General features: G+C 67.5%; 39 protein-coding genes, 1 tRNA gene and 2 other RNA genes (1 of these 42 only partly in view). 22 read left to right on the forward strand and 20 right to left on the reverse strand.

Going from position 1 to position 57,671, the window contains the following annotated elements; all coding sequences use genetic code 11:
- Positions 1–179: 179 nt before the first annotated feature.
- Complete coding sequence (lpxO, locus tag ABQ039_RS01960) at positions 180–1,085, reverse strand: lipid A hydroxylase LpxO (protein ID WP_016903250.1); 906 nt, start codon at positions 1,083–1,085, stop codon at positions 180–182.
- A 101-nt stretch (positions 1,086–1,186) separates the two neighbouring features.
- On the opposite strand from lpxO, the gene ABQ039_RS01965 reads away from it, so the two are divergent.
- Positions 1,187–1,262, forward strand: a non-coding RNA gene (locus tag ABQ039_RS01965) — sX9 sRNA.
- A 169-nt stretch (positions 1,263–1,431) separates the two neighbouring features.
- Here the strand turns inward: ABQ039_RS01965 and bioC are convergent.
- From bioC to bioB, 5 genes are all read right to left on the reverse strand, one after another.
- A complete protein-coding gene (gene bioC / locus ABQ039_RS01970) occupies positions 1,432–2,316 on the reverse strand; it encodes a malonyl-ACP O-methyltransferase BioC (protein WP_226426964.1) in 885 nt (294 codons plus the stop codon).
- Positions 2,317–2,507: 191 nt separating this feature from the next.
- Positions 2,508–3,290 (reverse strand): SDR family oxidoreductase, encoded by a 783-nt coding sequence (locus ABQ039_RS01975; protein ID WP_054591171.1) that lies wholly within the window; start codon positions 3,288–3,290, stop codon positions 2,508–2,510.
- Positions 3,291–3,333: 43 nt separating this feature from the next.
- Complete coding sequence (bioH, locus tag ABQ039_RS01980; RefSeq protein ID WP_054591138.1) at positions 3,334–4,095, reverse strand: pimeloyl-ACP methyl ester esterase BioH; 762 nt, start codon at positions 4,093–4,095, stop codon at positions 3,334–3,336.
- Between the two features lie 236 nt (positions 4,096–4,331).
- Positions 4,332–5,537, reverse strand: a complete 1,206-nt coding sequence (gene bioF, locus ABQ039_RS01985; RefSeq protein WP_016903255.1) for an 8-amino-7-oxononanoate synthase — start codon at positions 5,535–5,537, stop codon at positions 4,332–4,334.
- A gap of 97 nt (positions 5,538–5,634) precedes the next feature.
- Positions 5,635–6,669, reverse strand: coding sequence for a biotin synthase BioB (gene bioB, locus ABQ039_RS01990; protein WP_184609954.1), 1,035 nt, complete (start codon positions 6,667–6,669; stop codon positions 5,635–5,637).
- A gap of 49 nt (positions 6,670–6,718) precedes the next feature.
- On the opposite strand from bioB, the gene ABQ039_RS01995 reads away from it, so the two are divergent.
- Entirely contained in the window at positions 6,719–7,444 is a 726-nt protein-coding gene (locus tag ABQ039_RS01995; protein WP_349778558.1) for a ComF family protein, read from the forward strand.
- A gap of 123 nt (positions 7,445–7,567) precedes the next feature.
- On the opposite strand, the gene ubiA is transcribed toward ABQ039_RS01995, so the two are convergent.
- The gene (gene ubiA / locus ABQ039_RS02000; protein ID WP_349778559.1) at positions 7,568–8,473 is read right to left on the reverse strand and encodes a 4-hydroxybenzoate octaprenyltransferase; all 906 of its coding nucleotides are present in this window, start codon (positions 8,471–8,473) and stop codon (positions 7,568–7,570) included.
- A 228-nt stretch (positions 8,474–8,701) separates the two neighbouring features.
- Between ubiA and ABQ039_RS02005 the strand changes: the two genes are divergently transcribed.
- Positions 8,702–8,778 (forward strand) — tRNA-Arg (locus ABQ039_RS02005).
- A gap of 162 nt (positions 8,779–8,940) precedes the next feature.
- On the opposite strand, the gene ABQ039_RS02010 is transcribed toward ABQ039_RS02005, so the two are convergent.
- A complete protein-coding gene (locus ABQ039_RS02010; protein WP_349778560.1) occupies positions 8,941–9,282 on the reverse strand; it encodes an HPF/RaiA family ribosome-associated protein in 342 nt (113 codons plus the stop codon).
- A gap of 350 nt (positions 9,283–9,632) precedes the next feature.
- Here ABQ039_RS02010 and ABQ039_RS02015 point away from each other — a divergent pair, with 350 nt between their 5' ends.
- Entirely contained in the window at positions 9,633–12,056 is a 2,424-nt protein-coding gene (locus ABQ039_RS02015; protein ID WP_164738868.1) for a DUF3772 domain-containing protein, read from the forward strand.
- Positions 12,057–12,356: 300 nt separating this feature from the next.
- On the opposite strand, the gene ABQ039_RS02020 is transcribed toward ABQ039_RS02015, so the two are convergent.
- Positions 12,357–14,465 (reverse strand): phosphoglycerol transferase I, encoded by a 2,109-nt coding sequence (locus ABQ039_RS02020; protein WP_160955109.1) that lies wholly within the window; start codon positions 14,463–14,465, stop codon positions 12,357–12,359.
- A 474-nt stretch (positions 14,466–14,939) separates the two neighbouring features.
- Positions 14,940–16,664: an AarF/ABC1/UbiB kinase family protein gene (locus tag ABQ039_RS02025; protein ID WP_024938244.1), complete on the reverse strand. Its 1,725-nt coding sequence runs from the start codon at positions 16,662–16,664 to the stop codon at positions 14,940–14,942.
- A 238-nt stretch (positions 16,665–16,902) separates the two neighbouring features.
- Between ABQ039_RS02025 and ABQ039_RS02030 the strand changes: the two genes are divergently transcribed.
- Positions 16,903–17,844, forward strand: a complete 942-nt coding sequence (locus ABQ039_RS02030) for a DUF808 domain-containing protein (RefSeq protein WP_184609956.1) — start codon at positions 16,903–16,905, stop codon at positions 17,842–17,844.
- Positions 17,845–17,998: 154 nt separating this feature from the next.
- Here ABQ039_RS02030 and ABQ039_RS02035 read toward each other — a convergent pair whose 3' ends face one another.
- Entirely contained in the window at positions 17,999–19,618 is a 1,620-nt protein-coding gene (locus tag ABQ039_RS02035) for a GGDEF domain-containing protein (protein WP_184609957.1), read from the reverse strand.
- A 486-nt stretch (positions 19,619–20,104) separates the two neighbouring features.
- Here ABQ039_RS02035 and glgA point away from each other — a divergent pair, with 486 nt between their 5' ends.
- The 8 genes from glgA (at position 20,105) to ABQ039_RS02075 (ending at position 33,345) form a co-directional block, all read left to right on the forward strand.
- Positions 20,105–21,688, forward strand: coding sequence for a glycogen synthase GlgA (gene glgA / locus ABQ039_RS02040; protein WP_047127915.1), 1,584 nt, complete (start codon positions 20,105–20,107; stop codon positions 21,686–21,688).
- Positions 21,685–23,916: a 1,4-alpha-glucan branching enzyme gene (locus ABQ039_RS02045; protein ID WP_184609958.1), complete on the forward strand. Its 2,232-nt coding sequence runs from the start codon at positions 21,685–21,687 to the stop codon at positions 23,914–23,916. Before glgA ends, ABQ039_RS02045 begins: the two co-directional genes overlap by 4 nt.
- A gap of 2 nt (positions 23,917–23,918) precedes the next feature.
- On the forward strand, positions 23,919–25,676 hold the full coding sequence (gene treZ / locus ABQ039_RS02050) for a malto-oligosyltrehalose trehalohydrolase (RefSeq protein WP_184609960.1): 1,758 nt from the start codon (positions 23,919–23,921) through the stop codon (positions 25,674–25,676).
- Positions 25,673–27,622 carry a 4-alpha-glucanotransferase gene (malQ, locus tag ABQ039_RS02055; RefSeq protein WP_065033036.1) on the forward strand — a complete coding sequence of 650 codons (1,950 nt, stop codon included), beginning with the start codon at positions 25,673–25,675 and terminating at the stop codon, positions 27,620–27,622. Before treZ ends, malQ begins: the two co-directional genes overlap by 4 nt.
- Positions 27,619–30,222, forward strand: coding sequence for a malto-oligosyltrehalose synthase (treY, locus tag ABQ039_RS02060; RefSeq protein WP_349778561.1), 2,604 nt, complete (start codon positions 27,619–27,621; stop codon positions 30,220–30,222). Before malQ ends, treY begins: the two co-directional genes overlap by 4 nt.
- Before the next feature lie 13 nt (positions 30,223–30,235).
- Complete coding sequence (locus ABQ039_RS02065; protein ID WP_005993048.1) at positions 30,236–30,409, forward strand: DUF2934 domain-containing protein; 174 nt, start codon at positions 30,236–30,238, stop codon at positions 30,407–30,409.
- 124 nt (positions 30,410–30,533) lie between these two features.
- Positions 30,534–32,696, forward strand: a complete 2,163-nt coding sequence (glgX, locus tag ABQ039_RS02070; protein ID WP_054592630.1) for a glycogen debranching protein GlgX — start codon at positions 30,534–30,536, stop codon at positions 32,694–32,696.
- Positions 32,697–32,712: 16 nt separating this feature from the next.
- A complete protein-coding gene (locus ABQ039_RS02075; protein ID WP_102250780.1) occupies positions 32,713–33,345 on the forward strand; it encodes an NAD(P)H-binding protein in 633 nt (210 codons plus the stop codon).
- A gap of 376 nt (positions 33,346–33,721) precedes the next feature.
- Here the strand turns inward: ABQ039_RS02075 and ABQ039_RS02080 are convergent, their stop codons facing one another.
- On the reverse strand, positions 33,722–34,498 hold the full coding sequence (locus tag ABQ039_RS02080) for an SDR family NAD(P)-dependent oxidoreductase (RefSeq protein ID WP_184609963.1): 777 nt from the start codon (positions 34,496–34,498) through the stop codon (positions 33,722–33,724).
- 214 nt (positions 34,499–34,712) lie between these two features.
- Here ABQ039_RS02080 and ABQ039_RS02085 point away from each other — a divergent pair.
- From ABQ039_RS02085 to ABQ039_RS02095, 3 genes are all read left to right on the forward strand, one after another.
- A non-coding RNA gene (locus ABQ039_RS02085) (sX9 sRNA) lies at positions 34,713–34,789 on the forward strand.
- 243 nt (positions 34,790–35,032) lie between these two features.
- The gene (locus ABQ039_RS02090; RefSeq protein WP_104543873.1) at positions 35,033–36,442 is read left to right on the forward strand and encodes an FAD/NAD(P)-binding protein; all 1,410 of its coding nucleotides are present in this window, start codon (positions 35,033–35,035) and stop codon (positions 36,440–36,442) included.
- Positions 36,443–36,981: 539 nt separating this feature from the next.
- Positions 36,982–37,413: a VirK family protein gene (locus ABQ039_RS02095; protein ID WP_046345433.1), complete on the forward strand. Its 432-nt coding sequence runs from the start codon at positions 36,982–36,984 to the stop codon at positions 37,411–37,413.
- A 202-nt stretch (positions 37,414–37,615) separates the two neighbouring features.
- On the opposite strand, the gene ABQ039_RS02100 is transcribed toward ABQ039_RS02095, so the two are convergent.
- On the reverse strand, positions 37,616–39,091 hold the full coding sequence (locus ABQ039_RS02100; protein ID WP_184609965.1) for an efflux transporter outer membrane subunit: 1,476 nt from the start codon (positions 39,089–39,091) through the stop codon (positions 37,616–37,618).
- Positions 39,092–39,179: 88 nt separating this feature from the next.
- On the opposite strand from ABQ039_RS02100, the gene ABQ039_RS02105 reads away from it, so the two are divergent.
- From ABQ039_RS02105 to ABQ039_RS02115, 3 genes are all read left to right on the forward strand, one after another.
- A complete protein-coding gene (locus ABQ039_RS02105; RefSeq protein WP_016901656.1) occupies positions 39,180–39,797 on the forward strand; it encodes a TetR/AcrR family transcriptional regulator in 618 nt (205 codons plus the stop codon).
- 77 nt (positions 39,798–39,874) lie between these two features.
- Positions 39,875–41,020, forward strand: coding sequence for an efflux RND transporter periplasmic adaptor subunit (locus tag ABQ039_RS02110; protein WP_184609967.1), 1,146 nt, complete (start codon positions 39,875–39,877; stop codon positions 41,018–41,020).
- Positions 41,017–44,106: an efflux RND transporter permease subunit gene (locus tag ABQ039_RS02115; protein ID WP_184609969.1), complete on the forward strand. Its 3,090-nt coding sequence runs from the start codon at positions 41,017–41,019 to the stop codon at positions 44,104–44,106. Before ABQ039_RS02110 ends, ABQ039_RS02115 begins: the two co-directional genes overlap by 4 nt.
- A 195-nt stretch (positions 44,107–44,301) precedes the next feature.
- Here the strand turns inward: ABQ039_RS02115 and ABQ039_RS02120 are convergent, their stop codons facing one another.
- Positions 44,302–44,766, reverse strand: coding sequence for an SDR family oxidoreductase (locus ABQ039_RS02120; RefSeq protein ID WP_260297445.1), 465 nt, complete (start codon positions 44,764–44,766; stop codon positions 44,302–44,304).
- A gap of 221 nt (positions 44,767–44,987) precedes the next feature.
- Between ABQ039_RS02120 and ABQ039_RS02125 the strand changes: the two genes are divergently transcribed.
- Entirely contained in the window at positions 44,988–45,320 is a 333-nt protein-coding gene (locus ABQ039_RS02125; protein ID WP_024938227.1) for a DUF6172 family protein, read from the forward strand.
- A gap of 59 nt (positions 45,321–45,379) precedes the next feature.
- Here ABQ039_RS02125 and ABQ039_RS02130 read toward each other — a convergent pair whose 3' ends face one another.
- From ABQ039_RS02130 to ABQ039_RS02155, 6 genes are all read right to left on the reverse strand, one after another.
- The gene (locus tag ABQ039_RS02130; RefSeq protein ID WP_184609971.1) at positions 45,380–46,672 is read right to left on the reverse strand and encodes a DEAD/DEAH box helicase; all 1,293 of its coding nucleotides are present in this window, start codon (positions 46,670–46,672) and stop codon (positions 45,380–45,382) included.
- 1,031 nt (positions 46,673–47,703) lie between these two features.
- Positions 47,704–49,152 (reverse strand): dihydrolipoamide acetyltransferase family protein, encoded by a 1,449-nt coding sequence (locus ABQ039_RS02135; RefSeq protein ID WP_184609973.1) that lies wholly within the window; start codon positions 49,150–49,152, stop codon positions 47,704–47,706.
- Positions 49,149–49,532, reverse strand: coding sequence for an SH3 domain-containing protein (locus ABQ039_RS02140; protein ID WP_016901649.1), 384 nt, complete (start codon positions 49,530–49,532; stop codon positions 49,149–49,151). Before ABQ039_RS02140 ends, ABQ039_RS02135 begins: the two co-directional genes overlap by 4 nt.
- 1 nt (position 49,533) lies before the next feature.
- Complete coding sequence (locus ABQ039_RS02145; RefSeq protein WP_039515775.1) at positions 49,534–50,607, reverse strand: alpha-ketoacid dehydrogenase subunit beta; 1,074 nt, start codon at positions 50,605–50,607, stop codon at positions 49,534–49,536.
- Positions 50,600–51,688: a pyruvate dehydrogenase (acetyl-transferring) E1 component subunit alpha gene (gene pdhA, locus ABQ039_RS02150; RefSeq protein WP_016901647.1), complete on the reverse strand. Its 1,089-nt coding sequence runs from the start codon at positions 51,686–51,688 to the stop codon at positions 50,600–50,602. The genes ABQ039_RS02145 and pdhA overlap by 8 nt, the downstream gene beginning before the upstream one ends.
- Before the next feature lie 177 nt (positions 51,689–51,865).
- A complete protein-coding gene (locus tag ABQ039_RS02155) occupies positions 51,866–55,447 on the reverse strand; it encodes a lamin tail domain-containing protein (RefSeq protein ID WP_349778097.1) in 3,582 nt (1,193 codons plus the stop codon).
- A 416-nt stretch (positions 55,448–55,863) separates the two neighbouring features.
- Between ABQ039_RS02155 and ABQ039_RS02160 the strand changes: the two genes are divergently transcribed.
- Entirely contained in the window at positions 55,864–56,766 is a 903-nt protein-coding gene (locus tag ABQ039_RS02160) for a tryptophan 2,3-dioxygenase (protein WP_039531404.1), read from the forward strand.
- A gap of 155 nt (positions 56,767–56,921) precedes the next feature.
- Positions 56,922–57,671 carry the beginning of a peptide MFS transporter gene (locus tag ABQ039_RS02165; protein ID WP_046345443.1) on the forward strand. The gene runs 768 nt beyond the window's last position, so only the first 750 of its 1,518 coding nucleotides appear in the window; its start codon is at positions 56,922–56,924; its stop codon lies beyond the right edge, outside the window.

Genomic DNA, 57,671 nt, shown 5'->3' on the forward strand with positions numbered 1-57,671 from the left:
GCACTGCGTAGGAGCGCACCCGGGCGCGATGAAGCTTTACTGGCAATGCCTGGTCGCGCCCAAGTGCGCTCCTACGTGATTGGTCCGGTATTGCGGCCTATGTAGGAGCGCGCTTGCGCGCGATGAGGCGTTACCGGCAATGCCGGTCGCGCCCGGGTGCGCTCCTACGTGGGTGGGGGTTACAGCAACACGATCCCGACCACCACCAGGATGAAGATGCCCCACTTGAGCGTCTGGTACAGCGGGTTGTTGCGTTCCTTCAACGCCTTGGCCTTCAGGCGCGCGGCATAGAAATAGCGGAACACGCGGTTGATGCCGCCGGTCTTGTCGCCTTCCTGATTGGGCGAGGCACCGGCCGAGAGCAGGCTGCGACCGACGAAGCGGTTCACCGCCGCGGCCCAGCGCCAGCGCATCGGGCGCTCGATGTCGCAGAACAGGATGATGCGGTCCTGGTCGGTGTCGTTGCGCGCGTAGTGGATGTAGGTCTCGTCGAACATCGTCCACTCGCCATCGCGCCAGCTATGGCGCTGCCCGTCGACATCGATGAAGCAGCGGTCGTCGTTGGGCGTGGCCAGCCCCAGGTGCAGGCGCATGGACCCGGCGAACGGGTCACGGTGCGGGCGCAGTTCGCTGCCCGGCGGCAACTCGGCGAACATCGCGGCCTTGACCGTGGGGATGGACTTCAGCAACGCCGTGGTCTGCGGGCACAGTTCGGACGCCGACGGGTGGGCGGTGCCGTACCACTTCAGATAGAAGCGCTTCCAGCCACGGCGGAAGAACGAGTTGAAGCCGATGTCGGTGTAGCCGTCGGCGGCGCGGATCTTCTGCATCTGCTGCAGCGCCACCGCTTCATCGCGGATCAGCGGCCAGTTGGCGCGCAGCGGCGCAAGCTCCGGAAATTCCTTGCCGGGATCGATGAACGGCGTGGTCGGCACGCGCGAACACAGATACATCAGCGTGTTGATCGGCGCCATGAAGGTGGAATGGTCCAGCAGCTGCCGGCTGAGCCGGTGCCGCACACGACCGCGGTAATGGATGTACAGCGCCGATGCGATGAACAGCGCGATGATGAGCCACTTCAACATTGGGAAGGCCGATTGGGGGACGGGGGCCGCAAACCTAAGAGCGGCTATCAAAACGTCAGTGCAGCAGCCGGGCGGGGGCGCTGCCGGTACTCGGAACCGGCATGTACCACGCGTACATGCAGATTCCTGCGCGCCGTCTGCAGCCACCTGACGGCTGCGTGCTGCGTTTTGCTAGCCACGCCGGTTCAGGCGTCGAAAAGGCAAGCCGCAACAGGAACATGCGGCCATTGACTGCTGAATTCTACCGGGTGTGGCGACCGAGCCTGACAGGTCCGCTTTGGTGCCGTCGCAAAACTGTGTGTCTCGCCGGCAACGGCTGCGTTGCTGCCGGCGATCTGCACCACCGCTAGTCGATGCGGCGGCGGATCGGGATCGAGGCCACCGGGACGCTGGCGACATCGTGTCCCTGCTCGCGGACGGGCGCGCCCGGCGCCGGTGCCCAGGCGTGGGCATAGATCACTTCCCAGGAGCTGGGCAGGGTGCCGTCCGGCCGCCGCAAGGGCTCGTAGGCGGCGCTGGCGGCGGCAAAGCGGCCGCGTCCGGTCAGGGTGGCGCGGCGATTGCTGAGTGCGTTGGTGGCGCCCATTGCGCGTAGCTCGCGCATCAGCGCGGGCAGGTCGCTGTAGGTCAGCGTGAACAGGTCGCGGTCCAGCACCGGGTCGCGGAAGCCGGACATCAGCAAGGCATCGCCGAACTGGGCGATCGGCGGAAAGCGGCTGACATGCGGTGCCGGGTCGGCCTGGGCGAAGGCCTCGCGCAACTCGATCAGCGTCTCCGGGCCGAAGGTGGAGCACAGCAACAAGCCGCCCGGCCGCAGCGCGCGGCGGAAACCGGCAAATACCGCGGGCAGGTCTTCCACCCACTGCAGGCACAGGTTGCTGAAGATCACGTCCACGCTGCCGTCGGCCACCGGCAAGGCGCGTGCATCGGCGCAGACCTGCGCGAACGGCTTCCACCAGCCCGCCGCCTTGCGCGCCTGGCGCAGCATCGGCATGGCCTGGTCCAGCGCGATCACCTGCGCCTTGGGCCAGCGCTTCTTGATCGCGCCGCTGGCATGGCCGGGGCCGGCGCCGACATCCAGCACCACCTTGGGCACCTGGTCGCCCAGGTAATCGAGCGATTCGAGCAGGCGCGCTTCGGCTTCGCGCTGTAGCGCGGCGGCGGCGGCATAGCTGCTGGCGGCACGCGCGAAGGCGCGCCGGACGTGGCGGGGGTCGAAAGTACTGTTCATGAGCGGCGCTATTGTCGCCTGTGGCCGGGGCGGAGGGAATCAATGGGTGGCCTGGCATCGGCCTGGCGAGTCTGCAGACGTTCGGTCTGCCGGTGGCTGCGCGGCGAGCGGCAAGGGTTCAACGGGGCTTGGCCAAACACCCACCGGATGTCCGCGGCGGTCGCCACGACTCGCCGCGTGGCCGAGGCGCTCTAGAACGTGCCGGGATAGCTGCCGCCGTCGATCAGCAGGTTCTGCCCGGTGATGTAGCCGGCCTGCGCGCTGCACAGGAACGCGCAGGCCGCGCCGAATTCGTCCGGCTCGCCGAAGCGTGCGGCCGGAATGCCCGCACGCTTGCGTTCGGCGACGTCTTCGGCGCTGCCGCCTTGCTGTTGCGCGATCGCCGCGAAGTTGCCGCGCAGGCGGTCGGTGGCGAACTGGCCGGGCAGCAGATTGTTGATGGTGACGTTGTCGGCCACCGTGCTGCGCGCCAGCCCGGCGACGAAGCCGGTGAGGCCCGCGCGCGCGCCATTGGACAGGCCCAGGATGTCGATCGGCGCCTTCACCGCACTGGAGGTGATGTTGACGATGCGACCGAAGCGCCGCGCGCGCATCGCATCGACGCTGGCGCGGATCAGTTCGATCGGCGCCAGCATGTTGGCGTCCAGTGCGCGCAGCCAGTCGTCGCGTTCCCACTGGCGAAAATCGCCGGGCGGCGGGCCACCGGCATTGTTGATGAGGATATCCAGCTGCGGGCAGGCGGCGAGCGCATCGCTGCGTCCCTGCGGGGTGGCGATATCGGCCACCACGCTACGCACTTCGCCGGCGCCCGGCAGTGCGCGCAATGCCTGGGCGGACTGCTCCAGGGCATCGCGGCCGCGCGCGACGATCACCACGTTGACGCCTTCGCTGGCCAGCGCGTGTGCGCAGCCCAGCCCCAGGCCCTTGCTGGCGGCGCATACCAGTGCCCAGCGCCCGGCGATTCCCAGATCCATGCGTGTGTCCTCGATCAGCGATGCCGCATGATCGACGATCCGCTCATGGCACGGACGCAACGAAGCGTTGCAGCGCCTCGGCGACCTGATCGGCATGGCCAAGAAACGGTGCGTGCCCGCCACCGGCAATGGTCAGGGCCTGCGCGTGCGGCGTCAGCGCGGCGGCGGCGTGCATGCCGGCTGCCGGCACCAGCCTGTCGCGTTGGCCCGCGATCCACAGGCTGGGGCGCGCGAGTTGCGGCAGCGCGCGGCGCAGGTCGCTGCGTTCCAGCAGCTGCAGGCCTTGCTGCAGTGCTTCGGCGGCCGGTTCGCCACGCGCCACCAGCGTCTCGCGCAGGCTGCGCAACTCGCTGCGGGCATGCGCCGAGCCCAGCGTATCCAGCGCCAGAAACCGCTCCAGCGTGCCGCGGTAGTCGCGCGCCAGGTCCTGGCCGAATTGCACGAACACCTCGCGCTCGACGGCGTCGGACCAATCGTGGCCACGCACGAAACGCGGCGTGGCCGCGATCATCGCCAGCCCGCGCACCTTGGGCTGGGTGGCTGCGGCATGCAGCGCGAACAGCCCGCCCAACGACCAGCCGACCCACACCGCCGGCGGCGTGGCGGCGGCAATGCCGGCGACCACGTCCGGCAGCGCCAGCGGCGTGCTGTCGCCACGGCTGAAACCGTGCCCGGGCAGGTCCACCAGATGCAGTTGATGCTGCGCGGCCAGGCGTTCCACCAATGGCGCGAACACGCCGCCGTGCAACGCCCAACCGTGCAGAAGAACAAGCGCAGGCCCGTGGCCGATGACATCGATATGCATGCGGGGATTGTCGCTGATGGCGCTGACCGGCGCATGGGTCGGCGTGTGCGGCGCAAGGTGTCTTGCGTCAGCCTGCGCTGCGCGTGGAGCCGATCTGCGCGGCACGCCAAGCCGGTTGCGGACACGCAGGACCGCACCGACAGTAGCGATCTGCTCACATCAACGACGCGGACACTGCCACGTCGAGCACAGGCCGCCGTCGCGCGGCTATTGCGCAATCGTCTGGATCGTCGCCCTCAGGCAGACGCACGCAGCGGTTGCCGGCTGACCACATCGCGCGCCTGCACGATGGCCTCGATCAAGGCCTGCACCTGCTGCGGCGTATGCAGCGCGGACAGGGTCACACGCAGACGCGCCTTGCCTTCGGGCACGGTGGGCGGGCGGATCGCGCCGACCAGGAAGCCGGCCTGTTCCAGCGCGGCGGACATCGCCATCACCGTGGCTTCTTCGCCGCAGAGCAGGGGCTGGATCGGCGTATCCGAGGCCATCAGCTCGAAGCCATGCCGGCGTGCGCCATCGCGGAAACTGCCGATCGACTCGACCAGCTTGGCGCGCCGCCAATCGTCGCGACGCGCCAGCCGCACGGCTGCCAACGTCGCAGCGACCTGCGCCGGTGGCAACGCGGTGGTGTAGATATAGGGGCGCGCGGTTTCGGCCAGATGACGCACCAGCGCTGCATCGCCGACCACCACCGCGCCATAGCCGCCGAGCGCCTTGCCCAGGGTCACCAGCTGCAGCGGCACTTCGGCCACGCCCAGTCCGGCATCAGCAACGCAACCGCGCCCCTGCGGGCCGAGCACGCCCACGCCATGTGCGTCGTCGACGTAGAACAGCGCCTGCTGCATGCGCGCCACCAGGCTCAACGCACGCAGCGGCGCGACATCGCCATCCATGCTGAAGACGCCATCGCTGGCCAGCATCGCCGCGCCCTCGGGCGAGCCCTTGAGCTGACGCATCGCGCCTTCCACATCCAGGTGCGGATAACGGCGCAACCGGCAGCCGGCCAGGCGTGTGGCATCGAGCAGGCTGGCGTGGTTGAGCCGGTCCTGCACGCAGACATCGTCGTCCTCGCTGAGCAAGGCCTGCTGCACCGCCAGGTTGGCGATGAAGCCGCTGCCGAACAGCAGCGCCGACGGATAGCCGAGCCACTCGGCGATCTCGCGCTCCAGCGTTTCGTGCGCGGTGTGGTGGCCGCAGATCAGATGCGAGGCGGTGGCGCCGGCACCATCGCGCGCGGCGGCGTCCTGCAACGCGGCGACCACTTCGAACTGCTGCGACAGGCCCAGATAGTCGTTGGAGCAGAAACCGGTCAGCCAGCGGCCATCGACTTCCAGCCGCACGCCATCGCGACGGCCCACCAGCCGCCGCACCCGCACCCGTTCCTGGGCCACACGCAAGGTGCGCAGCGACGAAATCCGTTCGTGCAGATCGGGGCGGGCCATGGGGGCGTTCAACGGCAGAAGGGGGCGTTAGCGTAGCCTGCCGCGCCCGGCACGCCCAGCCGGCACCGACGACCGGTGCCGGACGTTCGATTCGCGGTTAGGCGGCGTGCTCGCAGGTCGTGCTGCGGGTGATCTCCGCATGCACGGTGCCGGGGTGGTCGTGGTCGGCGGCGTCGACGGTGATCTGCATCGGGCGCAGGCCCAGGCGCTGGAACAGAGCCTGGTCGCGTTCGGTGTCCGGGTTGCCGGTGGTCAGCAGTTTTTCGCCGTAGAAGATCGAGTTGGCACCGGCCAGGAAGCACAGCGCCTGCAGTTCGTCGCTCATCGCCTCGCGGCCGGCGGACAGGCGCACCATCGAACGCGGCATCGTGATGCGGGCGACCGCGATCATTCGCACGAACTCGAACGGGTCCAGTTGCTGGGTGCCGTGCAGCGGGGTGCCGGCGACCTGGACCAGCTGGTTGATCGGGACCGAATCCGGATGCGCCGGCAGCGTGGCCAGCGCCAGCAGTAGGCCGATGCGGTGCTCGCGGGTTTCGCCCATGCCGACGATACCGCCGCAGCAGGTCTTCAAGCCGACATCGCGCACGTGCTCCAGCGTGTTCAGGCGGTCCTGATACTGGCGGGTATGAATGATCGAGTCGTAGTAATCCGGCGCGGTGTCCAGATTGTGGTTGTAGTAGTCCAGCCCGGCGTCCTTGAGCGCGCGTGCCTGGCCGGCGTCGAGCATGCCGAGCGTGGCGCAGGTTTCCAGGCCCATCGCCTTGACCTCGCGGATCATCGCCGCGACCTTGGGGATGTCGCGCTCTTTGGGCGAGCGCCAGGCCGCGCCCATGCAGAAGCGCGAGGCGCCGGCGGCCTTGGCCTGGCGTGCCTTGGCGACGACCTCTTCGGTCTCCATCAGCTTCTGCGCGGTCACGCCGGTGTCGTAGCGCTGCGCCTGCGGGCAGTACGCGCAGTCTTCCGGGCAGCCGCCGGTCTTGACCGACAGCAATGTGGATACCTGCACCTGCGCCGGATCGAAATGGGCGCGATGCACGCTGGCAGCGCGGTGCAGCAGCTCCGGAAACGGCAGGTCGAACAGCGCCTGCAGCTCGTTGCGATCCCAGTCATGGCGTACGACAACAGACATCGGGGTTTCCTGACAGTCAGCGGCTTGGAAGCCAGGCAGTCTGGTGAGCATGGAAGAGGCTGTCAACTTCGAAGAGGTCAACTCGGTTTACAGGTGGCCGCGCCGGGTGTTGCGGCTGCTGCTGCCGAGCCGGTGCCTGGTGTGCGCAGAACCCGGCAGCGCCGACTGCGATCTGTGCCCGTCGTGTCGCGCCGCATTGCCGGATCACGGGCACGCCTGCCTGTGTTGCGCAACGCAGCTATACGCCTGCGGTGGCGCGCTGCTGTGCGGGCAATGCCTGCAGCACCCGCCACCGCTGCAACGCGTGCATGCGTGTTTCACCTATCGCTGGCCGGTGGATGGGCTGCTGCGGCGTTTCAAGTTCCATCAGGACCTGGCCGCCGGACGCTTGCTCAGCGAGTTGATGGTCTGGCGTTGCGCAGGCCTGCCGCGTCCGCAGGCGCTGGTGCCGGTGAGTCTGCACCGGCAGCGCTTGCGCCAGCGTGGTTACGATCAGGCGCTGGAGCTGGCCAGACCGCTCGGCCGCGCGCTGCGGCTGCCCTGCCTGCCATTGCTGCGCCGGGTCCGCGCGACCGCGCCGCAATCGGAGCTGGATGCGGCCGAGCGTCAGCGCAATCTGCGCCAGGCTTTTACCGCGCGTGGTGCCTTGCCCGCGCATGTGGCCCTGGTGGATGACGTGATGACCACCGGTGCGACGCTGCATGCGGCGGCGCAGGCCTTGCAGCGGGCCGGTGTGCAGCGGGTGGATGCGTGGGTATGCGCGCGGGTGCCGTGAGGCTTGGTGGGCTGGGGGTTGCGAGCTGCAGCATGGGGGCTTCGTCCGTACCCTCACCCCCAACCCCAACCCCTCTCCCGCGGGGAGAGGGGCTGAAGCCGAGGCGATTGACCTGTGTGCGCGTCAGCGCACTGCCAGCGCTGCGGCGATGCCGACGAAAATCGCCAGGCCTACCCAGTTGTTGTGCAGGAAGGCGCGGAAGCACGGGCCGCGTTCGCGGTGGCGGGCGAGGCGGAACTCGTAGGCCACCAGCAGTGCGGCCACGCACAGCCCCGCCCAATACGCGATACCGAGACCGGCGCGCAGGCCGACCAGCGCCAATGCTGCAAACATCGATGCGTACAGCAGGCCCTGCGCGATCAGGTCGAACCTGCCGAACAGGATGGCGGTGGACTTGCTGCCCATGCGGATGTCGTCCTCGCGGTCGACCATCGCATACCAGGTGTCGTAGGCCGTGGCCCAGAGGATGTTGGCCGCATACAGCAGCCAGCCCAGCAAAGGCACGCTGCCCTGCACCGCGGCGAAGGCCATCGGGATGCCCCAGCCGAAGGCCATGCCCAGATAGACCTGGGGCAGGTGGGTGTGGCGCTTGAGATAGGGATAGCTGGCGGCCAGGAACACGCCCGGCACGCTCAGAGCCACGGTCAGCCAGTTGAGCGTCAGCACCAGCGCGAATGCCACCAGCATCAGCACCACGAACACCCACAGCGCCTCGCGCCCGGACACCGCCCCGGTGGCCAGGGGGCGCGACTTGGTGCGCTCCACATGCGGGTCCAGCCAGCGGTCGGCATAGTCGTTGATCACGCAGCCGGCCGAGCGGGTCAGCCAGACCCCGGCGGTGAACACAAACAGCGTCCATAGCGGCGGCAGGCCATCGGCGGCCAGCCACAACGCCCACCAGGTGGGCCACAGCAACAGCAGGCTGCCGATCGGACGATCGCCGCGGACCAACGTCCAGTACTGCCCCAGTCGCTGCGGCCAGGTCAGCGCGGGCGCTGTCGGCAGCTGTTCAACACTATGCTTGCTCATGCTGCAAAGGGTAGCAGCGCGGCTCGGCTGCGGTCATGCGCTGGGTGACGATCGAGCCAGGCATCGTCCAATCTTCCGGGCGGCTGCCCGAGCTCGCGCCAGGTACCTCCGCGCCGGCGCTGGCTCCGGACTGGGCTCCATCGGCAATGCAGCGGTGTCCGGCCGTTCGGCACTCCCTGTCGCCGGTGTCACGCGCGCGGCGGCGGTTCTGGCATAATGCCCGGCCAGGCGCTCGTAGCTCAGCCGGATAGAGTAGTGGCTTCCGAAGCCATTGGTCGGGGGTTCGAATCCCTCCGGGCGCACCAGATCAAAACCCATCGGCCCGCCGCAGTGACACTGCAGCGGGCCGATGGTGTTTCTGGATCAGGGGTTGGTGCCGGCTGATGTATCAATGCGTCATTGCGCTGCGGTGCCAACGATGCAGCGGTTGGCAGGGGGCGCCTGGCGCCACCCTGCCCAGGCGCGGATCAGAGCATTTCCGGCGGCGGTGCGGTGGTCTTGGCGTGCTGCTTGCCACGTGCGTGTTCGATGGCGGTGCGCAGCTTGCGTGCGGCGCCGGTGACGGCCGAGGCGGTGGTTTCGGCGCTATTGGTGGCCGCGATCGGCGGCAGGCCGGCGACGTGCGCCTCGATGCTGCAGGTTCGATCCGCTGCGCCGCCGCGCTGGCCGTTTTCATCGCGCAAATGCACTTCGACGCGGGTGATGTCGTTGGCGAAATGCGCCAGCTGGGCGGAGCAGGTCTTCTCGACATGCTGCACGACTGAGGGGTCATGCGGCACGTGCTTGTCGGTCTGGATCTGAATCTGCATAGAGTATCTCCTTCGCGGTCATCCGCTGCGTCTGCCGTAGCGGTGACTCGATTCTGCGACAGCGCACCGTTGCCGCGAGGTGACAAGCTGCACCGCGTTCATGCTCAGGTTGGGATGACCGGACGGTGCATCTACTGCGGCGGGCAGCGCTGTCACCGCATCGCGAAAGAACCTGCGATCGCGCAGTAACAGCCGCTGCTGGCGAGCTCTGCCAGGCTGAACCCGCACGGCAGCGTCGATCCGCCTGGCTGGAAGCAGTGGATTAAGATGCCGGCACCGCGCTGGTTGCGCCTGTCCGATCTCTGCCTGTGTCCGAATTCCGAGTTGCCCTGGGTGCCCGTCGCGGCGTGTTGCAGCGTGTGCTGCTGCTGGTCGCGTTGTGGATGGTGTGCGTGGGCGCCGCCGTGGCGCAGGACGACGACACGCTGCTAGAGACCGCACAGACTCAGCTCGACAACATGCAGAAGGTGCTGACCCAGGCCGACGCGGGCATGGAGAAGGCCGATACCGAGCAGCTCGGCAAGCTCACCGACGATGTCGCCGGCGCGCAGCGGCAGGCGCAGGATCTGGTGCGCACGCTGGAGCAACCGCTCAAGGAGCTCAACGGGCGACTGGAGGGGCTCGGTGTCGCGGCGCCGAACGAACTGACCGACCTGGCAAAACAGCGCAAGGCGCTGACCAAGGAGCGCGATCAGCTCAATGCCGAGTTCATCCGGGCCACGCTGCTGGTCTCCAATGCCAAGGACCTGGCCGACCGGCTCGAACGCGAGCGGGTGCAACGCTTCAGCGTGAAGCTCTCCACGCGGGTCGCCTCGCCGCTGTCGCCGACCTTGTGGAAACAGATCGCGCAGCAATGGCCCGACGATCGTGCCCGCCTGCAGGCCTTGTCAGACAAGACGGTGCAGATGGTGCAGGCCGGCATCGCCGCCAGCGGCGTGGGCGGGCTGATGACCGCTGCCGTCATCGCGTTGCTGCTGGCGCTTCCGCTGCGCATCTTCCTGCGCCACCTGGGGCGTCGTTATGCGGCCTCGCGTGCGCCCGGCGGACGCCTGCGACGCTCGGGCCTGGCACTGTGGTTTCTGCTGGTCGGCACGCTGACTCTGGGGATTGCGGCATTCGTGCTGGTCGAGGGCATCCGCGCGCTCGGCGAGCTGCCGGACGATCTGGACCAGTTGCTGACCGGATTCGTCGCCATCAGTGTGGTGGCTGCCTTCGTCGGTTCGCTCAGTGCCAGCTTGTTGATGAAACACCAGCCAAGCTGGCGCCTGTTCCCGTTGGACGATGCCACTGTCGACCGCCTGCGCGTGCATTGCCTGGCCACCGCGGCGGTGATCTGGTTCAGCGGCATGGCGATGAAGATCAACGAGGTGGCCGGCAGCAGCCCCGCACTGACCACCGCCACCGATGCGCTGGCCGCGTTGCTGTACGCGGGGTTGATCCTGTCGGCGTTGGCCGGGCTGAGCCTGTCCTTGCGTGCGCATGCGGCAAATGCCGGGGTGGCCGATCCGGACAGCGATGCGCCGCCGCCGGTGGTCTCGCGCGGTGGCGGCTTCATCGTGCTGATCCGCCTGCTGGGCCATCTGGCAGTGATCTTTGCGCTGATCGCGGCCTTGTTCGGCTATCTCAATCTGGCCTTGTTCGTGGAGCGGCAGATCATCTGGATCACCCTGGTGTGCAGCCTGCTCGGCCTGCTGGTGGTCTTTGCCGACGACCTGATGACCTGGCTGTTCAAGCCCGACGGCCGCTTCAGCCGGGCCTTGTCGCACGCGCTCAGCATCGGCAGCGGCCGCCTGGTGCAGCTCGGGCTGTTGATATCGGCGGCAACCCGGGTGCTGCTGGTGCTGCTGGGCATCGCGGTACTGCTGACGCCGTATGGCGCCAATATCAGCGTGGTCACCGACTGGGCGGAGAACATCGCCCACGGCATTACCATCGGCAAGGAGCTGGTGATCACCCCGGGCGATGTGCTCAGGGCGCTATGCGTGTTCCTGCTCGGCATGGGGCTGGTGCACGTGGTGCAGCAGTGGTTGCTCAACACCTATCTGCCCAAGACCGAGCTCGATGACGGTGCGCGCAATTCGATCAGTACGGTGGCGCGCTATCTGGGCTGGCTGATCGTAGTGGTGTGGGGCCTGACTGCATTGGGCCTGGATCTGAAGCGGCTTGCGCTGGTGTTGAGCGCGCTGTCGGTGGGTATCGGTTTCGGTCTGCAGGCGATCACGCAGAACTTCGTGTCGGGCCTGATCCTGCTGGCCGAGCGGCCGGTGAAGATCGGCGATTGGGTGCGTATCGGCGACCAGGAAGGCGACGTACGCAAGATCAGCGTGCGTGCGACCGAGATCCAGGTCGGCGACCGCTCCACCCTGATCGTGCCCAACTCGGAATTGATCACCAAGAGCGTGCGCAACATGACCCTGTCCAACCCGATGGGGCGGGTGCAGCTGCAGTTCTCGGTGCCGCTGGAAACCGACGTGGCAAAGGTGCGCAACATGCTGCTGGAGCTGTTTGCCGAGCACACCAAGGTGCTGGCCGATCCGGCTCCCTCGGTGTTCATCGATTCGCTGGCCGGCGGGCACGTCAACTTCAATTCGTTCGCCTATGTGCGCAGCCCGCGCGATTCGTACGGAGTACGCAGCGAGCTGTTCTTCGCGTTGTTGCAGCGGATGGAGACGGCGGGGATTGCGCTGCAATCGCCGCAGGAAATTCGCTTCAGCCGGGCAGGTGCGGCGGTGGCGCGCGATCCGGCCGATGGCACGCCTGCATCGGAAGATTGAGTCGACACGTGCATGCAGTGCGCGGTAAAGGATGCTGGTCGCATCCACAGTGATCGAACAACGTACGTCTTGCTTTGCCTGCACCACACACACCGACCATCCCGACAGGTCCTTGCCCGCTCACCGTCGCGGGACCTTACGCGGCATGGATGCCGCGTAAGAGCCTACAAGGACGTACTTGCGGCGTGTCCTGCGATGGTGGGCGGGCAAGGACCCCGCAGTCAGGCCGCAAATCGCACGCTTCGACGTTGCTCTTGAGCTTTGCCTTCGCCGTTGCTTCATACAGGGCGACAGCCAGACTCAGGAGCGATCCGCGACCTGGGTCTGCTTCACCAGGGCCAGGTCGTCCACGCTGACGTCTTCGGTGTAGTCCAGCCAGGCGCGGATTTCCAGATCGTCCACCGCATGTTCCAGGCCTACCGGCATGCGGATGCGACCGGCCGCATCGGGCACCACCCATTGCTGGGCCAGCACCACCTTGCGCTCCGACGAGACTGCCTCCACCCAGAATGCACGCGTCGGCCGGCGCTTGGCGTACAGCTCCAGCATGTAACGACCGGCTTCGGTCTTGCGCGCGGCCTGCGTGAGCATGATTGGCTGGCGCACGCGTGGGCGCGGGCCTTGCTGGCTGGCCTCCAGCGGCGCATCCACGGCGATGCCGCGGGTCAGGTCCGGGTCGCGGTACAGCTTCATGCTCTGGTGGCGGTCGACCACCAGCGCGCACCAGTCGCCATCGGCCGAGCCGTCCTCGAACGCCGTGCAGCGATCCACATAGGCCAGCGTGCCCTCGGTGTGGGTGCGGTCGAACTGGCGCGAGGTGTTTTCCAGATAGACGGTTTTGAGGTTGGTGTCGTCGTCGTATTCCAGCAGCACCGGCGGGCGCACCTGCTGCACGCCCACCACCACATCGCCATTGCCGTTGATGCGCAGCATGCGGGTGCTGCGCCCGGTCCACAGCGTGCGTGCGTAAGCGAGATAGCGCGGGTAGTCCTTGCCGCTGTCGCGGCTGGCCGCAACGCTGGCGCTGGGGGGCGCATCGTTGGCCAGCAGCGAGCGGCCGAAGCCCAGCGTGCGCATGCCCGGCTCCAGCAACTGCAGCAGCGTCGCCCCTGAATCCAGCGTGCTGCCGGCGCGTGTGACCACTTGCTGCGGGGCGATGTCCTTGCCCAGGAACAGCAGCAGGTTTTCGCGCTTCTGCTTGGCCAGGACATCGCTGAGATCGTTGGGCATCGCCAGGTGGTCGGAGGCGATCACGATGATGGTGTTCTTGCCGTAGCGGCTGTTGCGAATGCGTGCGACCAGCTCGCCGATCAGCCGGTCGCTGCACTTGAGCGCATGCAGCAGCCCGATGTCGCCCAACGCGCTGTCGTAGTGCTGGCCCTTGCACGCCAGCGGCAGATGGCCGGCAGGGTGGTGGGTGTCCATGGTCAGCGTGGTGAGCATGAACGGCTGGCCGGCGCGCGACAGCGTCTGGAAGCTGTCCCAGGCATCGTCCAGCAGCACGTCGTCATGCACGCCCCAGGCGGAAAAGTGGTTCGGCGCCACGCCTTTGTCGCGGAAGTAGCGGACGTCGTGCACCACATCGAAGCCATGGCTGGACAGGAAACTGCCCTTGCCGGCAAAGCTGGCATCGGCGCCGCCGACATAGTGATTGCGGTAGCCCTGATCCTTGAGATAGTCGCCCAGGCAGCGCGCTTCGGGCAGGAACAGGCCCATGCGGCCCATGCTGTTTTCATCGCCGGGCGCGGTGGTCAGCGGCACGCCGCACATCGAGGCGACCATGCCGGCGATGGTCCAGCCGCTGCCTTCGGTGGAGGTGAGGTTGCGCACGTCCACCGCCTCGCTGGCCAGCGCGCGCAGGTTTGGCATCAGGCCGGGAAACACGTCTTCGTCGAAGTAAGTGCGTTCCAGGCTCTCGCCGTAGATCCACACGATGTTCTTGCGCTTCTGCAAGGGCTGCTGCGGCACCAGGTATTCCGGTACCACGGTGGCGTAATCCACCGGGCGCAGCTGGTAGTACAGGCGCTTGCCGTCGCGGTACAAGGGGCTGACCGCGATGCTCACCAACAACATCACCACGAAGCCGCCGAATACCGCATTGCCTCCACGCGGGCGACGGAAACGCCGCACCCTGAGCAACACCAACGGGCTGAGCGACAGCAGCACCATGCCGATAAACACGGCGATATAGCCGGAGAAATCGCTGACGCCGGCACCGTCCATGTCCGCGCGCAGGTGATACAGCGTGGCAGCATTGATGCCGTCGCCGCTGAGCCGATCCACCAGGCCCCAGGCACTGAGCAACAGCAGCAGCAATGACAACAATCCGGCCTTCAGCCACGCCAGACGCGGCGAGGCGACCAAGAGCCAAAGCAGGAGCAACAGCGAAAACAACAACATCCAATGCATGCGGCAGCGTCCGTGGGGGAATGATGCGAGCGCGTACCGGACGCCTTGCTCGCCATGTCCTGTGCGCCACACCCAATGTGACACCCGGATGACGGACTATGCCGCGCTGAAGCTGACTGAAATGTTTGTTGGAGTTGCGTGCTTGCCGTAGCGCGGCACAGCGTGCGCGGTGAGGATCAGCTGGTCGCGGTGGCGCTCGCTAAGGGAGCCACGGTTTCTGTACTCCGCATCTGCGCGGCTCTCGCACATCGGCGACGTCTCGATAACGCCACATCGCCCGATTCCCTTCGACCGCTGGACGCGGCGGTCTTTGCATGCGACGCCGGTTAAGCCGCGTCGCGCCCGGGTGCGCTCCTACGCGTGTGTGTGGCGCTATCGATGCCCGCGTTCTTCGCGCGCACGCGGCGGTCTTGGTAGGCGACACCGGGTAACGCGATGTCGCGCCCGGGTGCGCTCCTACGTATGTGTGTGGCGCTATCGATGCCCGCGTTCTTCGCGCGCACGCACGCGGCGGTCGAACAGCAGCGCGCTGAGCACGATGCCCAGGCCTAGCACGACGCCGAGCAGGAACAGCACCATCGCGATCGCCGGATAGCCCCACAGCTTCAAGCCGGTTTCGATACGCATCATCTGCGCCGAGGCCATGATCAGCGCCGCAGTCACGATGCCGGCCGCCACGCGGTTGGCGATCTTCTGCAGGCTTTCCATCAGATGTGATTCTTCCAGCCCGGTGACGCGCATCTGCAGGCGGTTTTCCGCCGCCAGCGACAGGATCTCGGACATGCGGCGCGGTCCTTCGCGCACCAGATGCTGCAGTTCCATCGCCTCGCTGGCTAGATTGGCCGCCGACAGGGATTTTTTCAGGCGCGCGCGCATCACATGCTGCAGGTGGCGCTCGACGATGCGGCGGGTGTCCAGGTGCGGCGACAGCGTGCGGCACACGCCTTCCAGGTTCAACAGGGTCTTGCCGAGCAGGCTCAGTTCCGGTGGCGTGCGCAGGCCGTTGGCGGTGGCGATGCGCACCAGATCCAGTACCACACGGCCCTCGGAGGTGGTGTCGTGCGCGGCGTAGCGGGCGATCATCTGCCCGGTTTCGCGCTGGTAGCGGTCTTCGTCGTAATCCTCCAGGCGCGTGCTCAGCGCAATGGTCTCTTCGGCGACCTCTTCGCCACGGCCGTCGACGGCGGCGAACAGCAGCTTGAGCAAGCGCTCGCGCAGGCGCGGCGGCACATGCGCGACCATGCCCAGGTCGAAGATCGCCAGGCGCCCGTCCTGCAGCACGCGCAGGTTGCCCGGATGCGGGTCGGCATGGATCTCGCCATGCACGAACATCTGATCCAGGTAACCCTTGACCAGTTCTGCGGCCAGCTTGTCCATCGGCTGCTCGGTGCGGCGCAGGCCGGAGATCTTGTCCACGCGCACGCCTTCGGCCAGCTGCATGGTCAGCACCTTGCGGCTGCTCAGGTCCCACACCGGTTGCGGAATCCACAACAGCGGAAACGGCTTGAGATGCTTGCCGAAGCGCACCAGCGTCTCGGCCTCGTCCTCGTAATTGAGCTCGGCGCGCAGGGTCTTGCCGAATTCGCCCAGCCAGTCGGCAAAGCGTACGCGCCGGCCGATGCCGGTCAGGCGGTCGGCGGCGGTGGCAAAACTCTTGAGCACGTCCAGATCCGAACGTACCTGGGCAGCGACTTCGGGCTTTTGCACCTTGACTGCCACCGGGGTGCCGTCGCGCAGGGCGGCGCGGTGCACCTGCGCCAGCGAGGCGCAGCCCAGCGGCACCGGATCGAAAAACGAGAACGCCTTGTTGACCGACACGCCGAGTTCTTCTTCGATGATCTGGCGGATGCGCTCCACCGGCACCGAACTGGTGTTCTCCTGCATGCGCTCCAGCGCCGTGGCGAACTCCGGTGGCACGATGTCCGGCCGCGTGGACAGCATCTGGCCGAGCTTGACGAAGGTGGGACCGAGCGCTTCCAGGTCGGAGACGAACTGGTCGGGCGTGCCTTCGGCGGGCACTTCGTACTCGTTGATCGCAGCCGGATCCAGGTTCATGCCCGCAAACACGCCCGACCCGCGATACCGCAGCAACAGGCGCAGGATCTGCGTGCGACGGCTCATGCCGCCCACCACGCCGGTGTCGGCGGGGATCGCGGCCTGGGCCGGTGTGCGGTACGGGTCGTTCGGACTCAAGGCCATCTCCGGCGGTCGTGCAAGAGCGCGAGTGTGGCCAGCGGCGGGTCGTCGGGCGGTGAATCCAGACAAGCGGCTACGGCGCGGTCGTGTGCGGCGAGGCCGACGGGCATGGCCGAATCATGCGGCCGGCGGGCGTCGGGATCGCGCACCAACGGTCGGCAACGGCGTGCAACCGCCTGCCATCACCCCATACGGGCGCAGGATCGGCGAGAATCCACCGCCACTCACGAAGGACCCCCGCATGGCCGGTGCCAGCCTGTTCACCCTGCTCGACGACATCGCCACGCTGCTGGACGACGTTTCCATCCTGACCAAGGTCGCGGCCAAGAAGACCGCTGGCGTCCTCGGCGACGACCTGGCGCTCAATGCGCAGCAGGTCACCGGCGTCACCGCCGACCGCGAGCTGCCGGTGGTGTGGGCAGTGGCCAAGGGCTCGCTGATGAACAAGGTGATCCTGGTGCCGGCGGCGCTGGCGATCAGCGCCCTGGAGGCCTGGCTGCGCGGGCGCGGCTACAACGTGCCGCTGGTGATGCCGCTGATGATGATCGGCGGTGCCTACCTGTGCTTCGAGGGCGTGGAGAAGCTAGCGCACAAGTTCCTGCACAACCAGGACGAGGAAGCGCAGCGGCATGCCGAGCGCACCCGCGCGCTGGCCGACCAGAACGTGGACGTGGTGGCGCTGGAAAAGGACAAGGTCAAGGGCGCGATCCGCACCGACTTCATCCTGTCGGCGGAGATCATCGTGCTGTCGCTGGGCGTGGTGGCCGGGGTGTCGTTCGGCCAGCAGGTCGCGGTGCTGGTGGCGATCGCGCTGGCGATGACCATCGGTGTGTACGGCCTGGTCGCAGCCATCGTCAAGCTGGACGACCTGGGCCTGTACCTGAGCAAGAAGGGCGCGGCGTTGGCGGCGCTGGGCCGCGGCATCCTGGTGGCCGCGCCGTGGCTGATGAAGTTCCTGTCGGTGGCCGGCACGCTGGCGATGTTCCTGGTCGGCGGCGGCATCCTGGTGCACAACATCCCGGCGTTGCATCACCTGGTGCAGGGCCTGGCCAAGTCAGCCGGCGGCATGGGCTGGCTGGTCGATGCACTGGGCAACATGCTGGTCGGCGTGGTTGCCGGTGCGATCGTGCTGGGCGCGGTGATGCTGTTCCAGAAGCTGCGCGGGAAGCCGGCGGCGCACTGACGCCGTCCCGCGGCGGGCCAGGGGAGCCCCTGGTCGCCGCACGGAAGCGGTTGGTCGTAGTGGGGCCCGGCGGCAACCGAAAGACCGGCGGCGCCTCTGCGTCGTGCGCCGGTAATCCGGTATGACCGGTCGATGCGGCAGGCCGCGTTCGCGGCTAGTCGGCGCTGATCACCCGATTCTTGCCGGCTGCCTTGGCGTCGTACATGGCGCGGTCGGCACGGCGGATCACATCGTCCTGGGCCTCGTCGAGATGGCGCAGTGCCACGCCGCCGCTGAAGCTGACGAACACGCGCACGTCCTCGTGCAGCAACGAGCGCTGGGCCAGTGCGCGCTGCAGGCGGATCACCGCCGCGCTGGCTTCGAAGATGGTGGAGTCCGGCAACAGCAGTACGAACTCCTCGCCGCCGAAGCGGGCGATGGCGTCGGTGGTGCGCAGCACCGACTTGGCCACGTCCACGGTGTGGCGCAGCGCGGCGTCGCCACCGGCGTGGCCGTGGGTCTCGTTGAGGCGGCGGAAGTCGTCCAGATCCAGCATCGCCACGCACAAGGGTTGCCCGCCGCGCTGGGTGCGTGCGGCCTCACGCTGGAACAGTTCCTCGAAGCCACGGCGGTTCAGCGCGCCGGTCAGCTGGTCTTCGCGCACCAGCCCGGCCACGTCCTTGAGTTCCTGTTCGAGCGAGGCGATGCGCTGCTCGGCGTCCTCGACCTGGCGGCGTGCGGCCAGCAGCTCGTCGCGTGCGGCCAGCGCCTGCGCCTGCACCCCGGCAGTGTCCTGTAGCACGTCCTGCAACAGCCGGTTAAGGTCGGGAATGCTGCGAGCGTCGCCGATCGCCTGCGAATAGCCGGCAACGCGATCGTGGTACTCGCCGGTGCTGGTGGCCATGCCGTCGAGCCGGTCGACGAAGGACACCATCATCTCGCGCATCGCGGTCTTGGAGTCGGCAATGCCTTGCTTGAGCAGGCCCTGCTTGTAGATGACCTCGCGCAAGGTGCCGCGTGCCTGTTCGATCGAGCTGACATCCAGCGGCCCGGAGATCAGCTGCCGCACCACCGAGATCTGGCCCTGCAGCCAGCTGCGATCGTCGAGCAGTTCGCCGACGTTTTCCAACAACAGGTCGAACAGGCCGAGCAGCAGGTTCTGCTGCTCGCTGGCATCTTCGGCACGCAGGCCGATCTGGTGACTCAGTTCGCGCAGGCGCTGTTCCAGGGTGATCAGCTCATGGCCGGGGCGCCAGTGGCGCAGTGCCGATGCCAGGGTCTGCGCTTCCTCGGCCAGTTCCGGGCTGCGTTGCAGCAGCGTGGCCAGGGCATTGCCCAGCGCGTGCCGCAGCAGGTCGCGCAGTTGTTCGGCTTCGGTGCGCCCTTCGGCCAGCGAGTCGCCGGTATCGATGGTGCGGATGTACTTGTCGATCAGTTGCCGCAGGGTGCGGCCGTAGCCGGGCCAGTCGCCGGCCGCATAGGCTGCGCTCAGGCGCACGCCCATGTCGCCGAGTTCGCCATGCAGGCTGGTGATGCCTTCGGCGAAGGCCAGCAGCAAGGCCTCCGGATGCGCGGCATGCGAGAACAGGCGCATCAACAGGGCGGTGGCGGCCGCCGGGTCGTGCGCGCCGGACTTGTTCTTGGCCGGCACCAGCTGATGCGCGGCCAGGCCGTGCCCGCTGCCGATCACGCTGGGCAGGGCGGCGGCCGGGCGCGCGCTGTCCGCGCCGCCCCAGGGCAACAGGCGGCGCAGCCCGCCACGTGGGCGGCTTGGGAGTTCAGGCTGGTCTGCCATGCGCCGGGGTCTCGGAAAGTCGTGGTGCCATTGCGGGTTATCGGCGCGCGGGCGTCGCGCTTAAGCGGTCTGGGCAGGTCTGCGCAGTTCCGGCAGGCAGCCCCGATGCCAGGCAGTAGACGACAGCGGTCCTGCGTGCGCGGCTGAACAAGTCATGCGGGTGATGGCGGGCGCCGCCGTCGTTGCCCGCTTTCGGTGCGTTTCAACAACCGCGCACCACGGCAGGGATGTCATCGCACTGCAATGCGCCGCTTATGCCTTTAGAGCTACGCAACCATGCGCAAGGGAATGTAGATGTCGCAGAAAAGTCAGCACGTATTCACGCATATTTTATTTGCCCGGGGTGTAGATTCGTCCCAAGGACAACGTGGAGTACGCGCGTTGGCCCCGCTCCTCATTCGTAGCAGGTCGTCTGGCTGAATCGGCAGATGATGGTTGTCGCTTCGCTGTTTTTCCGTCTCCACCCACTTTACGACGGACGTTTAGATGGTTGCCATGATGCCGCTTCACGCTACTACCGCACGCTTAGAGCGCAGCACGATGCTCCCGACTCTGAAGAAGAGCGGGCGACCGCGTGATGCACGTGGCCGCTTCATTCGCCATCACGAGCGCCTGCCGGTGTCGCCGGCCGATACCCGCGGCGCCTTGTTCGTGGTGTCGGAGATGGCGGACTTCATCAAGGCGGGCGGTCTGGGCGATGTGGCCGCGGCGCTGCCACGCGCGCTGCGCCATCGCTACGACGTCCGTGTGCTGATCCCCGGCTATCGCGCGGTGCTGGCACGCGCGGGCAAGGTGGAGATCGTCGGCCGGGTGCTGGCGCATGCCGCACTGCCGGCCTGCGACATCGGCCGCATCGTGCAATCGGACGGGCTGCCGATCTACATCCTGCTGTCCAAGGAATTGTTCGAACGCGACGGCTCGCCCTATGTGAGCACCAGCGGCTCGGAGTTCGAAGACAACGCGATCCGCTTTGCCACTTTGTCGCATGCCGCCGCGCAGATCGCCGCCGGCCATGCCGGGCTGGGCTGGAAGCCGCGCCTGCTGCACCTCAACGACTGGCCGTGCGCGCTGGCGGCCGCCTATGTGCGCTGGTCCGGCGGCACCACGCCGTGCCTGTTGACCATCCATAACCTGGCCTACCAGGGCCTGGTGCCGTATTCGATGGCCGCTGCGCTGGGCATCCCGGCCGAGCGTGTGGCCGAGCTGGAGTTCTACGGGCAGATGTCGTTCCTGCGCGGCGGCATCGTGCATGCCGACCACGTCAACACGGTCAGCGTCAGCTATGCCCAGCAGATCACCGGCCCGGCGCAGGGCTGTGGCCTGGACCGCCTGCTGGCCGGCCGCGCCGCCAAGGGCGCGCTGACCGGCATCGTCAACGGCATCGACGCCAGCTGGGACCCGCGTACCGACGAATATCTGGACACGCACTTCAGCGTCAATCAGTGGCAGGGCCGTCAGGCCAACGCCGCGCAGGTGCGCAAGGCTTTCGGGCTGCGCGAGAGCACCGGCCCGCTGTTTGCGGTGGTGTCGCGGCTGGTGCATCAGAAGGGCCTGGATCTGATCTGCGAGGTCGCCCCGCAGATCGTGGCGGCCGGCGGCCAGATCGCGGTGATCGGCGGTGGCGAGCCGGAGATCGAGCAACAGGTCGCCGAGCTGACCCGGCGCTATCCGGGCCAGGTCGGTGCCTTCATCGGTTTCGAGGAAGGCCTGGCGCGGCGCATGTTCGCCGGCGCCGACTTCCTGCTGATGCCGTCGCGCTTCGAGCCGTGCGGCTTGAGCCAGATGTATGCACAGCGTTTTGGCTGCCTGCCGATCGCGCACGCCACCGGTGGTCTGATCGACACGGTGGATGACGGCGTCACCGGCTTTTTGTTCCAGCACGCCAGCGTGGAAGCGTTGCGCCGCTGCCTGGAGCGCGCATTCCGCACCTTCCGCCTGCCCAGCCTGCTGTCGGCGATGCGCCGCGCGGCGATGCTGCGTCCCAGTGGTTGGGATGTGGCGGGCAAGAAATACCTCTCGCTGTACGAACGCACCGCCGCAACCGCTCCCGCGCTTGCGACGGTGTCATGAGCGAACGGCTGGGCGTGCAGGGGCAGGAGACGGAAGCGACGGCGGTGACCATGGATGGGATGGCGGATCTGGTGCAGAGCGTGCAGGCGCTGGCCGATGGCCTGCCTGCCGATGCATTCGCGGTATTGGGCCCGCATTCCCAGGCGGACGGCCGCCGGCTGGTGCGCGTGCTGGCGCCCGGTGCCGAGGCGATGGGCCTGATCGATCCACGCGGCAAGTTGCTGGCGCGCATGCAGGCCGGCCCGGTCGATGGCGTGTTCGAGGGCACGCTGGCGGTCGAAGGCCCGTATCGGCTGCGCATCGTGTGGCCGGACGTGGTGCAGGAGATCGAAGACCCCTACGCCTTTGCCGCCACGCTGGACGAATCCACCCTGCTGCAGATCGCTGCCGGCGACGGCCAGGCATTGCGTCGTGCCCTGGGTGCCCAGCACCTGCACTGCGACGACGTGCCCGGGGTGCGCTTTGCGGTGTGGGCGCCGCATGCGCAACGCGTGGCGGTGGTGGGCGATTTCAATGGCTGGGACGTGCGCCGGCACCCGATGCGCCCGCGCATCGGCGGGTTCTGGGAGCTGTTCCTGCCGCGTGTGGAAGCCGGCACGCGCTACAAGTACGCCATCACCGCTGCCGATGGCCGCGTATTGCTCAAGGCCGACCCGGTGGCGCGCCAGAGCGAATTGCCGCCGGCCACCGCCTCGGTGGTGCCGGGCGCGGCTGCGTTTGCCTGGACCGATGCCGCCTGGATGGCCGCGCGCGATGCCAATGCCGCGCCGGCGCCACTGTCGATTTATGAAGTGCATGCCGCGTCCTGGCGGCGCGATGGGCACAACCAGCCGCTGGACTGGCCAGGGCTGGCCGCACAACTGATCCCCTATGTGCAGCAGCTCGGCTTCACCCATATCGAGTTGCTGCCGATCACCGAACATCCGTTTGGCGGCTCCTGGGGCTATCAACCGCTGGGGCTGTATGCACCGACTGCGCGCCACGGCAGCCCGGATGGCTTTGCCCAGTTCGTCGATGCCTGTCATCGCGCCGGCATCGGCGTGATCCTGGACTGGGTCAGCGCGCACTTTCCCGATGATGCACACGGCCTGGCGCAGTTCGACGGCGCCGCGGTGTACGAGCATGCCGACCCGCGCGAAGGCATGCATCGCGACTGGAACACGCTGATCTACAACTACGGCCGGCCCGAAGTTACCGCCTACCTGCTGGGCAGCGCGCTGGAGTGGATCGATCACTACCACCTCGACGGCCTGCGCGTGGATGCAGTGGCCTCGATGCTGTATCGCGACTATGGCCGTGCCGAAGGCGAGTGGGTGCCCAACGCGCATGGCGGCCGCGAGAATCTGGAAGCGGTCGCCTTCCTGCGCCAGCTCAACAGCGAGATTGCCACGCGCTTTCCCGGTGTGCTGAGCATCGCCGAAGAGTCCACCGCCTGGCCGGGCGTGACCGCGCCGACCAGCGAGGGCGGACTGGGCTTCACCCACAAATGGAACATGGGCTGGATGCACGACACGCTGGGCTACATGCAGCGCGATCCGGCCGAGCGCGCGCAGCACCATAGCCAGCTCACCTTCGGCCTGGTGTACGCGTTCTCCGAGCGTTTTGTGCTGCCGCTCTCGCACGACGAAGTGGTGCACGGCAGCGGTGGCCTGCTCGGGCAGATGCCCGGCGACGACTGGCGGCGCTTTGCCAATCTGCGCGCCTACCTGGCGTTGATGTGGGCGCATCCGGGCGACAAGCTGCTGTTCATGGGCGCCGAGTTCGGCCAGTGGAACGACTGGAATCACGATCAATCGCTGGACTGGCATCTGCTCGACGGCGCCGCGCATCGCGGCGTGCAGCAACTGGTCGGCGACCTCAACGCCGCGTTGCGACGGGTGCCGGCGCTGTACCGCGGCACGCATCGTGCCGACGGCTTCGACTGGAGCGTGGCCGACGACGCGCGCAACAGCGTACTGGCATTCATCCGCCACGATCCCGATGGCGGCGCACCGTTGCTGGCGGTGAGCAACCTCACCCCGCAACCGCACCACGACTATTGCGTTGGCGTGCCGCGTGCCGGCGGCTGGCGCGAAATCCTCAATACCGACAGTGCCCATTACGGTGGCAGCAACCTCGGCAACAGCGGTCGCCTGGCGACCGAGCCGATGGGCATGCACGGGCACGCACAACGCCTGCGCCTGACCCTACCGCCGCTGGCCACGATCTATCTGCAAGCGGAGAAATAAGAATGAACGAGCGCAACGACACCACGCCGGCATGGGGTGCATGGCCAGCGGGTGAGGGACAGGTGCGCTTCGCGCTCTGGGCACCGGATGCCAAAAGCGTGGAAGTGGTCTTCGACGACGGCGCGCGCATCGCGTTGCAGGCCGCGCAGGATGGCTTCTTCAGCGCGGTGATCGAATGCGCGGCGGATGCGCGCTATCGCTACAGCGTCGATGGCGGCGAACCGGTGCCGGATCCGGCCTCGCGCTGGCAGCCCGAGGGCGTGCACGGCCCCAGCGCCGTGCAGCGCAGCGATGGCTACGCCTGGCAGAACAGCCAGTGGCAGGGACGGCCGTGGGGCGAGGCGGTGATCTACGAACTGCACGTCGGCACCTGCGGCGGCTATGCCGGTGTGCAGGCGCAACTGCCGCAGCTGGCGGCGATGGGCATCACCGCGATCGAGCTGATGCCGCTGAGCGCATTTCCGGGCGCGCACAACTGGGGCTACGACGGCGTGCTGCCGTATGCACCGGTAGAAGCCTATGGCACGCCGGACCAATTGAAGGCGCTGATCGACGCCGCGCACGGACACGGCCTGATGGTGTTGCTGGACGTGGTCTATAACCACTTCGGCCCGGACGGCAATTATCTGCACAGCTATGCCGGCCCGTTCTTCAACGAGGACAAGCCCACCCCATGGGGCGCGGCGATCGATTTCCGCAAGCCGCAGGTGCAGCGTTACTTTCTCGATAACGCGCTGATGTGGCTGCACGAATACGGCTTCGACGGCCTGCGCCTGGATGCGGTGCATGCGATCACCCCGAACGCCTTTCTGGATACCTTGCGGCAGACCGTGCAGGCCAGCCTGCCGGCCGGCCGCCACGTGCATCTGGTGCTGGAAAACGAGGCCAACCAGGCGTCACAGCTGCAACGCGGCTACACCGCGCAGTGGGATGACGATTTCCACAACGCCCTGCATGTGCTGCTGACCGGCGAAGAGGAAGGCTATTACGCCGCCTTTGCCGACAAGCCCACCCAACACCTGGCGCGCGTGCTGGGCGAAGGCTTCGCCTACCAGGGCGAGCCGGACCCGCGCGGGCATGTGCGTGGCGAGCCCAGCGGGGCGCTGCCGCCGCACAAGTTCGTGGTCTTCGCGCAGAACCACGACCAGATCGGCAACCGTGCGCGCGGCGAGCGGCTGAGCGTACTGGTATCGCCGCAACGCCTGCGTACTGCGCTGGCACTGACCACGCTGACGCCGATGATTCCGTTGTTCTTCATGGGCGAGCCGTGGGGCGCCACGCAGCCGTTCCTGTTCTTCACCGACTTCGGCCCGCCGCTGGACGATGCAGTGCGCGAAGGGCGCCGTCGCGAATTCGCGCACTTCGCCGCATTCGCCGACGAAGCGCAGCGCGCCACCATCCCCGATCCGAACAGCCACGATACCTTCGCCGCCTCGCGTTCGCCGATCGAAGACGCCGCGCAGGGCGAAGGCGTGCAGTGGACAGCCTGGTTCAAGGCGCTGCTGGGCGTGCGCCGCCAGTGGCTGGTACCGGGGCTTGCACAGGCGCGCGCGGTGGGCGCCAGCGTGCTGGCCGATGGCGCAGTGACCGCCAGCTGGGAGCTGCCCGACGGGCTGTGGCATATCGCCTTCAACGTCGGTGCCTCGGCGGTGCCGATGCCGCCGCTGCGCGGCCGCGTGGCGCATGTCGAAAACGTCGCCGCCGACGCGCAGCAGTTGCCGGTCGATGGCTTCATCGCCTGGCACGAGGCGCGCGCATGAGTACCCGTGATCTGAGCAGGAGCGATCTGCATGCGCTGGCCGGCGCGGCCGGGGTGATGGTGGACTGGGTGGATGCCAGCGACCAGCCACGGCAGGTGTCCGACCAATCGCTGCATGCGGTGCTGACCGCGCTGGAACTGCCTGCCGGCACCGCTGCGCAGCGCGCAGACAGCCTGCGTCGCTGCAAGGCGCACGCCACCGAGCCGGCGCCGCTGCTGACCGTGCAGGTGGCCGGGTTGCTGCCGGTGTCGGTTGCCGCCAACGCCAGCGGCCGTTGGCTGGACGACAGCGGCGCCAGCGAGCCGGCGCATGCCGATGCGCAGGGGCAGGTGCGTGCGCCGCAGCGTTTCGGCTACTGGACGCTGCAGATCGGCAGCCTGACCCAGCAGGTCGCGGTCGCCCCGCAACGCTGCTTCAGCGTGGCCGATGCCTGTGGCCTGCCGGCACCGCGTGCCTGGGGCATGGCGCTGCAGGTGTATTCGGCACGCAGCATCGACGACGCCGGCATCGGCGACGCATCCGGCACGGTGGAATGGGTGCGGCATGCCGCACTGGCCGGTGCCGATGCCCTGGCCCTGAGCCCGGTGCATGCCGCGCGCCCGGTCACCGGCGGCTACAGCCCGTATTCGCCCAGCGACCGGCGTTTTCTCGATCCCCTGCATGCCGCACCGGTGCGCATATTGGGCGAGCTCGCACTGGAGGCGATCAACGAGGTGCCCGGCCTGCGCGAGCGCTTCGATACGCTGCACCACAGCGCCCTGATCGACTGGCCGGCCTCGGCGCAGGCCAAGTGGCAGCTGCTGCGCCATCTCTACACCCGCGTGCCCGCCGATCATCCCGATCTGGCTGCCTTCCGCAGCGAGGGCGGCGAGGCGCTGGAGGGCTTTGCACGGTTTGCCGCGCAGGATTTCGGCGACGGCGATCCGCAGTTGCACGTGTTCACGCAATGGCTGGCGGCGCGCAGCTGGTCCGATGCGCAACGCGAGGCGCACGAGCGCGGCATGAAGATCGGTTTGATCGCCGATCTGGCCGTGGGCTTCGATCCCAATGGCGCCGAAGCCGCGGCGGCCGCCGACACCGTGCTGCGCGGCCTGGTGCTGGGCGCGCCGCCGGACGCCTTCAATGCCGATGGCCAGCACTGGGGCATCGGTGCGTATTCGCCCACCGCATTGCGGCGTAGCGGCTATGCGCCCTACATCGCGTTGCTGCGCGCAGTGCTGCGCGACCGCGGCGGCATCCGCATCGACCATATCCTGGGGTTGTTGCGGCTGTGGGTGGTGCCGGAAGGTGCCAGCTCCAACGAAGGCGCGTATCTGGCCTATCCGCTGCACGATCTGCTCAACCTGCTCGCGCTGGAATCGTGGCGGCACCGGGCGATCGTGATCGGCGAAGACCTCGGCGTGGTGCCGCCGGGCATCCGCGAGGAACTATCGCGGCGCGGGGTCATGGGCATCGATGTGTTGATGTTCACCCGCGACGACGATGGCGCCTTCGTCTCGCCGGCGCTGTGGCGGCCGGATGCGGTGGCCACCACCACCACGCACGATCTGCCCACCCTGACCGGCTGGCGCGAAGGCCGCGATATCGACTGGCGACGCAAGCTGGAACTGATCCAGCCCGCGCAGGCCAGCGATGACGCCACCGCACGCAGCAAGGATCTGGCACGCCTGGATGCGGCGGTCGAACACGCCGGCCTGACCGCGGCGGACGACCCGCTGCTGGGCGCGCTGCGCTTCACCGCCACCAGCGTCTCGCCCCTGGCCTTGCTGCCGGTGGAAGACGCGCTGGCGCTGGAAGAACAACCCAATCTGCCGGGCACCGTCGAGGTCCATCCCAACTGGCGTCGACGCCTGCCCGATCCCTTGCCGCATGCGCGCCTGAGTACGGCGCTGCAGGGCTTTGCCGAGGCGCGTCGCGTCGCGGCCGTTTCGGAACCGCATCCATGATCGAACTTCGCGCCACCGCCCGCCTGCAGCTGCATGTCGGCTTCACCCTGCACGATGCGCTCGCGCAGGTGCCGTATTACGCCGGCCTCGGCATCAGCCATCTGTACCTGTCGCCGATCGGCACTGCGGTGCCGGGCTCGACGCACGGCTACGACAATATCGACCCGACCGTGGTCAATCCCGAACTCGGCGGCGAAGACGCGCTCATCGCCCTGTCGCAGGCCGCGCGCGAGCACGGCATGGGCCTGATCGCCGACATCGTGCCCAACCACATGGCCACGCATGCGGACAACGCATGGTGGTGGGATGTGCTGCGCCATGGCCGCAGCGCCAAGCATGCCGACTGGTTCGACATTGACTGGCGCGCCCCCGGGCGCGACGGCAAGTTGTGGCTGGCGGTGCTGGACCGCCCGTATGCCACCGCACTGGCCGAAGGCCTGATCACGCTGGTGGTGGAGGACGACGGCAGCGCGGCACTGGCGCATTACGACCAGCGTTACCCGATCCGTCCGCAGACGCTGGAGGTGCCGGAAAAGGCCGCACGTGCGCAATGGCTGCGCGACTACAACGACGGCGCCAAGCGCGGCGATGGCCGCCTGCACAAGCTGATCGAGCGCCAGCCGTACCGCCTGAACTGGTGGCGCGTGGGCAACGACATGCTCAACTACCGTCGTTTCTTCGATATCACCTCGTTGGTGGCATTGCGCGTGGAGCTGCCGGCGGTGTTCGACGCGGTGCATGCGCTGCCGCTGCGGCTGGTGGCCGAAGGCCATCTGGACGGCTTGCGCATCGACCATGTGGACGGGCTCACCGACCCCACCGGCTATGTGCGCAAGCTGCGCAGCCGGCTGGATGCGGCCGGCCGCACGCGTGGACTCAAGCCCGGCACGCTGGGGTTGTATCTGGAAAAGATCCTGGCGCCCGGCGAAGCCTTGCCGGCCGACTGGCCCTGCGATGGCACCACCGGCTACGACTTCATGGACCAGGTCGGCGGCGTGCTGCATGACCCGGCCGGCTTCAAGCCATTGGCGCGTGCCTGGCAAAAGGTGAGCGGGCGCAGTGGCGACTTCGCACAGGAAGAGCGCAGCGCACGCGACGAGATGCTGCGCGGCCCGCTGCAGACCGAATTCAATCGCGCCGTGGGTGCGTTGTCGGCACTGGCGCGACTGGACCCGCCAACGCGCGAGTTCAGTCCGCAGATGCTGGCGCGCGGCCTGTGCGTGTTGCTGCGCTGGTTTCCGGTGTACCGCACCTACGCCGGTGCCAAGGGCGTGACCGGCAGCGAAGCCGAGCGCCTGCGCGCCACTGCCGCGCGTGCGCGCGAGGGCATGCCGGAGTCGATCGTTGCGGCCGTCGACGCGATCGAGCGCTGGCTGCTCGACGATGCCGGCGCCGACCGCGCGCAGGTCGCCTTGCGGCGCATCCTGCGTCGTCGCGTGGAGCAGTTGTCCGCACCGCTCAATGCCAAGTCGGTGGAAGACACCGCGTTCTACCGGCATGGCGTGCTGCTGTCGCGCAACGAGGTCGGCAGCCATCCGACCCACTTCGCCAACGACGCGGCCGAGTTCCACGCGCAGAATCTCGAACGCGCCAAGCACTTCCCGCGCGCGTTGCTGGCCACCGCCACGCACGACCACAAGCGCGGCGAAGACCTGCGCATGCGGCTGGCGGTGCTGTCCGAGCAACCGCGCTGGTGGATCGAGCAGAGCAGCCAGTTCGATGCCTTGACCGAGACGCTGGACTCGCCGGCCTTGGCCGGTGGCGACCAGCAGATGCTCTGGCAGACCCTGGTGGCCGCCTGGCCGATCGGACTGGGCGCCGACCAGACTGAGCCGCTGGCCGAGTACGCCGAGCGCATTGCGCAGTGGCTGCTCAAGGCGGTGCGCGAAGCCAAGCTGCACACCAGCTGGACCGATGGCTCGCCGGCCTACGAGCAGGCCGTGCAGGCCACCGTGGAGCAGGTGCTGTGCAGCCGCGCCGGGTTGCCGCTGCGGCGGGCGCTGCTGCGCGCCAGCAACCACATCGCCGCGGCCGGTGCGCGCAATGCGCTGGTGCAGACCACGTTGCGCCTGACCGTGCCGGGCGTGCCTGACCTGTACCAGGGCACCGAAGGCTGGGATCTGTCGCTGGTGGACCCGGACAACCGCCGCCCGGTCGACTACGCGCAGCGCCAGCAATGGCTGCAGCAGGCGCGCGACTGGAACACGCTGCTGCGCAGCTGGCGCGATGGCGCAGTCAAGGCACGTCTCACCGCACTGCTGTTGCAGCTGCGTGCCGAACATCCGTCGCTGTTTGCGAAGGGCGATTATCAGCCCTTGACCGTGGCGGTCAGCGGCGATGCGCAGGTGCTGGCGTTCCGCCGCCAGTACCGCGGCCAGTCGCTGGTGGTGGCAGTGACGCGGCTGGGGGCCGGCAACCAGGGCGATGGCGACCTGCCGCTGCTGGTGCCGCCGGCCAATTGGGGTCAGGCGTCGTTGGCATTGCCGCCCGCCACGTATCGTAATGTGCTCGATGGCAGCACGCTGCAGCCGCAAGGCGGCCGCGTGGCGATATCCACGCTGTTTGCACGTGCGCCAGTGGCAGTGTTGTTGACCCCCTAAGAGAACGTAAGCAATGAACGACACGGAACGGCAAGCGCGGCTTCGCCAGTTGGCACAGGAGATCTGGGAGGCCGAAGGCCGCCCGGACGGCCACGCAGATCGGCATTGGGCTATGGCCGAGCGGCTGGTGGATGCCGAAGAGCGCGCCGCCGAACAGGCTGGCCCGCCGGTGACTGCACGCCAGTAACGGTGCCTCTGTCACCTTACATGGTTCACCCTGCAGGCTGTGCCGTGCCAGGGTGAGCGTGCCCGGGCACGCAGGCACCCGCATTCGCTCAGCGTTTTGAGTTCACCGTTCTCAGGAGTTACCGATGGCCACCCGCAAGTTCACTCAGCGCTCGCGCATTCGCGAAGGCCGTCCCAACCCGCTCGGCGCCACCTGGGATGGCCTGGGGGTCAACTTCGCGCTGTACTCGCGTAACGCTACCCGTGTCGAGCTGTGCCTGTTCGACGAGCGTGGCCGCGAGCAGGAGCGCCTGGCGCTGCCCGAGTACACCGACGAGGTCTGGCACGGCTATCTGCCCGACGCACGCCCCGGCCAGCTGTACGGCTACCGCGTGCATGGACCTTATGCGCCCGAGGCCGGGCATCGCTTCAACCACAACAAGCTGCTGTTGGACCCGTATGCCAAGCAGATCGTCGGCGAGCTCAAATGGGCGCCGCATCTGTTCGGCTACACCATCGGCCACCGCGACAAGGATCTGAGTTTCGACCGTCGCGACAGCGCGGCGTTCATGCCCAAATCGGCGGTGATCGACCCGGCCTTTACCTGGGGCCAGGACCGCCCGCCGCAGACGCCGTGGAACCGCACGGTGATCTACGAAGCGCACGTGCGCGGGCTGAGCATGTTGCATCCGGCAGTGCCGCCGGAAAATCGCGGCACCTTCTCGGCCCTCAAGACCGACGAGCTGATCGACCACATCAGCTCGCTCGGCGTCACCGCGGTGGAACTGCTCCCGGTTCACGCCTTCGTCGACGACCAGTACCTGCTGGAAAAAGGCCTGCGCAATTACTGGGGCTACAACACGCTGGGCTTCTTCGCGCCGCAGGCGCGCTACATGTCCACGCGCACCGTGGCCGAGTTCAAGCAGATGGTGGCGCGCCTGCATCATGCGGGGCTGGAAGTGCTGCTGGACGTGGTCTACAACCACACTGCCGAAGGCAACGAGCTGGGGCCGACGCTGTCGTTCAAGGGCATCGACAACGCCAGCTACTACCGCCTGGCCGACGATCGCCGCTTCTACATCAACGACACCGGCACCGGCAACACCTTCGACCTGACCAACGTCGGCGCGTTGCGCATGGTGATGGACTCGCTGCGCTACTGGGTGCAGGAAATGCATGTCGACGGCTTCCGCTTCGACCTGGCCAGCATCCTCGGCCGCGAGCGCTATGGCTTCGATCCGTCGGGCAGCTTTCTCGATGCGGTGCGCCAGGATCCAGTACTGAGCCAGACCAAGCTGATCGCCGAGCCGTGGGATATCGGCCCGGGCGGTTACCAGGTCGGCAACTTCCCGCCGGGCTGGGTGGAATGGAACGACAAGTTCCGCGACAACGTGCGCGCGTTCTGGCGTGGCGACGGTGGTCAGCTGGCCGAACTGGCCACGCGCCTGACCGGCTCGGCCGACCTGTTCAACCATAGCGGCCGCCGCCCCACCGCGTCGGTCAACTTCGTCACCGCGCACGACGGCTTCACCCTGCGCGATCTGGTCAGCTACGAAGGCAAGCACAACTTCGCCAACGGCGAAGAGGGCAGGGACGGCAGCGACCACAATATCTCGGCCAATTACGGTGTCGAAGGCGACACCAACGACCCGGGCATCAAGCAACTGCGCCGCCAACAGATGCGCAACCTGCTGGCCACGTTGTTGCTGTCGCAGGGCACGCCGATGCTGCTGGCCGGTGACGAGTTCGGCCACAGCCAGAACGGCAACAACAACGCGTATTGCCAGGACAACGAACTGACCTGGATCGACTGGACTGCCGCCACCAAGGCCGCCGCCGCCGATCAGGCTGCGTTCGTGCGGCGGTTGATCCGCATCCGCCAGCGTTACCCGCTGCTGCATCGCGCCCGCTTCTTCGATGGCAAGTTCGACGAAGCGCTGGGCCTGAAGGATCTCACCTGGCTGGCACCGGACGGCCACGAGATGGACGAAGCCGGCTGGCACGACCCGGAAGCGCGCGCGCTGATGCTGCGCCTGGATGGCCGCTCGCCGACCACCGGTCTGCGCGAGATCGCCGCCAACGTGACCTTGCTGATGCTGATCAATGCGGCCTCCACCAGCGTGTCGTTCACGCTGCCGGCGATGCACGACGAACATTGGCGCGTACTGGTCGACACCGCACGCCATGGCGGCCGCGTGGTGGCCGGCGGCAGCGAATGGAAGGCGCCGGCGCACTCGTTGACCTTGCTGGCAGTGGAGCGTGATCGCATCGCCAGCAGCGCACGCATCGTCTCCGAGGGCGCACGCTGATGGCAGGGGCGGTCTGATGGACGTGCTGCTGGCAGGGGCCACCGGTCTGGTCGGCGGACATGTTTTGCAACAGCTGCTGGCCGACGCGCGCTGTACCGGCGTGGTGGCGATCACGCGCCGGCCGCTGTCGCAGATCCATCCCAAGCTGCGCAACCAGGTGATCGATTTCGAGCGCCTGGACCACTGGACCGCGCCGCGCATGGAAGCGGCCATCTGCGCCCTGGGCAGCACGATGAAACAGGCCGGCTCGCGCGAGGCGTTCTACCGCATCGATCACGACTACCCGATGGCGCTGGCACGCGCCGCCTGCGCGCAGGGCACCTCGGTGTTCGTGCTGAATTCGGCGGCCGGTGCCGACGCGCACTCGCGCATCTTCTACAACCGCGTCAAGGGCGAACTGGAACGCGACCTGCGCGCGGTCGGCTTCCCCTCGCTCACCTTCGTTCGCCCGGGCCTGATCGGCGGCGAACGCGAGCAGCGCCGCACCGGCGAACACATCGGCAGCCTCGTGCTGGGTGCGCTCGGCCCGCTGCTACCACGCCGCTTCCGCATCAATCCAGCCGAACGCATCGCCGCCGCCATGGTGAGCGCCGCGCTGGCACCGGCACGTGGCGAGCACAGCGTCGAGGCTGCGGAGTTGGTTGGCTAAAGCCGCCTCATCGCCTCGTCGCGAGGCAGCCGGATAGAGGTGAAGCGCCGCCGTATCGTAGGAGCGTGCCTGCGCGCGACGGGACGTTACCGATAAAGCCTCATCGCGCGCAGGCACGCTCCTACAGGTTCGCGCGCAGCGGACCGGCGTGTTCGCCAGCACAAATCCCCGCTCACACTCCCAACGACTGCCCACCATCCATCAGCACCCGCCCGTCGTCGCGAGGGTGTCGCAGATGGAGGAACTGCTTGTCTGCTGTTCGTAGGAGCGTGCCTGCGCGCGACGGGGCGTTACCAGTAAAGCTTCATCGCGCGCAGGCACGCTCCTACAGAGTCACGCGCAGCGGATCGGCATGTTCGCCAGCACAAATCCCCGCTCACACCCCCAACGACTGCCCACCATCCACCGCCAGTACCTGTCCGGTGATCCAGCGCGCCTGCGGCGATGCAAGAAACAACGCCGCATCGGCGATGTGCTGCACTTGACCGAATCCGCCGAACGGGATGCTGTCGCGGATGCGGGCATACAGCTCCGGTTCTTCATCGCGGCGGCGGGCCCATAGCCCGTCGGGAAACTCGATAGAACCCGGTGCGATTGCGTTGACGCGGATATGCTCGCGTGCGAGCTCGGCGGCCAGCGTGGTGGTGTAGTAATTCAGCGCTGCCTTGGCGGTGGAATAGGCGATCGCACGTGGTGTCGGGCGTTGCGCATTGATCGAGCTGATATTGAGGATCACTGCCGCGTCGCTGTTGCGCAGGTGCGGCAGCGCGGCGCGATTGCAACGCACGGCGGCCATCAGGTCGACATCCAGACCGGCCTGCCAGCTTGCATCGTCGTTGCCATGTCCATAGCCGGAGGCGTTGTTGATCACCACGTCCAGACCATTCAGTGCCTGCGCTGCGGCCTGCACATACGCCTCGATTTGCGCAGCGTCCGACAGGTCGCAGGCGAAGGTGTGTACCGGGGCTCCATGAGGCGCCAATGCGAGGGCGGCCTGTGCCAGGCCATCGGCATTGCGTGCGCACAGCGAGACCTGCGCCCCGTTGCGGACGAACGCGTCGGCAATGGCCAGGCCGATACCACGGCTGCCGCCTGCGATCAGCACGCGTTGATTGCGCGGCGAGATTTGCGTGGGTGCTGCGGAAATGGACATGGCGGACACTCGATCGGAAACCGACATTATCGAGCAGCCCGGTCATGACGCGGTGCTCGGTACCGTTGCAGTGTTGAACGCATCGTCGGAATGTCTGCTGTCCGTTTCACTACTTCCACCGCTTCTGCCAACGACGCGCCGGCCACCGCGCGTAGCGGGCTGGCGATCTACTGCACTCATCCCCAGGCGCGCGCGGGCTGTGCTCGGAATTGCCATGTGCCACTCGTACACCCAGGTGTTGAGCGCGCCGTCCACACGTCCCGAGCGATTGTTCGCTACGTGTTGTCAGCCACCCCAAATCGCGGTGCGCAGCGCTGCGCTGCGAGCCAGGTTGGGAGCCATGCATTGGCACCTGGCTGCGGTCGCGTGTGCTGTCATCTTTGTGCAATGCCGTGCGCAGGCCGCTTGCCACACAAGCCTCATCACCAAGCATGATCAGCTCATGCGTTTTCGGTTGCTCGCCGCTAACCATTTGTTTACACGTTTGCGCCGCGCTGCGGGCAAAACGTGCGGGTCATTCAGTGGGAGTTGCACATGGAAACCCATATCACCGTCATCGGTGCCGGCTTTTGCGGCACCGCGCTGGTCCGTGCGCTGGCGCAGACGGCCGATGCGCAGGTGCGCATCACCCTGGTCGGCGTGACCGAGACCTTCGGCAGCGGCATCGCCTATGGTGCGGCGCGGCCGGAGCACCTGCTCAACGTGCGCGCCAAGGACCTGGGGATCGATGCGCAGGCGCCAGGTGCCTTCGCCGATACCCTGCATCTGGGCGACAGCGGGCGACTGGAATTCCTGCCGCGCCTTGCCTATGGCGATTATCTGCGCAGCGAGCTGGATACCGCGGTCAGTGGCGCGCAGGCGTCGATCGTGCGGCTGTCGCAGGAAGCGGTGGCGGTGGAGCGTGCGCGCAAGGGCTTTCGCGTGTTCCTGGCCAATGGCGATGCCTTCCACAGCGATCGGGTGGTGCTGGCGGTGGGCGCACTGCAGCCGCAGGCGTTGGCCGGGATCGGCCCGCGCCTGAGCGTACATCCGCGCTATATCGGCTGGCCGTGGCAGGGCGATGCCCTGGCGCGCCTGTCGCCGGACGACGATGTGCTGATCGTCGGCACCGGGCTGACCATGGTGGATGTGGCATTGACCCTGCACACGCGCGGGCATCGTGGCCGCCTGCTGGCGATCTCGCGACGCGGCCTTGCGCCGCAGGCGCATCTGCGCCAGCCGGGTGCGGCGCTGGAATTGCCGCCGCATCTGCAGCGCGCACTCAAGGATGCCGACCTGCGTGGCCTGCTGCGCGGTGTGCGTCAGCTCAGTGCGGTGGTCGACGACTGGCGACGCGTGGTGGATGCCTTGCGCCCGCATCTGCAACCGCTGTGGCAGCGGCTGGAGTTGCCGCAGCGTGCGCGTTTCCTGCGCCATCTGCGCCCGTATTGGGAGGTGGCGCGGCACCGCGTTGCGCCGGGCGCAGCGGAACAGCTGGCGCAATTGCAGCAATCGGGGCAACTGCAGATCGTCGCAGCGCGCCTGCTGCGCGCGCGTTGGGTGCCCGATGGCGTGGAAGCGGTGATTCGCCCGCGTGGATCGGCCGACGCGCAGACCGATCATTACGATGCGGTGATCCGCGCCACAGGGTTGGACACCGATATCGACCGCACCAGCGACCCGTTGATCGCCGGCATGCGCGAGGCTGGGCTGTTGCGTGCCGATCCGCTGGGCCTGGGCGTGGACACCGATGCGCAACTGCGCGTGCGCGATGGTGCCGGACAGATCGTGCCGGGGCTGTATTGCGTGGGCCCGCTGCTACGCGGACGCTATTGGGAAATCACCGCCGTGCCGGAGTTGCGTGTGGCCACACGTGCCCTGGCAGACCGTCTGTTGCTGGGCGCGATGCCGGCGTTACAGCCGGAGCCGGAACAGGTGCGGCGCGAGGTCAATGCGCGCTTGTAGCTGGGTGGATTTGCATTGCAGCTTCTTGATGGTTGTATGAAGTTGAAGCTGTGACGAGTGCGAGTTTGGGCCTTCTCTCATCGAGAGAGTGCCTCATCACCCTGCATCTTGAACCCTTCTCCCATCGGGAGAAGGTGGCGCGCCAGCGCCGGATGAGGGTAGGTGCGCAGCCCCGTGGGGTTGGATGATGCCGCTTTGAAAAAGTTGCTTCCGGTCGACGCGTGCCAGTCGCAGCATTGCTTTTGTGCGTGCATCAGATGCTTGCGTAATGCTCGTATCGTCTGCCGTCTGCCGTCTGCCGTCTGCCGACATTCCTTCGGCTTTTTTCTGGCAATAGAAGCGCCCGATCACGCAACAAACAGCCTCTGCGCGCGCAGGCATAGCCTGCACGGCGCAATCTCGCGCGGACTCCGCCAACAGCGCAATCATGCCGCGTGATGCGTAGCGCAGTGCGCCGTTGCAGACAGGACTGGGTCATGTTGACGGCCCTGGGCTGATTAAAGCCCAGGTCGCTTCCTTCCCTCATCCTGGAGTTCGCCATGCCCCGTCTTGCTCCCGCTGCCCTGCTCGCCACGCTGTGCGCCTGCGCGCTGCCCGCCTGGGCCAGCGAATCGCTCAATACCCGTGCGGAAGTGCTCGCAGCCCTGGAATCCGGTTACGACGTCAGCCTGACCACCGATCTTGGCCGCTGCACACCCGAACAAGGCACGCCGGTCACCCAGACCCGTGGCGGCCGCCATATCGATGCGTACCGCATCACCGAGGACGGCACTGCCGCGTTCTCTGGTTCGCACTTCACCGTGGCCAACGACGGCAAGCCGATCCAGCAGTTCATGCGCTACCAGCTGCGCCCGGATGGCAGCGTGCGTTTCACCACCTACATGTACGACCTGCCGGGTCTGCAGCAACGCGGGCCGGTGCTGGCGTATCAATGCACGATCAATCAAGGCATCCGTTTCCACGCCGATTGACCACATGACGACTGCGCGGGCTGCAGCAGCCATCGCGTGCACGGCGATGCGCAGTCGTTATCCGCACCCGGGTCGCGGTGAGGCCAGCGAGTTTTCTTCCGCCAAGGACGCAGGACCCGCTTGGCGCACAGACGACGCCCACCGATATGAGGCAAACGCCGCAGTTTGCGGTTGCCCGTTAGCGACCTTGTCCGTGCTTGCGTCAGCGCGGTGACGACTGCTGCAGCGCAACTGCGTCGGCGGTGCTGGATTGCCAGCCGCCACCCAGCGCCCTGAAGGTGGCCACCGCACTGCGCGCGGCATCCGTGCGCGCCTGCACCTGCGCATCGGACGCGCGCAGCAGCTGCTCGTCGGCATTCAACACTTCGATCAGGCTGACCACGCCCTTTTCGTAGGCCAGCGCCGACGCGGTGCGCGCCTTGCCCAGTGCGTCCACGCCTTGCGCGAGCACGCTGGCTTGTTGTTCGCGTTTGACCAGTGCGGTGAATGCATTTTCGACGTCCTCGGTGGCGCGCAGGACCGCCAGGCGATACGCCGCCAGCTGCTCGGCTTCCTGGCCCTTGGCCTGGGCGATCTGCGCATTGATGCGGCCGAAGTCGAACAGCCGCCAGCGCAGGCCCAGCACGCCGGCGGACTGGCTGGCATCGCCGGTGAACAGGTTGGCGCCGGAGATCGCGGTGGCGCTGCCGAGCAGTCCACTGAGCGAGAGTTTGGGGTAGTACTCGGCCATCGCCACGCCGATGCGCGCGTTCGACGCGGCCAGCCTGCGCTCGGCCGCGATCAGATCGGGGCGGCGCCGCAGCAGGTCGCCGGGCGTGCCCGTCTCGGCGATCCGTGGCGCAAGCGGAATCGGTTTGGTGGCGGCCAGTTCCGCGCGGTGCGTGCCAGGCGGCACACCCAGCATCACGTCCAGGGCGTTCATCGCCGCGACCAGGCCGCTTTCGATGCCGGGCACCGAGGCCTGCGCCTGTGCCAGCGCGCCTTGCGCCTGGTGCAGTTGCAACTCCGGCGCAAGCCCCTTGCCATGCAACAGCGTCACCATCGACAGCAGGCCCTGCTGGGTGGCGACCTGGCGCTGCGCCACCTCCAGCCGTGCCTGCAGGCCGCGGATGCTGATGTAGATATCGGCAGTCTGCGCGGCCACCGCCAGGCGGGTGGCGGCGGCGCCGGCTTCGCTGGCCTGGTAGTCGGCCAGTGCGGCCTGGCGCTCGCGACGCAGGCCGCCGAACAGATCCAGCTCCCAGCTCGCGCCCAGGTTGGCTTCGTAGGTGCTGGCGTAGCGGTCGAAGTTGGGCGTGCTGTTGAGCACCTGGCCGAGCGGCGTTTCCAATGACTGGTAGGCGCGGGTCGCGTTGCCGCTGATGTTGCCTGAAGGCAGCAGCGCAGCAGTGGCGGCGGTCAGGCCGGCGCGGGCCTGGGTGACGCGCGCGGTGGCCTGGGCCAGGTCCAGGTTCTGCGCCAGCGCCTGGGTGACGTAGCGGCTCAGGTCCGCGTCGTCGAAGCCGGTCCACCAGGTCGAAAGCTCGGCCGGTCGCGCTGCCTGGCGCACTTCGACCGCCGCCTGGCCCGCATAACGGTCTGGCAGGGGCGCTGCGGGGCGGGTGTAGGTCGGACCGACTGCACAGCCCGTGGCAAGGCTGGCAACGACGAGCAGGGCAACAGAACGGAACGGAGACATGGCAGACCGGGCAGCTAGGAATGAGGTGTGACTATAATACAAAATGGTCACTTTTGTATGTGGGGCGCCGGGGCGCTAAGCTGGCGGCATGAGCAAGACACCCAGCTATCCGGTTTCGGGCCGCGGCCCGGCCGACCATGACGTGCGCGATCAGATCGTGATCGCGGCCACCGAGCATTTCAGCCGCTACGGCTACGAGAAGACCGCGGTTTCGGACCTGGCCAAGGCGATCGGGTTCTCCAAGGCCTATATCTACAAGTTCTTCGAATCCAAGCAGGCCATCGGCGAGATGATCTGCAGCAACTGCCTGCGCGAAATCGAGACCGAGGTGCGTGCCGCGGTCGACGAGGCGGAGCAGCCGCCGGAGAAATTACGCAGGCTTTTCAAGGTGATGATCGAGGCGAGCCTCCGGCTGTTCTTCCAGGATCGCAAGCTGTACGAGATCGCCACCTCGGCGGCCACCGAGCGCTGGCAATCGGTCCGCGCCTATGAAGTGCGCATCCAGACACTGCTGCAGGATGTGCTGCAGCAAGGCCGGCAAAGTGGCGATTTCGAGCGCAAGACGCCACTGGACGAGGCCACGCAGGCGATTTACATGGTGCTGCGCCCCTACATGAACCCGCTGCTGCTGCAGCACAGCCTGGAGCAGGCCGACGAGGTGCCGGTGCTGTTGTCGAGCCTGGTGCTGCGCAGCCTATCGCCCTAAATTCGTTTGTGACTATTGACTGATTTAGTCACAAGTATCAGGATGCGAGCCTTCATCAGCTCGCTCCTGGATTTGCCATGCTTCGGCGCCTCGTTACCTCTGCCGCTTTCTGTGTGCTGCCGCTGGCATTGATCGCCTGCGGCAAGGCGCCCCCCTCCGATCCGCGCACCGCGGCTCCGCTGGTGCGGGTGGCCATCGTCGAAGACGCCGGTGCAGCGGCGCGCAGCTTCTCCGGCACGGTCGCGGCCCGGGTGCAGAGCGACCTGGGGTTCCGGGTCGCCGGCAAGGTGCAGGAGCGTCTGGTCGATGCCGGCCAGCGCGTGAAGCGTGGCCAGCCGCTGCTGCGGATCGACCCGGTCGACCTCAAGCTCGCCGCTCGGGCGCAGCAGGACGCGGTGGCGGCCGCGCAGGCGCGCGCCCAGCAGGCGGGTGAGGATGAAGCGCGCTACCGCGATCTGCGCGGCACCGGCGCCATCTCGGCTTCGGCCTACGACCAGATCAAGGCCGCCGCCGACGCCGCCAGGGCGCAGCTGAGCGCCGCCCAGGCGCAGGCCGAAGTGGCCCGCAACGCCAACCGCTATACCGACCTGCTGGCCGACGCCGATGGCGTGGTGATGGAGACGCTGGTCGAACCGGGCCAGGTCGTCGCGGCCGGGCAGCCGGTGGTGCGGCTGGCGCATGCCGGCCGCCGCGAGGCGGTGATCCAGTTGCCGGAAACCCTGCGCCCGCAGGTTGGCTCGGTGGCGCAGGCCACCTTGTTCGGCAATGCCGCTGTCACCGTGCCGGCGACCTTGCGCCAGCTGTCCGAAAGCGCCGACCGGCTGACCCGCACCTTCGAGGCACGTTACGTGCTCGATGGCGCACTGGGCGATGCGCCGCTGGGCACCACCGTCAGCCTGCGCATCGCCGATGGCACGGCCGCCGGCACGCAGGCCGGGCTGCAGGTGCCGCTGGCCGCGCTGTTCGATGCCGGCAAGGGGCCTGGCGTGTGGGTGATTGCCGGCAATCCGGCCAAGGTGCGCTGGCGGCCGGTGACGGTGCTGGGCCTGGACGACGACCATGCCACGGTTGCCGGCAAGCTGGCGCGCGGTGAGCGCATCGTGGCACTGGGTGCGCACCTGTTGCGCGACGGCGAGCAGGTGCGGGTGGTCAACACGATTGCGCCTGCCGCTGTCGCCACGACCGGCGCCAAGGCCGCGGCCGCGGCAGGAGCGCAGCCGTGAGCGAAGGCCGGTTCAATCTTTCCGCGCTGGCGGTGCGCGAGCGCTCGATCACGCTGTTTCTGATCGTCCTGATTTCGCTGGCCGGCTTGGTCGCCTTCCTCAAGCTTGGCCGTGCCGAAGACCCGGCCTTCACCGTCAAGGTCATGACCATCGTGACCGCCTGGCCAGGCGCCACGCCGCAGGAAATGCAGGACCAGGTCGCCGAGAAACTCGAAAAGCGCCTGCAGGAACTGCGCTGGTACGACCGCAGCGAAACCTATACGCGCCCCGGTCTGGCGTTCACGACCTTGACCTTGCTGGACAGCACACCACCCAGCCAGGTGCAGGAGCAGTTCTATCAGGCGCGCAAGAAGGTGGGCGACGAAGTCGGCAACCTGCCGGCCGGTGTGATCGGGCCGATGGTCAACGACGAATATGCCGACGTCACCTTCGCGCTGTTCGCGCTCAAGGCCAAGGGCGAGCCGCAACGTTTGCTTGCGCGCGATGCGGAAAGCCTGCGCCAGCGCCTGTTGCACGTGCCGGGCGTCAAGAAGGTCAACATCATCGGAGAACAGCCCGAGCGCATCTTTGTCGAGTTCTCGCACGAGCGCCTGGCCACGCTGGGCGTCGGTCCGCAGGAGGTGTTTGCGGCGCTCAATGCGCAGAACGCCTTGAATGCGGCAGGTTCGGTGGAGACGCGCGGGCCGCAGGTGTTCATTCGCCTGGACGGTGCGCTCGACAGCCTGCAGAAGATCCGCGACACCCCGCTGGTGGTGCAGGGCCGCACCCTGAAACTGTCGGATATCGCCACGGTCAAACGCGGCTACGAAGATCCGTCCACCTTCATGATCCGCAGTGGCGGCGAGCCGGCGTTGCTGCTGGGCATCATCATGCGCGATGGCTGGAACGGGCTGGATCTGGGCAAGTCGCTGGATAGCGAAGTGGGCGCAATCAATGCCGAGCTGCCGCTGGGCATGACCCTGAACAAGGTCACCGACCAGGCGGTCAACATCGACGCGTCGGTGGGCGAGTTCATGACCAAGTTCTTCGTCGCACTGCTGGTGGTGATGCTGGTGTGCTTCGTCAGCATGGGCTGGCGCGTGGGTATCGTGGTGGCGGCCGCGGTGCCGCTGACGCTGGCGGCGGTGTTCGTGGTGATGCTGGCCACCGGCAAGAACTTCGACCGTATCACGCTGGGGTCGTTGATCCTGGCGCTGGGATTGCTGGTGGACGACGCCATCATCGCGATCGAGATGATGGTGGTGAAGATGGAGGAAGGCTACAGCCGCGTCGCCGCATCGGCCTATGCGTGGAGCCATACCGCCGCGCCGATGCTGTCCGGCACGCTGGTGACCGCGGTCGGCTTCATGCCGAACGGCTTTGCCGCCTCCACTGCCGGCGAATACACCAGCAACATGTTCTGGATCGTGGGGATTGCGCTGATCGTCTCGTGGGTGGTGGCGGTGGTGTTTACGCCCTACCTGGGCGTCAAGATGCTGCCGGATCTGAAGAAGATCGAAGGCGGCCACGCCGCGATGTACGACACGCCGCGCTACAACCGCTTCCGCAATGCGCTGGCACGCGTCATCGCGCGCAAGTGGTTGGTGGCCGGCTCGGTGGTGGGCCTGTTCGTGCTTGCGATCCTGGGCATGGGCATCGTCAAGAAGCAGTTCTTCCCGATCTCCGATCGCCCTGAAGTGCTGGTCGAAGTGCAACTGCCGTACGGCAGCTCGATCACCCAGACCAGCGCGGCCACGGCCAAGCTGGAAGCCTGGCTGGCCAAACAGGACGAAGCGAAGATTGTCACCGCGTACATCGGCCAGGGCGCGCCGCGCTTCTTCCTGGCGATGGGCCCGGAGTTGCCGGATCCGTCGTTCGCCAAGATCGTGGTGCGCACCGACAACCAGCACGAGCGCGACGCATTGAAGCTGCGCATGCGCAAGGCGGTTGCCGAAGGCCTGGCATCCGAAGCGCGCGTGCGCGTGACCCAACTTACCTTCGGCCCGTACTCGCAGTTCCCGGTGGCCTACCGGGTCAGCGGGGCGGACCCGCAGGTGGTGCGTGGCATTGCCGCGCAGGTCAAGCAGGTCATGCAGGACAGCCCGATGCTGCGCACCGTCAACACCGACTGGGGCACGCGCACGCCCACGTTGCATTTCACCCTGGACCAGGACCGCCTGCAGGCGGTGGGGCTGACCTCGACCGCGGTGGCGCAGCAACTGCAGTTCCTGCTCAGCGGCGTGCCGGTCACGTTGGTGCGCGAGGATATCCGCAGCGTGCAGGTGATGGCGCGCTCGGCTGGCGATACGCGCTTCGATCCGGCACGCATCGCCGACTTCACCCTGGCCGGTGCCAACGGCCAGCGCGTGCCGCTGTCGCAGGTGGGCAAGGTGGATGTGCGGATGGAAGAGCCGATCATGCGCCGCCGTGATCGGGTGCCGACGATCACCGTGGGCGGAGATGTCGACGACCAACTGCAGCCGCCGGATGTCTCGGCGGCGATCACCAGGCAGCTGCAGCCGATCATCGACACATTGCCCAGCGGTTACCAGATCAAGGAGGCCGGTTCGATCGAGGAATCCGGCAAGGCAACCACCGCGATGCTGCCGCTGTTCCCGATCATGCTGGCGGCCACCTTGCTGATCATCATCCTGCAGGTGCGTTCGATCTCGGCGATGGTGATGGTGTTTCTGACCAGCCCGCTCGGCCTGATCGGCGTGGTGCCGACCCTGATCCTGTTCCAGCAACCGTTCGGCATCAATGCGCTGGTGGGCCTGATCGCGTTGTCGGGCATTTTGATGCGCAACACGCTGATCCTGATCGGGCAGATCCATCACAACGAGGCCGAAGGGCTGGACCCGTTCCATGCGCTGGTGGAAGCCACCGTGCAGCGTGCGCGGCCGGTGATCCTGACCGCGCTGGCGGCGATCCTGGCGTTCATCCCGCTCACGCATTCGGTGTTCTGGGGCACGCTGGCCTATACGCTGATCGGCGGCACCCTGGCCGGCACGATCCTGACGCTGGTGTTCCTGCCGGCGATGTATTCGATCTGGTTCAAGATCCGGCCCGATTCCGGTAGCACCCGGGCAGCGACGCAGCACGCCTGATGCCGCTCGGCCGTGGCGGCCAAGCCGCCATTATCGAAGGCGGCGGCGCGCGGTCGTTCACCCGCGTGGGCCGCCGCCGCGGCCTGCGAGGAACCGGCAGCCGGCCGGCAGGCCGGCGTGCGGGAATCGTGGCGCCGCGCAGGGCACAGACGACAGCGCGTCCGTGCCCTGCGGTTTGACTGGTGAGGCGGTGACTCAGACCTGGTCGGTCGGAAGCACGAAGACTTCGGCGATGTTGACGTTGGACGGTGCCTGCGCCGCGAACAGGATGGTGTCGGCACTATCCATCGGGTCCAGCATGCGAACCGTGCCGGCATAACCGGGCATCATGGCCTGATATTCCGCGCCGGTGGTCTGTGCCGGAAGCTCGGTTGCGACGATGCCCGGTTGAATGCTGGTGACGCGGATGTTGTGCTTCTTGCCGACTTCCATCCGCAGGCCTTCGGTGAACGCGGTCACTGCAAACTTGCTTGCCGAGGACACCGCAAATCCCTGGCCAAACACCTTGCGCCCGGCGATCGAGGAAGTATTGAAGACGTGGCCGGACTGTTGCTTGATCATCTGCGGCAGCACCGCTGCAGCCACGTTGGGCACGCCTTTCACATCGACATCGTCAGCCAGGTGGCAGGCCGAGGTGTGCGACACGCCATCGTCGTGCATGAGGCGGCGGCCTGCCCGCCTGTGCCAGCCTGCATCGACGGGCCGCCCGTCGCGTCGTAGCGGCGGCGTGTATCCATGCTGGCGCAGGGCGCGCGTGGCCTTCTCCACGCCGAGGCAGGCAAACGCTTGCGCCCATGCCGCCGGCCACCGAATCCCCGGCCATTCACCCAGAACGGCCGTGTGGCCTCACAATAGGCGGCCAGCTCCCAACCGATGTCGCCATGCGCAAGACCTACCAGCTCAACCTCGAAGGCAAGAACCGCGATCGTCTGCTGGAATCCAGCAAGCACGATATCCGCAAGTACATCCGCCGCGAGCGTCGCAAGGACTTGCCGGAAGGAGCGGATTATTGGGACTTCGACATGCGCTTCGGGGTGGACGAGGCCAGTGCTGCGCCGCTGCCGCCGGCCGAGCTGATCCGCTCGATCAATGCGCTCACCAGCGAAGGTGGCGAGCAGTTCTTCGTGGAAATCCTGCGCAAGCCCGGCAAGCGGACTCCGCGTGCCGATGGCGACAGCGCCGCGGGCGGCGAGCTGGATTTCGAGCAGGACTGAGTCTTCGCGTGGCGTCCGCCTCGGCGTGACGACAGCGCGTCAGATGTCACCCACCGCCTTCAGTCGGGCTTGCCTGCCTGCGTCGCCGCTGCGGCGCGTTGCTTGTCCTTCTTGCTCGGCCGCCTGCCCTTGATGCCGCCGTTGTCGTCCGCAGTGCGCGTGCCGGTCTTCGGCATCTGTGTTGCAGGCACCGCGGTCGCCGGACTCGGCTCGAACCCGGCAACCACGCTGGTCGGTACGCGCAGGCCCTGGCGTTTTTCGATCAAACGCCATTGCGGCTGGCTCTCTGCCGTGACGAAGCTGATCGCAAGGCCGCTGGCGCCGGCGCGTGCGGTGCGGCCGATGCGGTGGGTGTAATCCACCGTCGAGCGCGGCAGGTCGTAATTGATCACGGCCGGCAGCGCATCGATATCGATGCCGCGCCCGGCCAGGTCGGTGGCCACCAGCACCTGCAGCTCGCGCTGTTTGAAGGCATGCAACGTACGCTCGCGGCGACCCTGGCTCAGTTCGCCGTGCAGCGGCTGCGCATTGATGCCGGTCTTGCCGAGTTTTTCAGCGACTTTTTCGGCGGTGTGCCGGCTGGCGACGAACACCAGCACATGCGACCAACCATGCTCCTGCAGCAGGTGGCGCAGCAGTTGCGTGCGCTGGCCGGCATCGACGGCGATCGCGCGTTGTTCGATCGCAGGCGCAGCCTCCGGGGTGGCGGCAACGGTGATGCGTAGCGGGTCGCGCAGGCGACGCTTGGCCAGCGAGGCGATGCCGGGCGGAAACGTGGCCGAAAACAGCACGCTCTGGCGCTGCGTCGGCAGCAAGGCCAGAATGCGATCAAGCTCGGCACCGAAGCCCAGCTCCAGCAGACGGTCGGCTTCATCCAGCACGAGTGTGGCGACTTCGCTCAGGCGCAGCGCGTTGTGGTCGACCAGATCCAGCAGCCGCCCGGGCGTGGCGACCACGATATCGGCACCACCGCGCAGGGCGAGTAGCTGCGGATTGATCGAACTGCCGCCGGTGGCCGCCACGATCTTGAGCCGCCGCGGCAGATGCGCGGCCAGTTGGCGCAAGGTGTCTTCGACCTGCGCAGCGAGTTCGCGCGTGGGCACCAGCACCAGCGCACCGAGCACGCGCGGCGCGGTGTCGGGCGCCAGGCAACGTTGCTGCAGCAGCGGCAGCGCATAGGCCAGCGTCTTGCCCGAGCCGGTCTGCGCCATCGCGATCAGATCGCGCCCCTGCAGCATCGGCGCAATGGCCTGCTGCTGGATCGGCGTGGGGGTGTGGTGACCGGCGCGTGCCAGTGCAGTGTCGAAGAATGGCTGCAGCTGTGGCGACAGCGAGAGATGGGCAAATGACATGGGCCGATTATCCAGGCATTTGCGCTGCAATGGTCGGTGGGACGTCATGCGGGGTTGCCGCTGGGCAATGCATCGATGGGCGGGCAGGGCGCCGCAACCAGAGCGCAGCGCCGCCGCGCGGCAGCGCATCTCTCCATATCGTCCAAATCCATCGTGGCACCGCAACCAAGACTTCGACCCATGGATTCTTAGGCGCGATCAGATGCTTAAGTCAAAGCCTGGTGCATCGAATGCGCGGTGCCCTCACCGCTTGCGGGACACGCCGTGAATCCATCCGTGGAGGCTCCTTGGCGGCATCCATGCCGCCAAGGGTCCCGCAACCGGCGAGGGCACCGCACCAGAAAGTTAGTCGGTGGTCGAATGAAAGCTGCTTGCTCGACATGCATCGACCACTGAGCCATTGAACCCACCCATCGTTCTCCAACGATGCACATCGCGCACCGCTCTTGACCGTGCACACAGACCATCGCGACTGGTCCTTGCCCACCCACCGTCGCGGGACCTTACGCGGCATGGATGCCGCGTAAGAGCCTACAGGGACGTACTTGCGGCGTGTCCTGCGATGGTGCGCGGGCAAGGGCCCTGCAGCCAAACCCGGGGTTTGCAACTGATCGGATGCGCCGCAATCCAGACGCCGCGTCATGCCTGCTTGTAACCGCGCACACCGACCATCTCGACTGGTCCTTGCCCGCTCACCGTCGCGGGACCTTACGCGGCATGGATGCCGCGTAAGAGCCTACAAGGACGTACTTGCGGCGTGTCCTGCGATGGTGGGCGGGCAAGGGCCCCGCAGCCAAACCTGGCATTGGCAACTGATCGGATGCGCAGTAATCCACACGCCGCATCACGCACTGCTCTTAACCATGCACACCGACCATCTAGACTGGTCCTTGCGCGCCCACCGTTGCGGGACCTTACGCGGCATGGATGCCGCGTAAGAGCCTACAAGGACGTACTTGCGGCGTGTCCCGCGATGGTGGGCGGGCAGCGCCTCGCAGCCAGGATCAGCCGCTCTACCTGCAATCCGTGCCTCAGTTGGCCAGCGCCAGATCGTCCAGCAGTGCGCGCAGGAAGCGCGCGGCTTCGCCGCCGGTGGCGGCGCGATGGTCAAAGGTCAGCGACAGCGGCATCACCTTGTGGGTTTCCACCCCGCCCATCACCGGGGTGAGCTGGTAACGCGCACGGCCGGCGGCGACGATGGCCACGCATGGTGGCACCACCACCGGGGTGGCGTAGCGGCCGGCGAACATGCCGAAGTTGGACAGCGAGATGGTGTAGCCGCTGAGTTCGGAGGCGGCGATGCTGCGGTTTTCCACCTGCTGGCGCAGCCGGTTGACGCTTTCGCGAATGCCGTGCGCGTCGAGCATGTCGGCATTGCGCAATGCGGGCACGAACAGGCCTTCTTCGGTATCCACTGCAATGCCGATATCCACCTGCGTGTGCAGGGTGCGGCTGAGTGCCTCGCCGTCGAACCAGGCATTGAGCGCCGGCACCGCCTGGCACGCCCGCACGATGCCGCGCACCAGCCGCACGGTGACATCGTTGCCGGGCTGCCAGGCGTGGATGTCGGCATCGTCGTTGAGCGTGGTCGGCACCACCTTGCTGTGCGCATCGGCCATCACGCGCGCCATGTTGCGGCGCACGCCCTTGAGCTGCTCCGGCTGGCCTTTGGCGACCACGCCGGGCGACTGGGTACGCATCGGTTTGCCGCTGGCAGACAGCGCTGCACGCGGTTGCGCGTTGCCGGCTGCGCTGTTTGCCGAGTGCGTGCCGGCGGCGGCGTGCGGCGCGGCTGCCGGCGCGTTGCTGCCGTTGCTCGGCGTGACCGATGCGCCGGCGCGCGGCGCAGACAGCGGCGCGCTGCCGGCCGCGGCGGCCTGCTTCACATCGGCCATGGTCACCGTGCCATCCGGGCCGCTCGCACGGATCTGGGCCAGGTCCACGCGCAGCTTGCGCGCCAGCGCGCGCACGGCCGGCATTGCGCGCACGCCGCCCACGGCGATTGCCTGTTCGCTCTGCACCGCGTTGGAGCTCTGCATCGCACCGACCACGGTACCGGCGTCGTCACGCTCGCTCGCGCCACTGGAATCGGCGTCGGCAATCTCGCCGCCGTTGTCGGAGGCGACCACGCGCGCGGTCGGGCCGGCCGCGCTGTCGCCGGTGCTGGGCGTGTGCGTGGGTGCAGGGCCGTGCGAGTGGCCGGTGTCCTGACCATCGGCGCGCTGCGGCTGCGAGGCGTCCAGCGCGAACTGCGCCAGCATCGCACCGGTGACGATGATGTCGCCGGCGGCACCGGCGAGCTTGGTCACGGTGCCGGAAAACGGCGAGGGCACCTCGACCACCGCCTTGGCGGTCTCCATCGAGACCAGCGGGTCGTCCAGGCGCACGCTGTCGCCCTCCTTGACGAACCATTCGACGATGGTGGCGTCGGGCAGGCCTTCGCCCAGGTCGGGCAGGTGGAAATTCTTGGCTTCGCTCATGGCAGGTTCTCTTGCGCCGCAGGCAGCGGCGGCGTGGTGTCGTCGAGGAGTTCGAGGTCGGCGGCCGGCAGCCAGCCCTGCATGCCATCGGCACGCTCGGACCACCACCAACCGCCATGTTCGTAATGCAGCAGCACGTCCTCGCCCTGGTGGGCATCGAGTTCGCGTGCGTCGTAGTCACGCAGGGCTTCGGCCTGACCGTCGCCCAGCGGGCGCAGCCAGGCCACCGGGGCCCAGCCGGCGTGTCCGTCGCCGGTGTTGACCCAGGCGAAGGCCGGCCATTCCTCATCGCGCACGCCGATGGTCACCTGCTGGCCAGCACGGAAGCGGATCGGGTTGGCGTACGCGGCGCGGTAATCGCAGAGCAGACGGGCGCGCATGTCAGCCGGCGGCCACCGCGCGACGGGCAGCGGTAACGATGCGCTCCACGCTCGGCAGGTACTTCATTTCCAGCCGGAACAGCGGGATATGCGTGTCGTAGCCGGTGACGCGTTCGACCGGTGCGAGCAGGTCGTACATCGATTTTTCCGCCAGCTGCGCGGCGATCTCCGCACCGAAGCCGGCGGTGCGCGGGGCTTCCTGCACGATCACGCAGCGGCCGGTCTTGGCCACCGATTCGGCGATGGTGTCGAAGTCCAGCGGGCGCAGCGTGGCCACGTCGATGACCTCGGCGCTGATGCCTTCGCCGGCCAGTTTGTCGGCCGCTTCCAGCGCTTCCTTGACCTGCGCGCCCCAGGTGACCAGGGTGACGTCGGTGCCGTCGCGCAGCACGAAGCACACGTCCAGCGGCAGCGCCTCGCCATCGTTGGCGACCACCTCCTTGTACTGGCGGTAGATGCGCTTGGGCTCCATGTAGATCACCGGATCCGGGTCGCGGATCGCGGCCAGCAACAGGCCATAGGCGCGCTGCGGCGAGGATGGCAACACCACACGCAGGCCGGGCACGTTGGTGAAGATGGCCTCGTTGGCTTCGCTGTGATGTTCCGGCGCGCGGATGCCGCCGCCCCACGGCACGCGCAGCACCATCGGGCAATGCAGGCGGCCGCGGGTGCGGTTGCGCAGGCGTGCGGCGTGGCAGATCAGGTGATCGACCATGGGATACACGAAGCCGTCGAACTGCGCTTCGGCCACCGGCTTCATGCCCTGCGCGGCCAGGCCGACGCTCAGGCCGGCGATGGTGGTTTCATCCAGCGGCGTGTCCAGCACCCGCTCGCTGCCGAAGCGCTGCTGCAGGCCGGCGGTGGCGCGGAACACGCCGCCGTTGACGCCGACATCCTCGCCCAGCACCAGCACCGCGGGGTCGTGTTCCAGCTCCCAGGCCAGCGCCTGGGTGATGGCTTCGATCAGGGTGATGGGCGAACTCATGGCGATCTCTCCGCGCGTGGCTGCGGCGTTGTAAGGGGCACTGGCCTGCTGCTGTGTCGCAGCCAGGTGCGACTGGTTGAGCTCATCCATGACGGGCCTCCTGCGCCATCACCTCGGCGCGCTGGGCCAGCAACTCGGCCGGCGGGTCGCCGTAGAGGTAATCGAACATCGCTTCGACCGGCTGTACCGGCGTGTTGAGGTAGGCATTGACTTCTTCGTCCACGCGCGCACCGCATTCGGCCTTCCAGGCGGTTTCCTGCGCCTCGTCCCACAGACCCTGCGCGGTGAGATAACGGCGCAGGCGCAGCAGCGGCTCGCGCGCCCAGCCCTGCTTGACCTCTTCTTCGCCGCGGTAGCGCCGCGCATCGTCGGCGGTGGTGTGATCGGACAGGCGGTAAGTCAGGAACTCGATCACCGTGCCGCCGTCGCCGGCCAGTGCACGCGCACGCGCCTGGCGCATCGCCTCGAGCACTGCGATCAGGTCGTTGCCGTCCACCTGCAGGCAATGCAGGCCGCCGGCCAGGCCCTTCTGCGCCAGCGTCTGCGCGCCGGTCTGCGCCGAGCGCGGCACCGAGATCGCCCAGCCGTTGTTGATCACGCACAGGATCAGCGGCAGCTTGTAGGCACCGGCCGAATTGAGCGCGGCGTAGAAGTCGGTCTTGGAGCTGCCGCCATCGCCGCAGCAGGCCACAGCGACCTGCGGCTTGCCCTGCAGCTTGAACGACAGCGCCGAACCGGCCGCGTGCAGGCACTGGGTGGAGATCGGCACGCAGATCGGGAAGTCGATCGCCGCATCGGCATCGCGCGGATAGTCGCTGCCGCGTTCGTCGCCGCCCCAGTACAGCAGCACGTCGCGCGGGCGCACGCCACGTTCGAACATGGTGCCGTACTCGCGATAGCTGGGTGCGAACACATCGCCGCTGCGCATCGATGCGCCGATGCCCACATGGGTGGCTTCGTGGCCGAGGCAGGCCGCATAGGTGCCCAACTTGCCGGTGCGCTGCAGCGCGACCGACTTGCTGTCGAAGGTGCGCACGAACAGCATGCGCTTGAACAGCGCGAGCAACTGTTGCGGGTTGGCGGCGTCGGCCGGCAGGTCGTCGCGGACGATCTGGCCGTCCGCATCCATGTATTGCAGGTATTCGATCTCGAACTGCGCGGCTACGCTCATTGCGGCGACACCTTCACCAAGAAGTTTCAAATGATATGAGTTGCGATGTTAAGGACCACGCAGCAAAAAGCTGTCCTGCACCGCAGCACACAATGATGCTGGCTTGCACAAAAAAAAGGGCGCGGACCAGGCCGCGCCCTTTGTCGCAGTACAGAACTGCGACGTGTTGCACTGCGATCAGCGGCGGCCGGTACCTCCACCGATCGGGGTGACGATCAGCGCCGCGTTGTCGGCCGGGTTGGCATCGGGCGAGGTCGAGCTGGCGCTGGCCTGCACCCGCACCGCGCGTTCGGCCGGGATCGGCTTTGCCGCGACGGTCAGCTGGAACACGGCCTGCGCGCCCGGCTGCACTGCGGCGGCGGTGCTGCAGACAAACACTGCGTTGCGCAACGACGGCAGTTGCTTGGTGCAACGCCAGCCGCTGGGCGGCACCAGCAGCGACAAGGCCGATACCGTGTTGCCTTCGATCCGCACGCTGGCACCGGTGGCCGCTGCGTTGCCGCGGTTGTCCAGCAATACCCGGTAGGTGGCGTTGAAGGCGGTGGTCGGCAGCGTGGCAGGGCCTTCCAGGCGCACTGCCAGATCGCTGCGCAGCGCTGGCTGCACACTGACTGCGGCGGTGTCGGTGTTGTTGTCCGGCTGCGGGTCGGGCGTTTGCGAGGCGACCGAGGCGGCCAGGGTCAGCGTGCGTCCTGCCAGTTCCGCGCCAGCGTCGACCTGCACGGCAAAGCGCTGTGCGTTACCGGCTGCCAGCGAGGCGATGGTGCAGGTGACCACCGTCTGGGTCGCGGTTTCCGGCGCCTGACAGCTCCAGCCCGGTGCCGCGGTGACCCGTGGGCTGACCGCGGCATCGAAGGCCAGTGCCACTGCGGCAAACGCCGCGCTGTCGGGCCCACGGTTGTCCACATCCACACTGAAGTCGATGCGCTCGCCTTCGGTGACCTGTGCGCGTGCCGCAGTGACCGTTGCGCCCAGGTCGGCACGCAACGCGGGCGCCATGCGCAGCAGCACCACGGTGGGGTCGTGGTCGGACAAGCGCGTGGGCGTATTGGCATCGTTGCGCGCGGTGCCGGGGAAGTCGGCATTGATGCGTGCGTGGCCCACCGACAGCGAGGCGATGCCCGGTGCGCGCATCAGCGCCTCGTTGGCCAGGATGTGATCCAGCGACTGCACGTTGCCGTCGAAGGCGTACGAGTAGCTCTGGTCGGGCGTGTTGAACCAGGTCAGGTCGGTGTAGTCCGGGTTGACCAGGTCCGCGCCATCGCCGCTCACCACGGTCTGCGCATCCGGCGCCGGCCTGCCGGTGACGGTGCCCATCGCATCCACATAGCCGTCGTTGAACTCGAAGGCGTTGAAGTCGCCCATCACCAGCACCTGTTCGGCCGGGTCGAGCTGCTGGCGCGTCTGCAGCAGGCGCGCCAGGTACTCGGCCTGGGCCTGGCGTTTGGCGCGGATGCGGGTGCCTGCGGCATCGTCGGTCTCGGCGCCGTTAAGCGAGCGTTGATGCACCACGATGGCGGTCAGCGGCAGCACGCGGCCATCGGCCTGATGCACCCTGGCGCTGAGCACCAGCGGCGGGCGATCGTTGAGCAGGCTCACGCCACCGCCCGGTTCGGTCCAGGTGGTGGTCTTGCCATCCTGGGCGATGGACACCACTTCCACGCGCGGCATGCCGGCCGACACCGCACCGGTCTTGACCAGGAAACCGACGTCGATGCCGCCGACGTCATTGCCTTCCTGCAGGTAGGCCACGTACTGCGGGTTGGGCTGGCCGGAGGCGATGGCATCGGCGTTGATGCGCGCAGCCAGGGTCTGCAGCACGCTGATGTTTTCCACCTCCACCGTGCCCAGGATGTCGGGCGTGTGCAGGTAGTTGCGGATCGCCAGCGAGGCCTTGTTGAGGCGGGCCTGGAACGCGGCCGGGGTGAGCACCGGTTCGCCGATCGCCGGGTCGTTCTGGTCGTCGAAGAAGCGCTCCATGTTGTAGGTCGCCACGGCCACGTCGTCGGCCTGCGGTACCGGTGCCGGGCGCGGTTGGTCGGCACCGTTGCAGTTCACCTGCGGGGTGCGTTCCGGATACAGCGTGTAGCGGCGGAAGCTGTAATCCAGCGGGCCGGTGACATCCAGCACGACGCAGCCGGAGGCCAGATCCAGCCGTTCGGCGCCCACGCCGGCACTGCCGACGGCGATCACTTCCGGGTTGGTGTTCCAGCGCGGCACGCCGGCAGGCGAGCCGGCCGGCAGCGGGTCGGGCAACTGCACGCCGGGCTCGCGAAAGGCGCGCGGCAGGCCGGTGACCACCGCATGGAACACGCCATTGCTGGTGGCGCTGGCGTTGGTCTCGTTGACGCTGCCGCCGGTGGGGGCATTGACGGTGAGGCTGGCGGCGGTGACACGCATGCCTTCCAGCGCTTCGAGCTGATCAAAGGCGCCGTTCGGGTTGGGGAAGTTCGCGCTCAACGCCACCGGCATCGGCAACGGGTTGCCGGTGGAATCCAGCAGCACGGTCAGGCTGCCGCCGATCTCGGTCAGCGGCGGCTGGGTCGGGTCGGCGGTGGGCACGTACTCGAGCACCGTGCCCTGCACGCGCACCCGGTTGCCGATGGCGGCGGCATCCGGCGGTGCGCTGCCGGTGTAGACGTAGACGCCTTCGGAGGTGGCCGGATCGCCATCGGTTTCGGCATCCGCTGCCTGCAGGAAGAAGCCGGCGCTGCGACGGGCAGTGACGATGCCCGAGGTGGCGACCACCTGGCCTTCCAGCGGCGAGCGTGCGCCCTTGCCCTGGATGGCGTGGATCGGCAGCAGGCTGAAGTCGTCGTTGAGGATGGTGCCGGTGGCACTCAGCGTGGCCGGCAACGCGCCGGTGAGGCCGCTGATCTGCAGCGCGAAGGTCTCGTCGGGTTCGGGCGTGGTGTCGCCCAGCACCTCCACGGTGATGCTGGCGCTGCGCTCGCCGGCGGCGATGCGGACGCTGGAGGCGGGCAGGGCGACATAGTCGCTGCCGGCTGTGGCCGTGCCATCGGCGGTGGCGGCGGTGAAGCTCACCCCGCCTGCGCCGGCCGGCTGGCTCAGGCTCAGCGTGAACACGAAACTGCGGCTGCCGCTGTTGCCTTCGGCCTGGCTGACGTCGGCCAGCGTGGCGATCGGCTGGCCGCCGCCGCTGCACAGCCGTGCGGGGCTGGCGGCGTTGCGCGGCGCCGGCGCGCCGGTGGCGAAATCGGCCGCGTTGTTGTCGGTGTCGGTGCAGCCATCGCCGCCGCGGAGCACTGCCAGCGTATTGCTGGGCGCCGGCGTGGGCGCATTGCCTTCGGCGCAGCTGGCGGTGCTGCCATAGCCGACCAGATCGGCATTGCCGGTGGGGCAGGCGCCGCTCAACGCGGAGGCGCTGTTGCTCAGCGCCACCTTGCCGGCGCCGCCGCCCATGGCGATGGTGCCGGTGGCATCGGGCGTAGGCAGTGCGACGCTGCCGCCGCTGCCATCGGCCTGCTTGACCAGATAGTAGCCGCCGGCCGGAATGCTGCCTGCCAACGGCGTGACCTGCCAGCTGCTGCCTGCGGCCGAGGCATATTGCACCGACCAGCCGTCCAGGCTGACCGTGGTGCTGCCGATGTTGTGCAGCTCGACGAAGTCGCTGCGGAAAGTGGCACCGCTGTTGCCGCCACCGCCGTAGACCTGGCTGATGACGACCTGGGCATTGGCGTGGCCGGCAACCGCCAGCGCACAGAGAAGTAAGGCTGCACGACGCTGCAACACATGCATGAGATGAGAGTCCCCTGATCCATGAGACGTGAAGCGCTCCCCTGGTCCGGCCACGTCCCTGGCCGGCAGCGCCGTTCGATTCTGCATGAATTTGCAGACCTTGGTTGACGATACGGTGACACCGGCGCAGCGACTGCGACTACGCGGTCGAAAGCGGCAGGATTTTTCAGGTGTGAAGTACCGGTCGCGTACGCCACGGCATCGTCAGGCTGCCAAGCAAGCAGGCCACCCAGGCAAACCGGACGCTGCCACGGCAGCGACATGCGGCGATATGCAGGAAAGCCGCGCGCTGCAACTACTGCCTCCCGAATCCCGAATCCCCCCAATCCCCCCAATCCCCCCAATCCCCCCAATCCCCCCAATCCCCAATCCCCGCCACTGAGCTACCCTGACCGGCCCGATCCACCTGCACCGCCATGCCCGTCGACAAGAACCTGCGTGACCTGGAACCCGGCATCCACACCGATCTGGAGGGGCGGCTGACCTACGGCGGCTATCTGCGGCTGGACCAGTTGCTATCGGCGCAGCAGCCCCTGTCCGAGCCGGCGCACCACGACGAGATGCTGTTCATCATCCAGCACCAGACCTCCGAGCTGTGGCTGAAGCTGCTGGCGCACGAGCTGCGCGCGGCGATGGTGCACCTGCAGAACGACCAGGTCTGGCAGTGCCGCAAGGTGCTGGCGCGCAGCAAGCAGGTGCTGCGCCAGCTCACCGAACAGTGGTCGGTGCTGGAAACGCTGACGCCGAGCGAGTACATGGGATTCCGCGATGTGCTGGGCCCCTCGTCCGGCTTCCAGTCGCTGCAATACCGCTATATCGAGTTCCTGCTCGGCAACAAGAACCCGCAGATGCTGCAGGTGTTCGCGTATGACCCGCAGGGGCAGGCGCGGCTGCGCGAGGTGCTGGAAGCGCCCAGCCTGTACGAGGAGTTCCTGCGCTACCTGGCGCGCTTCGGGCATGCGATTCCGCCGCAATACCAGGCCCGCGACTGGACCTGCGCGCATGTGGCCGACGACAGCCTGCGCCCGGTGTTCGAGCGCATCTACGAAAACACCGACCGCTACTGGCGCGAGTACTCGCTGTGCGAGGACCTGGTCGATGTGGAAACCCAGTTCCAGCTCTGGCGCTTCCGCCATATGCGCACGGTGATGCGGGTGATCGGCTTCAAGCGCGGCACCGGCGGGTCCAGCGGCGTGGGATTTCTGCAGCAGGCGCTGGCGCTGACGTTCTTCCCGGAGCTGTTTGACGTGCGCACCTCGGTGGGGGTGGAAGGTCGTGAGCCGGTGGGTGGTGGCCGCGGCGACCCTGAAAAGGGCTGAGCGGGTCGCTACGGGCGTCATCCCCGTAGAGCGGCCGCGATCAGGCCGGCGAGTCCTGCGAATTTGACGCGTACATGACGTCTAAGTGATCCTCGCGCGTCTCCCGGGGTACGCTCCGGGCACCCAGCCATTACTGAATACGCAAGGGACATTCCATGAGTGTTGACGCTACCGCGCCGACTTCCGCCGCCACTCCGCCGCCGCCGGCACCGCCCGAGTTCCCCACGCTGCTCGGTCATCCCCGGCCGCTGTGGATGCTGTTCATGACCGAATTCTGGGAACGCTTCGCGTTCTACGGCATTCGTTGGGCGCTGGTGCTGTACATCGTGGCGCAGTTCTTCAACGGCGATGCCACCGGCCAGGCGCCGGCCGGACGCACCTATGGCGCCTACCTGGCGCTGGTGTATGCGGCAGCGATCTTCGGCGGCTACGTGGCCGACCGCGTGCTCGGCTACCAACGCTCGATCCTGGTCGGTGCGGCCGTGATGGCCACCGGCCTGTTCCTGATCGCCATTCCCGACCACACCATGTTCGAGATCGGCCTGGCCACCGTGGTGGTGGGCAACGGGCTGTTCAAACCGAACATCTCCACCATGGTCGGCAAGCTGTACTCGGTGGCCGATCCGCGCCGCGACAGCGGCTTCACCATCTTCTACATGGGCATCAACCTCGGCGCGATGATCTCGCCGGTGCTGACCCAGCTGCTGGCCGAAAAGGTGTTCGGCACCGACGCCATGCCGTCCTACAAGATGGTGTTCATGGCCTCCGGCGTGGGCATGCTGATCAGCCTGGTGTGGTTCTGGATCGGCCGCGCGCAGCTCAAGGGCATCGGTGCACCGGCGCCGAACGCGCAGGGCATCGGCCGCGTGCTGATGGTGCTGGTCGGCTGCGTGCTGGCGATCCCG

This window comes from Xanthomonas sp. WHRI 6108 (assembly GCF_040202385.2).
Lineage (GTDB): Bacteria > Pseudomonadota > Gammaproteobacteria > Xanthomonadales > Xanthomonadaceae > Xanthomonas > Xanthomonas arboricola.

Excerpts from the sequence above, each read along its gene's own strand:
- ABQ039_RS02120 (WP_260297445.1), bottom strand. The coding sequence starts at position 44,766 with ATGCACGACGATGGCGTGTCGCACACCTCGGCCTGCCACCTGGCTGAC.
- ABQ039_RS02100 (WP_184609965.1), bottom strand. The coding sequence starts at position 39,091 with ATGTCTCCGTTCCGTTCTGTTGCCCTGCTCGTCGTTGCCAGCCTTGCC.
- ABQ039_RS02105 (WP_016901656.1), top strand. The coding sequence starts at position 39,180 with ATGAGCAAGACACCCAGCTATCCGGTTTCGGGCCGCGGCCCGGCCGAC.
- ABQ039_RS02130 (WP_184609971.1), bottom strand. The coding sequence starts at position 46,672 with ATGTCATTTGCCCATCTCTCGCTGTCGCCACAGCTGCAGCCATTCTTC.
- ABQ039_RS02140 (WP_016901649.1), bottom strand. The coding sequence starts at position 49,532 with ATGCGCGCCCGTCTGCTCTGCGATTACCGCGCCGCGTACGCCAACCCG.
- ABQ039_RS02065 (WP_005993048.1), top strand. The coding sequence starts at position 30,236 with ATGAACGACACGGAACGGCAAGCGCGGCTTCGCCAGTTGGCACAGGAG.
- ABQ039_RS02020 (WP_160955109.1), bottom strand. The coding sequence starts at position 14,465 with ATGCATTGGATGTTGTTGTTTTCGCTGTTGCTCCTGCTTTGGCTCTTG.
- ABQ039_RS02030 (WP_184609956.1), top strand. The coding sequence starts at position 16,903 with ATGGCCGGTGCCAGCCTGTTCACCCTGCTCGACGACATCGCCACGCTG.
- pdhA (WP_016901647.1), bottom strand. The coding sequence starts at position 51,688 with ATGAGCGTAGCCGCGCAGTTCGAGATCGAATACCTGCAATACATGGAT.
- ABQ039_RS02110 (WP_184609967.1), top strand. The coding sequence starts at position 39,875 with ATGCTTCGGCGCCTCGTTACCTCTGCCGCTTTCTGTGTGCTGCCGCTG.
- bioF (WP_016903255.1), bottom strand. The coding sequence starts at position 5,537 with ATGGCCCGCCCCGATCTGCACGAACGGATTTCGTCGCTGCGCACCTTG.
- lpxO (WP_016903250.1), bottom strand. The coding sequence starts at position 1,085 with ATGTTGAAGTGGCTCATCATCGCGCTGTTCATCGCATCGGCGCTGTAC.
- treY (WP_349778561.1), top strand. The coding sequence starts at position 27,619 with ATGATCGAACTTCGCGCCACCGCCCGCCTGCAGCTGCATGTCGGCTTC.
- ubiA (WP_349778559.1), bottom strand. The coding sequence starts at position 8,473 with ATGAGCAAGCATAGTGTTGAACAGCTGCCGACAGCGCCCGCGCTGACC.
- ABQ039_RS02025 (WP_024938244.1), bottom strand. The coding sequence starts at position 16,664 with ATGGCCTTGAGTCCGAACGACCCGTACCGCACACCGGCCCAGGCCGCG.
- ABQ039_RS02135 (WP_184609973.1), bottom strand. The coding sequence starts at position 49,152 with ATGAGCGAAGCCAAGAATTTCCACCTGCCCGACCTGGGCGAAGGCCTG.
- bioH (WP_054591138.1), bottom strand. The coding sequence starts at position 4,095 with ATGCATATCGATGTCATCGGCCACGGGCCTGCGCTTGTTCTTCTGCAC.
- ABQ039_RS01995 (WP_349778558.1), top strand. The coding sequence starts at position 6,719 with ATGGAAGAGGCTGTCAACTTCGAAGAGGTCAACTCGGTTTACAGGTGG.
- treZ (WP_184609960.1), top strand. The coding sequence starts at position 23,919 with ATGAACGAGCGCAACGACACCACGCCGGCATGGGGTGCATGGCCAGCG.
- ABQ039_RS02160 (WP_039531404.1), top strand. The coding sequence starts at position 55,864 with ATGCCCGTCGACAAGAACCTGCGTGACCTGGAACCCGGCATCCACACC.
- glgA (WP_047127915.1), top strand. The coding sequence starts at position 20,105 with ATGGTTGCCATGATGCCGCTTCACGCTACTACCGCACGCTTAGAGCGC.
- ABQ039_RS02095 (WP_046345433.1), top strand. The coding sequence starts at position 36,982 with ATGCCCCGTCTTGCTCCCGCTGCCCTGCTCGCCACGCTGTGCGCCTGC.
- ABQ039_RS02045 (WP_184609958.1), top strand. The coding sequence starts at position 21,685 with ATGAGCGAACGGCTGGGCGTGCAGGGGCAGGAGACGGAAGCGACGGCG.
- glgX (WP_054592630.1), top strand. The coding sequence starts at position 30,534 with ATGGCCACCCGCAAGTTCACTCAGCGCTCGCGCATTCGCGAAGGCCGT.
- ABQ039_RS02075 (WP_102250780.1), top strand. The coding sequence starts at position 32,713 with ATGGACGTGCTGCTGGCAGGGGCCACCGGTCTGGTCGGCGGACATGTT.
- ABQ039_RS02090 (WP_104543873.1), top strand. The coding sequence starts at position 35,033 with ATGGAAACCCATATCACCGTCATCGGTGCCGGCTTTTGCGGCACCGCG.
- ABQ039_RS02010 (WP_349778560.1), bottom strand. The coding sequence starts at position 9,282 with ATGCAGATTCAGATCCAGACCGACAAGCACGTGCCGCATGACCCCTCA.
- ABQ039_RS02145 (WP_039515775.1), bottom strand. The coding sequence starts at position 50,607 with ATGGATGAGCTCAACCAGTCGCACCTGGCTGCGACACAGCAGCAGGCC.
- ABQ039_RS02125 (WP_024938227.1), top strand. The coding sequence starts at position 44,988 with ATGCGCAAGACCTACCAGCTCAACCTCGAAGGCAAGAACCGCGATCGT.
- malQ (WP_065033036.1), top strand. The coding sequence starts at position 25,673 with ATGAGTACCCGTGATCTGAGCAGGAGCGATCTGCATGCGCTGGCCGGC.
- ABQ039_RS02035 (WP_184609957.1), bottom strand. The coding sequence starts at position 19,618 with ATGGCAGACCAGCCTGAACTCCCAAGCCGCCCACGTGGCGGGCTGCGC.
- ABQ039_RS02080 (WP_184609963.1), bottom strand. The coding sequence starts at position 34,498 with ATGTCCATTTCCGCAGCACCCACGCAAATCTCGCCGCGCAATCAACGC.
- ABQ039_RS01975 (WP_054591171.1), bottom strand. The coding sequence starts at position 3,290 with ATGGATCTGGGAATCGCCGGGCGCTGGGCACTGGTATGCGCCGCCAGC.
- ABQ039_RS02155 (WP_349778097.1), bottom strand. The coding sequence starts at position 55,447 with ATGCATGTGTTGCAGCGTCGTGCAGCCTTACTTCTCTGTGCGCTGGCG.
- bioC (WP_226426964.1), bottom strand. The coding sequence starts at position 2,316 with ATGAACAGTACTTTCGACCCCCGCCACGTCCGGCGCGCCTTCGCGCGT.
- bioB (WP_184609954.1), bottom strand. The coding sequence starts at position 6,669 with ATGTCTGTTGTCGTACGCCATGACTGGGATCGCAACGAGCTGCAGGCG.